Source organism: Streptomyces sp. NPDC034099, from assembly GCF_055575415.1.
Genome location: NZ_JBVISR010000002.1, coordinates 170657 through 227430 on the forward strand (window position 1 = coordinate 170657; position 56774 = coordinate 227430).

Annotated in this window: 47 protein-coding genes (2 of these 47 running past the window's edge); 23 read left to right on the plus strand and 24 right to left on the minus strand. The window is 73.2% G+C overall.

Features of this window, described 5'->3' with window-relative positions; all coding sequences use genetic code 11:
* The 4 genes from mmsA to ACZ56V_RS05900 all read left to right on the plus strand — a co-directional run.
* Positions 1-855, plus strand: the 3' portion of a protein-coding gene (gene mmsA, locus ACZ56V_RS05885) for a multiple monosaccharide ABC transporter ATP-binding protein (RefSeq protein ID WP_104631006.1). 714 nt of this gene lie to the left of the window's left edge; 855 of the gene's 1569 nt are visible here — the last part of the coding sequence; its start codon lies off the left edge, out of view; the stop codon is at positions 853-855.
* Positions 852-2096: a multiple monosaccharide ABC transporter permease gene (gene mmsB / locus ACZ56V_RS05890; protein ID WP_467377867.1), complete on the plus strand. Its 1245-nt coding sequence runs from the start codon at positions 852-854 to the stop codon at positions 2094-2096. The genes mmsA and mmsB overlap by 4 nt, the downstream gene beginning before the upstream one ends.
* Before the next feature lie 67 nt (positions 2097-2163).
* Positions 2164-3312, plus strand: coding sequence for an aldose epimerase family protein (locus ACZ56V_RS05895; protein WP_467377869.1), 1149 nt, complete (start codon positions 2164-2166; stop codon positions 3310-3312).
* A gap of 115 nt (positions 3313-3427) precedes the next feature.
* Positions 3428-5068, plus strand: coding sequence for a pyridoxal phosphate-dependent aminotransferase (locus tag ACZ56V_RS05900; protein ID WP_468939629.1), 1641 nt, complete (start codon positions 3428-3430; stop codon positions 5066-5068).
* A gap of 15 nt (positions 5069-5083) precedes the next feature.
* Here the strand turns inward: ACZ56V_RS05900 and ACZ56V_RS05905 are convergent, their stop codons facing one another.
* The 14 genes from ACZ56V_RS05905 to ACZ56V_RS05970 form a co-directional block, all read right to left on the minus strand.
* Positions 5084-6346 carry a lytic transglycosylase domain-containing protein gene (locus ACZ56V_RS05905; protein WP_468939631.1) on the minus strand — a complete coding sequence of 421 codons (1263 nt, stop codon included), beginning with the start codon at positions 6344-6346 and terminating at the stop codon, positions 5084-5086.
* 77 nt (positions 6347-6423) lie between these two features.
* Positions 6424-7209 carry a hypothetical protein gene (locus ACZ56V_RS05910; RefSeq protein WP_468939633.1) on the minus strand — a complete coding sequence of 262 codons (786 nt, stop codon included), beginning with the start codon at positions 7207-7209 and terminating at the stop codon, positions 6424-6426.
* Between the two features lie 48 nt (positions 7210-7257).
* Positions 7258-7806: a nuclear transport factor 2 family protein gene (locus ACZ56V_RS05915; protein ID WP_356368492.1), complete on the minus strand. Its 549-nt coding sequence runs from the start codon at positions 7804-7806 to the stop codon at positions 7258-7260.
* Positions 7807-7832: 26 nt separating this feature from the next.
* Positions 7833-8516: a hypothetical protein gene (locus ACZ56V_RS05920; protein WP_468940445.1), complete on the minus strand. Its 684-nt coding sequence runs from the start codon at positions 8514-8516 to the stop codon at positions 7833-7835.
* The gene (locus ACZ56V_RS05925) at positions 8516-9025 is read right to left on the minus strand and encodes a hypothetical protein (protein WP_467377877.1); all 510 of its coding nucleotides are present in this window, start codon (positions 9023-9025) and stop codon (positions 8516-8518) included. Before ACZ56V_RS05925 ends, ACZ56V_RS05920 begins: the two co-directional genes overlap by 1 nt.
* On the minus strand, positions 9022-10320 hold the full coding sequence (locus ACZ56V_RS05930) for an MlaD family protein (RefSeq protein ID WP_468939636.1): 1299 nt from the start codon (positions 10318-10320) through the stop codon (positions 9022-9024). The genes ACZ56V_RS05925 and ACZ56V_RS05930 overlap by 4 nt, the downstream gene beginning before the upstream one ends.
* Positions 10317-11453 carry an MCE family protein gene (locus ACZ56V_RS05935; protein WP_468939639.1) on the minus strand — a complete coding sequence of 379 codons (1137 nt, stop codon included), beginning with the start codon at positions 11451-11453 and terminating at the stop codon, positions 10317-10319. Before ACZ56V_RS05935 ends, ACZ56V_RS05930 begins: the two co-directional genes overlap by 4 nt.
* Positions 11450-12493, minus strand: coding sequence for an MCE family protein (locus ACZ56V_RS05940; RefSeq protein ID WP_468939642.1), 1044 nt, complete (start codon positions 12491-12493; stop codon positions 11450-11452). The genes ACZ56V_RS05935 and ACZ56V_RS05940 overlap by 4 nt, the downstream gene beginning before the upstream one ends.
* Entirely contained in the window at positions 12493-13539 is a 1047-nt protein-coding gene (locus ACZ56V_RS05945; protein WP_398914221.1) for an MCE family protein, read from the minus strand. Before ACZ56V_RS05945 ends, ACZ56V_RS05940 begins: the two co-directional genes overlap by 1 nt.
* A complete protein-coding gene (locus tag ACZ56V_RS05950) occupies positions 13536-14600 on the minus strand; it encodes an MCE family protein (protein WP_398914222.1) in 1065 nt (354 codons plus the stop codon). The genes ACZ56V_RS05945 and ACZ56V_RS05950 overlap by 4 nt, the downstream gene beginning before the upstream one ends.
* Positions 14597-15862 (minus strand): MCE family protein, encoded by a 1266-nt coding sequence (locus tag ACZ56V_RS05955; protein ID WP_398914224.1) that lies wholly within the window; start codon positions 15860-15862, stop codon positions 14597-14599. The genes ACZ56V_RS05950 and ACZ56V_RS05955 overlap by 4 nt, the downstream gene beginning before the upstream one ends.
* 1 nt (position 15863) lies before the next feature.
* Positions 15864-16670, minus strand: a complete 807-nt coding sequence (locus tag ACZ56V_RS05960; RefSeq protein WP_031044788.1) for an MlaE family ABC transporter permease — start codon at positions 16668-16670, stop codon at positions 15864-15866.
* A gap of 6 nt (positions 16671-16676) precedes the next feature.
* The gene (locus tag ACZ56V_RS05965) at positions 16677-17441 is read right to left on the minus strand and encodes an MlaE family ABC transporter permease (RefSeq protein ID WP_059299236.1); all 765 of its coding nucleotides are present in this window, start codon (positions 17439-17441) and stop codon (positions 16677-16679) included.
* Positions 17438-18448 carry an ABC transporter ATP-binding protein gene (locus ACZ56V_RS05970; protein WP_468939648.1) on the minus strand — a complete coding sequence of 337 codons (1011 nt, stop codon included), beginning with the start codon at positions 18446-18448 and terminating at the stop codon, positions 17438-17440. Before ACZ56V_RS05970 ends, ACZ56V_RS05965 begins: the two co-directional genes overlap by 4 nt.
* 652 nt (positions 18449-19100) lie before the next feature.
* Here ACZ56V_RS05970 and ACZ56V_RS05975 point away from each other — a divergent pair.
* The 4 genes from ACZ56V_RS05975 to ACZ56V_RS05990 all read left to right on the plus strand — a co-directional run bounded on the left by ACZ56V_RS05975 (position 19101) and on the right by ACZ56V_RS05990 (position 23821).
* Positions 19101-19733 (plus strand): hypothetical protein, encoded by a 633-nt coding sequence (locus ACZ56V_RS05975; RefSeq protein ID WP_356371359.1) that lies wholly within the window; start codon positions 19101-19103, stop codon positions 19731-19733.
* A gap of 109 nt (positions 19734-19842) precedes the next feature.
* The gene (locus tag ACZ56V_RS05980; protein ID WP_468939652.1) at positions 19843-21423 is read left to right on the plus strand and encodes a DUF6801 domain-containing protein; all 1581 of its coding nucleotides are present in this window, start codon (positions 19843-19845) and stop codon (positions 21421-21423) included.
* A gap of 48 nt (positions 21424-21471) precedes the next feature.
* The gene (locus ACZ56V_RS05985) at positions 21472-22413 is read left to right on the plus strand and encodes a hypothetical protein (RefSeq protein WP_467377896.1); all 942 of its coding nucleotides are present in this window, start codon (positions 21472-21474) and stop codon (positions 22411-22413) included.
* Between the two features lie 196 nt (positions 22414-22609).
* Positions 22610-23821 (plus strand): PucR-like N-terminal domain-containing protein, encoded by a 1212-nt coding sequence (locus ACZ56V_RS05990; protein ID WP_398914233.1) that lies wholly within the window; start codon positions 22610-22612, stop codon positions 23819-23821.
* 39 nt (positions 23822-23860) lie between these two features.
* Here ACZ56V_RS05990 and ACZ56V_RS05995 read toward each other — a convergent pair whose 3' ends face one another.
* Positions 23861-24835, minus strand: coding sequence for an arabinan endo-1,5-alpha-L-arabinosidase (locus tag ACZ56V_RS05995; RefSeq protein WP_468939657.1), 975 nt, complete (start codon positions 24833-24835; stop codon positions 23861-23863).
* A 267-nt stretch (positions 24836-25102) separates the two neighbouring features.
* Here ACZ56V_RS05995 and ACZ56V_RS06000 point away from each other — a divergent pair, with 267 nt between their 5' ends.
* Positions 25103-26665: a substrate-binding domain-containing protein gene (locus ACZ56V_RS06000; protein ID WP_468940447.1), complete on the plus strand. Its 1563-nt coding sequence runs from the start codon at positions 25103-25105 to the stop codon at positions 26663-26665.
* Between the two features lie 13 nt (positions 26666-26678).
* On the opposite strand, the gene ACZ56V_RS06005 is transcribed toward ACZ56V_RS06000, so the two are convergent.
* A complete protein-coding gene (locus ACZ56V_RS06005) occupies positions 26679-27137 on the minus strand; it encodes an RrF2 family transcriptional regulator (protein WP_104635272.1) in 459 nt (152 codons plus the stop codon).
* A gap of 96 nt (positions 27138-27233) precedes the next feature.
* On the opposite strand from ACZ56V_RS06005, the gene ACZ56V_RS06010 reads away from it, so the two are divergent.
* Complete coding sequence (locus ACZ56V_RS06010) at positions 27234-29990, plus strand: beta-galactosidase (protein WP_468939660.1); 2757 nt, start codon at positions 27234-27236, stop codon at positions 29988-29990.
* A 12-nt stretch (positions 29991-30002) separates the two neighbouring features.
* Here ACZ56V_RS06010 and arfA read toward each other — a convergent pair whose 3' ends face one another.
* Genes arfA through ACZ56V_RS06030 form a run of 4 tightly spaced genes read right to left on the minus strand, consistent with a single transcriptional unit; the run spans position 30003 to position 34712 of the window.
* Positions 30003-31508, minus strand: a complete 1506-nt coding sequence (gene arfA / locus ACZ56V_RS06015) for an arabinosylfuranosidase ArfA (protein WP_467377902.1) — start codon at positions 31506-31508, stop codon at positions 30003-30005.
* A 41-nt stretch (positions 31509-31549) separates the two neighbouring features.
* Positions 31550-32419, minus strand: a complete 870-nt coding sequence (locus ACZ56V_RS06020) for a carbohydrate ABC transporter permease (RefSeq protein ID WP_398914246.1) — start codon at positions 32417-32419, stop codon at positions 31550-31552.
* Complete coding sequence (locus tag ACZ56V_RS06025; RefSeq protein WP_467377904.1) at positions 32416-33357, minus strand: carbohydrate ABC transporter permease; 942 nt, start codon at positions 33355-33357, stop codon at positions 32416-32418. The genes ACZ56V_RS06020 and ACZ56V_RS06025 overlap by 4 nt, the downstream gene beginning before the upstream one ends.
* Positions 33354-34712, minus strand: coding sequence for an extracellular solute-binding protein (locus ACZ56V_RS06030; protein WP_468939664.1), 1359 nt, complete (start codon positions 34710-34712; stop codon positions 33354-33356). Before ACZ56V_RS06030 ends, ACZ56V_RS06025 begins: the two co-directional genes overlap by 4 nt.
* Before the next feature lie 266 nt (positions 34713-34978).
* Between ACZ56V_RS06030 and ACZ56V_RS06035 the strand changes: the two genes are divergently transcribed.
* From ACZ56V_RS06035 to ACZ56V_RS06050, 4 genes are all read left to right on the plus strand, one after another.
* Positions 34979-35506 carry a toxin gene (locus tag ACZ56V_RS06035; RefSeq protein WP_398914252.1) on the plus strand — a complete coding sequence of 176 codons (528 nt, stop codon included), beginning with the start codon at positions 34979-34981 and terminating at the stop codon, positions 35504-35506.
* Positions 35503-36687, plus strand: coding sequence for an MAB_1171c family putative transporter (locus ACZ56V_RS06040; protein ID WP_467377907.1), 1185 nt, complete (start codon positions 35503-35505; stop codon positions 36685-36687). The genes ACZ56V_RS06035 and ACZ56V_RS06040 overlap by 4 nt, the downstream gene beginning before the upstream one ends.
* A gap of 103 nt (positions 36688-36790) precedes the next feature.
* Positions 36791-38002, plus strand: a complete 1212-nt coding sequence (locus ACZ56V_RS06045) for an MAB_1171c family putative transporter (RefSeq protein WP_467377909.1) — start codon at positions 36791-36793, stop codon at positions 38000-38002.
* Positions 37992-39398, plus strand: coding sequence for an FAD-dependent monooxygenase (locus ACZ56V_RS06050; RefSeq protein ID WP_468939669.1), 1407 nt, complete (start codon positions 37992-37994; stop codon positions 39396-39398). Before ACZ56V_RS06045 ends, ACZ56V_RS06050 begins: the two co-directional genes overlap by 11 nt.
* Positions 39399-39438: 40 nt before the next feature.
* Here ACZ56V_RS06050 and ACZ56V_RS06055 read toward each other — a convergent pair whose 3' ends face one another.
* Entirely contained in the window at positions 39439-40299 is an 861-nt protein-coding gene (locus ACZ56V_RS06055; protein ID WP_468939672.1) for an SMP-30/gluconolactonase/LRE family protein, read from the minus strand.
* A complete protein-coding gene (locus tag ACZ56V_RS06060; protein ID WP_356371397.1) occupies positions 40296-41069 on the minus strand; it encodes an IclR family transcriptional regulator in 774 nt (257 codons plus the stop codon). Before ACZ56V_RS06060 ends, ACZ56V_RS06055 begins: the two co-directional genes overlap by 4 nt.
* A gap of 141 nt (positions 41070-41210) precedes the next feature.
* Here ACZ56V_RS06060 and ACZ56V_RS06065 point away from each other — a divergent pair, with 141 nt between their 5' ends.
* Positions 41211-41810, plus strand: coding sequence for a hypothetical protein (locus ACZ56V_RS06065; RefSeq protein WP_467378471.1), 600 nt, complete (start codon positions 41211-41213; stop codon positions 41808-41810).
* A 21-nt stretch (positions 41811-41831) separates the two neighbouring features.
* Here ACZ56V_RS06065 and ACZ56V_RS06070 read toward each other — a convergent pair whose 3' ends face one another.
* Positions 41832-42539, minus strand: coding sequence for a FadR/GntR family transcriptional regulator (locus ACZ56V_RS06070; protein WP_398914264.1), 708 nt, complete (start codon positions 42537-42539; stop codon positions 41832-41834).
* Between the two features lie 198 nt (positions 42540-42737).
* Here ACZ56V_RS06070 and ACZ56V_RS06075 point away from each other — a divergent pair, with 198 nt between their 5' ends.
* The 4 genes from ACZ56V_RS06075 to ACZ56V_RS06090 all read left to right on the plus strand — a co-directional run bounded on the left by ACZ56V_RS06075 (position 42738) and on the right by ACZ56V_RS06090 (position 47277).
* Positions 42738-44150 carry an SLC13 family permease gene (locus ACZ56V_RS06075; protein ID WP_467377913.1) on the plus strand — a complete coding sequence of 471 codons (1413 nt, stop codon included), beginning with the start codon at positions 42738-42740 and terminating at the stop codon, positions 44148-44150.
* A gap of 109 nt (positions 44151-44259) precedes the next feature.
* Entirely contained in the window at positions 44260-45717 is a 1458-nt protein-coding gene (locus ACZ56V_RS06080) for an acyl-CoA synthetase (protein WP_468939676.1), read from the plus strand.
* Positions 45710-47086 (plus strand): carboxyl transferase domain-containing protein, encoded by a 1377-nt coding sequence (locus tag ACZ56V_RS06085; protein WP_398914269.1) that lies wholly within the window; start codon positions 45710-45712, stop codon positions 47084-47086. Before ACZ56V_RS06080 ends, ACZ56V_RS06085 begins: the two co-directional genes overlap by 8 nt.
* A gap of 62 nt (positions 47087-47148) precedes the next feature.
* Entirely contained in the window at positions 47149-47277 is a 129-nt protein-coding gene (locus ACZ56V_RS06090; RefSeq protein ID WP_356371407.1) for a hypothetical protein, read from the plus strand.
* 77 nt (positions 47278-47354) lie between these two features.
* On the opposite strand, the gene ACZ56V_RS06095 is transcribed toward ACZ56V_RS06090, so the two are convergent.
* Positions 47355-51020 carry a S8 family serine peptidase gene (locus ACZ56V_RS06095; RefSeq protein ID WP_468939681.1) on the minus strand — a complete coding sequence of 1222 codons (3666 nt, stop codon included), beginning with the start codon at positions 51018-51020 and terminating at the stop codon, positions 47355-47357.
* 226 nt (positions 51021-51246) lie between these two features.
* Between ACZ56V_RS06095 and ACZ56V_RS06100 the strand changes: the two genes are divergently transcribed.
* From ACZ56V_RS06100 to ACZ56V_RS06115, 4 genes are all read left to right on the plus strand, one after another.
* Positions 51247-51633: a CU044_2847 family protein gene (locus ACZ56V_RS06100; protein ID WP_356371410.1), complete on the plus strand. Its 387-nt coding sequence runs from the start codon at positions 51247-51249 to the stop codon at positions 51631-51633.
* Positions 51630-53285, plus strand: a complete 1656-nt coding sequence (locus tag ACZ56V_RS06105; RefSeq protein WP_468939685.1) for a VMAP-C domain-containing protein — start codon at positions 51630-51632, stop codon at positions 53283-53285. The genes ACZ56V_RS06100 and ACZ56V_RS06105 overlap by 4 nt, the downstream gene beginning before the upstream one ends.
* Before the next feature lie 88 nt (positions 53286-53373).
* Entirely contained in the window at positions 53374-54393 is a 1020-nt protein-coding gene (locus tag ACZ56V_RS06110; protein WP_398914276.1) for an AAA family ATPase, read from the plus strand.
* On the plus strand, positions 54393-56774 hold the 5' portion of the coding sequence (locus tag ACZ56V_RS06115; RefSeq protein ID WP_468939688.1) for an SAV_2336 N-terminal domain-related protein. It continues 2349 nt past the right edge of the window; the window shows 2382 of its 4731 coding nt (coding positions 1-2382); its start codon is at positions 54393-54395; its stop codon lies off the right edge, out of view. The genes ACZ56V_RS06110 and ACZ56V_RS06115 overlap by 1 nt, the downstream gene beginning before the upstream one ends.

The window sequence follows — 56774 nt, forward strand, 5'->3', positions numbered from 1 at the left end:
AGCGGCATGGTCGGCCGCGACCTGGAGAACCGCTTCCCGGACCGGACCCCGCACCAGCCCGAGGAGGGCACGGCGCCGGCCCTGGAGATCCGCAACTGGACCGTGCACCACCCCATCGACCAGCAGCGCAAGGTCGTCGACGACGTCTCGATCGAGGTGCGGCGCGGCGAGATCGTCGGCATCGCCGGACTCATGGGCGCCGGCCGCACCGAGCTGGCGATGAGCGTCTTCGGCCGCACCTACGGCCGGCACGCGGCCGGCACGGTGCTCAGGGACGGCAAGGAGATCCGTACCAAGACCGTCCCGGAGGCGGTCGGGCACGGGATCGCGTACGTCACCGAGGACCGCAAGCACTACGGCCTCAACCTCATCGACACCATCAACCGGAACATCTCGCTGACCGCGCTGGGCAAGGTCTCCAAGCGGGGCGTGGTCGACGAGCACGGCGAGCGGCAGGTCGCCGAGGGCTACCGCAAGTCGATGAACATCAAGGCGCCGACCGTCTTCGAGCCGGTCGGCAAGCTGTCCGGCGGCAACCAGCAGAAGGTCGTCCTCAGCAAGTGGATCTTCGCGGGTCCCGAGGTGCTCATCCTGGACGAGCCCACGCGCGGCATCGACGTGGGCGCCAAGTACGAGATCTACACGGTCATCGACCGCCTGGCGGCCGAGGGCAAGGCGGTCGTGTTCATCTCCTCCGAACTGCCGGAGCTGCTCGGCATGTGCGACCGCATCTACACGATGGCCGCGGGACGGCTGACGGGTGAGTTCTCGCGGGCCGAGGCCTCGCAGGAAGCGCTGATGCGGCAGATGACGAAGGACAAGTTGGACCGGAAGGACGAAGAGGTAAGCCGATGAGCACGGACGTGACCGCCAAGACCCCGGCCCCGGCGCCGCCCGGCAGAGAGGGTTCGGCCTCCGGTGGCGGCCTGCTGCAGCTGATGCTCGACGGCATGCGCCGCAACATGCGCCAGTACGGCATGCTGATGGCCCTCGGCCTGATCGTGGTGCTGTTCGCGGTGTGGTCCGACGGCGACCTGCTGCTGCCGCGCAACGTCTCCAACCTGGTGCTGCAGAACAGCTACATCCTGATCCTCGCGATCGGCATGATGCTCGTCATCATCGCCGGCCACATCGACCTGTCGGTGGGCTCACTGACCGCCTTCGTCGGCGCGACGGCGGCCGTCCTGATGGTCAACCACGACCTGTCCTGGCCGGTGGCGGTGATCCTCTGCCTGGCCATCGGCGCCGCCGCCGGCGCGGTGCAGGGCTTCTTCATCGCCTATCTCGGCATACCGTCGTTCATCGTGACCCTCGCGGGCATGCTCCTCTTCCGCGGTCTGACGGAGATCTTCCTCAAGGGCCAGACCCTCGGCCCGTTCCCGAAGGACCTGCAGAAGATAGCCAACGGCTTCCTCCCCGAGGTCGGCCCGAACACCAACTACCACAACCTCACCCTGCTGCTGGGCTTCGCCCTGGTCGCCTTCGTGGTGTACCAGGAGGTCCGCGACCGCAAGCGGCAGCAGGAGTTCTCCCTCGACGTGCCGCCGGTCAAGCTGTTCCTGCTCAAGCTGGTCGCGCTGATCGCCGCGGTCCTCGTGGTCACGCTGCTGCTGGCCAGCTACAAGGGCGCCCCGATCGTGCTGCTCATTCTGGGCGTGCTGGTGGTCGGCTTCGGCTACCTGATGCGCAACGCGATCATCGGCCGCCACATCTACGCCATCGGCGGCAACCTGCCCGCGGCCAAGCTGTCGGGCGTGAAGGACAAGAAGGTCACCTTCCTGGTCTTCCTGAACATGGGCATGCTCGCGGCCCTGGCGGGTCTGGTCTTCGCCGCCCGCTTCAACGCGGCCTCGCCCAAGGCGGGCCTCAACTTCGAGCTGGAGGCCATCGCCGCCTCGTTCATCGGCGGCGCGTCGATGAGCGGCGGCGTGGGCACGGTCCTCGGCGCGATCATCGGCGGTCTGGTCCTGGGTGTGCTGAACAACGGCATGAACCTCGTCGGCATCGGCACCGACTGGCAGCAGGTCATCAAGGGCGCGGTGCTGCTGGCGGCGGTCGGGTTCGACGTGTGGAACAAGCGCAGGGTCGGTTCGTAACGGATCTCGGGCCCCGCCACTCACGGCGGGGCCCGCTTCTTCTCACGGAAGTACAGGAGCCGCACGTATGGAACTGAGCAGACGAACGGTCATCGCGTCGGCGGCCGCGGCCGGTGTGGCCGCCACCGCGGTCGGCGGCACGGCGCACGCGTCGGGAGGCAGGAAACCGGTGAAGGAACTCTTCGGCAGACTGGCCGACGGGACGAAGGTGTACCGCTGGTCGCTGGAGAACGGCGGCACGCGGATGAAGGTGCTGTCGTACGGCGGCGTCGTGCAGTCCCTGGAGATACCGGACCGCCGGGGCCGCTACGCGAACGTCTCGCTGGGCTTCGACAACCTCGACGACTACGTCGCCCGCAGCCCGCACTTCGGCGCCCTGATCGGGCGGTACGGCAACCGCATCGCCAAGGGCCGCTTCACCCTGGACGGCAAGGAGTACCAGCTCTCCGTCAACGACGGGGAGAACTCCCTGCACGGCGGCGCCCTGGGCTTCGACTACCGGGTGTGGGACGTCGAGCCCTTCGCCGAGGGCTCCGACACCGGCCTGGTGCTCCACTACACCAGCGTCGACGGCGAGATGGGCTACCCGGGCACGCTGAAGGCGAAGGTGACGTACACCCTCACCCGGCGCGGCGACTGGCGCATCGACTACGAGGCCACCACCGACAAGGCCACCGTCGTCAACCTCACCAGCCACGTCTACTGGAACCTGGCCGGCGAGGGCAGCGGCACGATCGAGGACCACGAGCTGTCGATCGCCGCCTCCCGCTTCACGCCCACCGACGCGGGTCTGATCCCGACGGGCGAGCTGGCGCGGGTGTCCGGCACGCCCTTCGACTTCCGCCGGGCCAAGCCGATCGGCCGGGACATCCGGGACGCCCACCCGCAGTTGGTCACCGCCAAGGGCTTCGACCACAACTGGGTGCTCGACAAGGGCATCACCGACCGCCCCGAGCACATCGCCACCCTGCGCGACCATGCCTCGGGCCGCACCCTGCGCATCGCCACCGACCAGCCCGGGCTCCAGTTCTACTCGGGCAACTTCCTCGACGGCACCCTGACCGGCACCGGCGGCTCCCTCTACCGCCAGGGCGACGCCCTGTGCCTGGAGACGCAGCACTTCCCGGACTCGCCGAACCACCCGTCGTTCCCGTCGACGGTGCTGCGGCCCGGCGAGACGTACCGGACGTCGACGGTGCACTCCTTCGACGCGTAGCCGACAGCGGGGCGCGGGCACACTTTCTTCACACCTGTTGAACGGTGCCCCGTCCGCCTCCGTATACAAGGGCGGCCCGTGCCCCCGCGCGGGCCGCCCATTTACGGAGGTCCACTTGTCCGGCAACGTCACCTCGTTGTTCCGCAGCACCGCGGCGCACAGCCCCTCGATGGCGGCGCTGGCGCGGGAGAGCGGCGAGGCGGCGGGCGCCGGTCCGGTGGACTTCTGCATCCCCTGCAACCCGTACTTCCCCACCCCGGCGATGTTCGACGAGCTGGCCGGCCGGCTGCGCGACATCGTCACGTACTACCCGAGCAGCGCCGACACCATCACCGCCGAGCTGTGCAGCCTGCTCCAACTCCCGCCGCAGTGCGTGGCGATGGGCAACGGCTCCACCGAGCTGATCACCTGGATCGACCACCTGCTGGTCCGGGAGTCCCTCGCCGTCCCCGTCCCCACCTTCGGCCGCTGGACCGACCAGCCCATGGAGACCGGCAAGCGGGTCGACATGTTCCCGCTCCAGGAGGCCGGCGGCTTCGCCCTCGACCTCGCCCGGTACGCGGAGTTCGTCCGGGCCAGGGGCACCCGGGCCGTGGTCGTCTGCAACCCCAACAACCCCGACGGCGGCTATCTGCACAAGCAGGCGCTGGTGCAGTTCATGGACGCGATGGCCGACCGGGACCTGGTGGTGATCGACGAGTCCTTCCTGGAGTTCGCCGACGCGGAGGCCGAACCCAGCGTGGTCCAGGAGGCGATGCTGCGCCCCAACGTCGTCGTGCTGCGCAGTCTCGGCAAGAACTTCGGGCTGCACGGCGTCCGCTTCGGCTACCTGGTCGCCACCCCGGCGCTCGCGGGCCGGGTGCGCGCCATGCTGCCCAAGTGGAACCTCAACTCCTTCGCGGAGCACGTGGTGTTCATGCTGCGCGACCACGGTCCCGAGTACGCGCGGAGCCTGCACCAGGTACGCCGGGACCGTCTGGAGATGGCCGCCCAGCTGTCCGCGCTGCCCGGTCTGACCGTCTACCCCTCCCAGGGCAACTTCCTCTTCGTCCGGCTTCCCGTGGGCGCGGAGGGCACCGCCGTGCGCGACCGCATGCTCACCGAGCACCGGGTCCTGGTCCGTGAGTGCGGCAACAAGATCGGTTCGTCCAGCCGCTTCCTGCGTCTCGTGGTGCGCCCCCAGGCGGATGTGCGTCGCCTGGTGTCCGGCCTGGAACAGGTGCTCTACGGGGCCGGGAGGGGAGCCGCCGTGCCCGGGCCGGCCACCGGGACCGGCTACAGCTCGGGCACGGCGGCGGTGGACCGCCTGATGCACGAGACCAACGGCTCCGGTATGCGCGCGATCACCGCCCAGACCGCCGGTGCCGGTGCCCCGGGGCTCGCCGCCGCTCCGGCCCCCGGCACCGGCACCGGCACCGGCACCGGCATGCCGCTCCCCGCCGCGGTGCCGGTCGCTCCGGCCGCGGCCGCCGTGCCCGGCCCCCCGCCGGTGCCCCAGCCGGTGCCGGGCCCCCAGCCGGTGCCGTATCCAGGGCCGGTGCCGGTCCCCCACCCGGCACCGGTCCCGCAGCCCGTACCGGCCCCGGTTCCGGCGCCCGCCCCGGCCGCCGCGTACCCGCCGCCGTTCGGGCCGACCCCGCCCGGCGTCCCGGCCCGCGGCGGCCTCACCGCCGCCCAGGTCCGGGGCACCAACGGTCTGGAGTCGGTTCCGGCGACGGGCTGGCCGAACGCCGCGGGGATGGGCCAGACGGGCTGATCCCGTCCGGGTGCCCTACCCGGCCGAGGCGGCCGGAGTGCCCGACGGGGTCGGGCAGGACGGGTCCGTCGGGGAGGCCGTGGGGTCGGGGGACGCGGTCCCCGGTTCCGTGGAGCAGCCGTCCGTGGCCGTCGGCGAGGGGCTCGGGCCGGTCGGGTCCGGCGAGGGGTCCGGGGTCTCGGTGGGCGACGACGGGGAGGGGTCCGGGCTCGTCGGGTGCACCGTCGGGGAGGACGGGTCCGGGGCCGTGGACGGTACGGGGCGGGACGGGGACGGTCCGGGGCTGCCCGGCGTGGTGCTCGGGTCCGGGCCGATGTCGATGCCGTCGTCCGCGCCTCCACCGCCGTTCCCGCCGCCGTGTCCCCCGCCGCTGCCGCTCTCGGCGTCGACGGGCTCGGTCGCCGGGGTGTCGCCGCCCGCGCCGGGGCTCTTCGGGACGACGCCCTTGCCGTCGGGGACGGTGTGGACTCCCCAGCCGTAGAACTCCAGCCAGTGCCTGACCAGTTCGAGGTAGGTGCGGGAGTTGTTGTAGCTGAGGACCGCCCGGTCCAGGTCCGCCGCCCGACCCAGGTCCCGGTCACCGGCGCACAGGTAGTGCCCGGCCGCCAGCGCCGCGTCGAAGACGTTGTTCGGGTCGGCCCGGCCGTCGCCGTTGCCGTCCGCGCCCCAGCGGGCCCAGGTGGACGGCAGGAACTGCATCGGGCCCACCGCCCGGTCGTAGACCGTGTCGCCGTCGTGGGCGCCGCCGTCCGTGTCCCGGATCAGGGCGAAGCCCCGGCCGTCGAGGGGCGGTCCGGTGATCCGGCTCAGGGTCGTGCCGTTCCGGTCGACCGCGCCGCCGCGTGCCTGGCCGGACTCGACCTTGCCGATCGCCGCGAGCAGTTCCCAGGGCAGCCGGCAGCCCGGGTCCGTCCTGCCGACGGCCGTCTCCGCGGCGCGGTAGGCGCGCAGCACGGTGGCCGGGATGCCTGACTGGGCGCGGATCTCCGGCCCGAGCACGGGAGAGGCCGCCGATCCCGCGTTCCGGGTCGTCAGAGGCGGGAGTTCGGTGTGGTAGGAGCCGTCGCCCGGCGGCGCGAGTTCGGCGAACGGGCCGTCCGTCGTGGGCAGGCTCAGGTCGTCGGCCGCCGGTCCGGCGTGGGTGTCCTTCGCGTCGCCGGTGAGGCCGGGGGCCTGGGACGCGGTGAGGGCCGCCATGGCCGCCACCGCGAGGGCGGTCGTGCGCAGTCCCTTGTGGGCCCGCCCTCGGTACAGGCGTCGGGCACGGCGTACGGGCATGGTCGTCACTCCTGTCGGATCCGTCGGAGGTGCGGGGGCGGGGGACGCTTGCGCGGGCAGTCGGGCGGGCGGGCGGTTCAGCGGCCGAAGGTGTCGAGGGCGGAGACCCGCCAGCGTCCGTCGCGGTGCACGACGTCGACGGCGAGCATGGCCGCCGCGTACACGCCCTCGTCCTGCGCGGTCCCTCCTCCCGCCTCGCTCTTCTTGTCCGTCGCGGCCTGCTTCCCGGTGGTGGCGACGCTGCTCTGGTCGGCGTAGACGAGGACCCGGGCCCGGTCGCCGTCGATCCGTTCGACCGCGCTCTCGGTGACCGTCGTGGTGATCACCGCCTTCTGCTCGTCGGCCCGCGCGCGGACGTCGGCGAACAGGTCGCGGTGCTGGTCGACGGCCTTGCCCGTCAGGAGGTCCTTGGCCGCCTCGTCGAGGGCGCCGGGGTCCGCGTGGTCGTAGGAGAAGAGCCGGTCGACGGCCTTGGCCACCTGCCCCTTGATCTCGCTGGTGCGGGCGAGGTCGGTCAGCGCGGTGTTGCTCCGCGCGGGCTCGGACCTGAGCCCTTCGGCCTTCGCGTGCGCCCAGCCCGCGAAGCCGCCGAGGAGCACCGTCAGCGCGCAGAGCAGCACGAGGAGCGGGGGGCGGCGGCGCGGCCGGGCCCCGGTGGCCTTCGGGGCCGCTCCGTCCGCGGGCGGGTCGGCGGTGGCGGCCTCGGTGGCCTCCAGGACGGCGGTGGCGCCGCGCGTACCGGTCCCCCGTGGCGTGCGTTCGGTGCGCTCGGTGTGTTCCGGGTGACCGGCGGAGGCGGCGGGCCGGGTCTCGCGGGCCTGGCGGCGCCGCTGGCGGTTGATGTGGTGACGGGTCGTCGACATGGTGCGGTGTCCTCCTCGCTGCGGCCGGCTTCGCGGTACGGAACCGGGTCAGCCGGTCGATGTGCCGCCGACGGGTGCCTGTCCCAGGGCGCTCAGCTTCCACCGGCCGTCGGTCCGGGTGAGTTCGCCGAGCATGCGGCTGTCCTTGTCGGACTTCGCCCCGTCGGCCGCCTTGACGGTGACGCGCAGGGCGACCAGCACCCGGGCGCGTCCGGCGCGGTCGTCGAGTTCGGTGACGGCGCCGGACAGCACCCGGGCCGTGCTCACCGTCTTCGCCTCCTTCACCTGGGCGGCGAACTCGTCGCGGCCGGAAGCCAGTTGCTCGTGCAGTTCGCCGGTGGTGGACGACTCCCACAGGTCCAGGCCGCGCTTCAGCTCGCGGTGGTCGAGCGTGTTCAGGTTCTGCACGGCCTGCTCGCCGGCGGAGAGTGCCGCGTCCCGCTCGGTCGCGTACGCGGCCCGCTCGTCGTGGGCCGCCCCGTACCAGTCCTGGCCGGCCCAGGCGGCGAAGCCGCCCGCCACGAGGGTGAGGGCGAGGGCCAGGGCGGGCAGCGGCCGGGAACGGCCGGCGTCGAGGAGGCGGACCGCGCGTTTCATGGGGTGCTCCAGTCTCCCGCGCATGGTCAGCGGGCCTTGATGTCGACGATCCGCCACCGGTCGCCGTCGTACCGTGCGGTGACGGTGAGTTGGGCGGCGGCGGTGGTGACCTCGGCGTCGGCCTTGGTGTCGGCCTTGGCCTTGCCGTTGCCCTTGCCTTCGCCGCGGTGGGAGGTCTGGTCGAGGAAGACCAGCAGGCGGGCCCGGTCGCCGTCGAGTTCGATCACTCCGGTGCGGACGGCCCGGGTGCTCAGCGTGACGCGCTGCTCGGTGAGGTCGTCGCGGACCCGGGCGAAGAGGGTCTCGTACTGGCGGGCGGCGCGGCCGTCGAGGACGGTGTTCGCGGAGCGTTCGGCGGCCGCGGTGCCGTCCGGCGTGTAGGAGAAGATCCGGGCGAGGGCGTCGCCGATGTCGCCCGCGACGCGGGTGGTGGCCTCGGTGTCGGTGAGCGCGTGGTTCCGGGCGGACGCCTCGGATCCCAACTGGTGGGCGGCGTAGAAGAATCCGCAGCCGCCGAGGACGAGGACGGCGGCGGTCCCGGCCAGGGCAGCCCTCCGCAGGCGCCCGTTCGACGGGCCCTTCTCGGCGGGCGCGTCCGCGGCGGGCTCCGGCTCGGCGTCCGCGTCCGGGGCGTCCGCGTCCCGGGCCTGCTCGTCCGCCGTGCCGGGCTCCGGTGCGGCGCCCCTGCGCAGCAGCCACGTCGGTGTCATCACCTCTCGCCCTTCCCTTCCGCCACCGGCACGGCGCTCAGCGCCCGTACCTTCCACTCCCCCTCGCCCGTGCGGGCCAGGACCGCCTCCAGGCGTTTGCGGTCGGTGGACGGCTTCTTCGTCCCGGCGGGGGTGACCTGGACGCGTACGGTGGCGATGAGCTTGGCCGTGCCGGACCGCGGGTCGAGCGCGGTGACGGCGGCCTCGGTGACCGTGCCGCGCGCCGAGGTCCCGGCCGCCGCCTCGGTGTCGCCGAGTTCCTCGCGCAGCGGCCCGGTGGAGACGCCGCGCCAGTCCCGGATGCTCCGCTCCGCCCGCTGCCGGGTGGAGGCGTCGAGCGTGGTGAGTACGGCGATGCCGTCCCGCCCGTCGGCGAGCGCCTCGTCCCGCTCCCGGCCGTAGGCGAGCGCGTCGTCGGTGCGGGCCTCTGCGTACGTCCACGCGCCGGTGCCGCAGACGCCGAGGGCCAGCACGAGCCCCGCCCCGGTGAGGATCCCGGCCCGCCTCATCGCGTGCTCCCGGTGGCCGGGGCGAGGAGACCGGTCAGGCCGGCCGGTGCCTCACCGCTCTGTCCGGGCAGGGCGAGCGCGCCGGGGAGGGCCGGGGTGCGCTCCTTGGCCGGAGTGCCGTCTCCGGCCGGGGTTCCGCCGCTGCCCGAGGGCAGGGAACCGGGTGTGGCCGGATCGGGCACCGGGCCGCTCTTCGGGGCGTTGGCCGAGCCGCGCACGTTCTTCCCGCTCGACGCCGGGGCGGTGCAGGCCGCGTCGGTGTTGAGGGCGGGCGCGGTGCCGAGGTCGAGGCCGTTGCGGTAGCGCGTGGCGCCGTAGCCGTCGGTGCAGGGCAGGGGGCTGAAGAAGGTGACGGCCAGACCGAGGTTCAGCCTGCCCCCGTCGACGGCGGTGGCGCCGGCGGCGACGGCCGCCGGGTACTTCACGAGGAGTTCCTCGATGCCGCGCTGCCGGGTGACGGCGACCTCGGAGGTGGTCAGGAGGTTGGCGAGGACGACGCCGAGGCTCGGGTCGAGGTCCCGCAGCAGGCCGCTGACCTGGGTGGCGGCCTCGGGGGTGACCGCGAGCAGGCGGCGCAGGTCGGCGTCGGAGCCCTTGAGCGCGGCGGCCAGGTCCTTGGCGCCGACGGCGAAGTCGCGGATGGCCCGCGCCTCCTGGGCCTGGGTGCGCAGGACGGTCTCGCCGTCGTTGATGAGCAGGGTGGTGGAGGGCAGGGCGCGGTCGGCGGCCTCGACGAAGCCGCTGCCGCTGTCGAGCAGCACCTGGAGGTCGTCGCCGTGTCCTTCGAAGGCCTTGCCGAACTCGTCGACGACCGTGCGCAGGTCCTCCAGCGGGACCGAGCTCACGAGGTCGTCGACGCTGGTGAGGACGTCGGTGACGGGCGCGGGCACCTCGGTGTCGGCCTGTTCGATGCGGGTGCCGTCGGCGAGGTAGGGGGAGCCGTCGCTCTCGGGCCGCAGGTCGATGTACTGCTCGCCGACGGCGGACAGCCCGGCGACCACGGCCCTGGTGTCGGCCGGGATGCGGGGCGCGGACTTCTTGATGCGGAGTTCGGCCACGACGCCCTCCTCGGTGAGGTCGATCGGGCCGACCCGGCCCACCGAGACGCCCCGGTAGGTCACGTCCGAGTGGGTGAAGAGGCCGCCCGTGCGCGGCAGTCGGACGTCCACGGTGTAGTAGTCGGCGACGCCCACGTACCGGCCGAGGTCGGCGTAGCGGATGCCGAGGTAGGACAGGGCGAGGACGGCGACGACGAGGAAGGCGAGGTTCTTCAGCCGTACGGCCAGGGTGATCACTCGCGGTCACCTCCGGACTCGGGCACCGAGGGCAGCGGCAGGGGCGAGGAGGACCGCTTCTTCGCCGGTGTGTCCCCGGGCACGAGCGGCGGGATCACCTGGGTCCCGGGCAGGGCGGTCATGGTCAGGTACGTGTTGAGGTAGTCGCCCTTCACCCCGCTCAGCACCTCGTCGGTGAACGGGTACGTCAGCAGCACCTGGAGCGAGTCGGGCAGGTCCGTGCCCGCGTCGGCCAGGGCCTTCAGCGTCGGCGCCACGGCCTTGAGGTCGGCGATCATGTCGTCCTTGCTCGCGTCGATGGTGGAGACGGCGACGCCGGACAGCGTGTCGAGGGAGCGCAGCATGGTCAGCAGGGAGCCGCGCTGCTGCTCCAGCGTCTTCAGTCCGGGCGAGAGGCCGGTGAGGACGGTGCCGACGTCGTCCTTGCGGGTGGCGAGGGTCGAGGAGAGCCGGTTGACGGCGTCGAGGGCGTCGGTGATGTCTCCGCGGTGGTCGTCGAGGTCGCCCACCAGGGTGTTGACCCGTTTCAGCAGGGAGCGGACCTCGGGTTCGCGGCCGCCGAGCGCGGCGTTGAGTTCCCGGGTGATGGTCTTGAGCTGGTTGACTCCGCCGCCGTTGAGGAGCAGGGACAGCGCGCCGAACACCTCCTCGACCTCGGTGTTGCGGCCGGTGCGGGCGAGCGGGATGACGCTGCCGTCCGTCAGCCGGCCGGTGCCGGTCTCCTTGGCGGGGGCGACGAGCTGGATGTACTTCTCGCCCAGCAGACTGGACTGTTCGAGGCGTGCGGTGGCGTCGGCGGGCAGCCGCACGTCGCCGTTGATCTCCATGGTGACGCGGGCCGACCAGTCGTCCTCGCCGAGTTCGATGCCGGTGATCCGGCCGACGGCGACGTCGTTGACGCGTACGGCGGCGTGCGGGACGAGGCTGAGCACGTCCCGGAGTTCCGCGGTGACGGTGTAGGGGTGGTCGCCGAGGTCGGCGCCGCCCGGCAGCGGCAGGTCCTCGATGCCGTCGAAGCCGCTCGGTACGACGCTCACCCCGCGGAGGGTCAGGGCGAGGGCGAGTCCGAGAGCGGCCAGCGCACCGGCGGCGAGGCCCGCGGCCCGGCCCGCGCCGGTCCTGGGGCGCCTCATCGCCCGGCCCCCTTCTCCGTCTTCTCCGCATCAGCGGCATCGCCGGCCGCCCCGGCCACGGGCAGCGGCAGCAGCGGGCCGCCGCTGCTGATCTCGTTGAGGTTGGCGCGGCCGTCGAGGGTGCGGGTGTCGGGGTTGTAGGCGTTCACGACGTTGCCGGCGGCCAGGGGCGCCACGTCCAGCGCCTCGGCCAGCGAGGCGCGTTGCTCGACCAGGGTCCGGGTGAGGGGGACGAGCCGGTCGACGTTCTTCTTCAGCTCTCCCCGGTTGTCCTCGATGAAGGTCTTGACCTGGCCGAGGGCCTTGCCGAGTTCCTTCAGCGCGCCGGTGAGGTCGTCCTTGTTGTCGGCGAAGAAGCTGACGACGTCGTCCAGGCGTTCCTGCGCGGTGCGCACGTCGGTGTCCTTGTTCTTCAGCATGGTGGTGAAGGTCTGGAGGCTGCTGAGCGTCCTGAACAGGTCGCCGCTGCTGCCGTCGAGGGTCTTGGCCGCCTTGCCGAACTCCTCGACGGTGTCGCCGATGGCCTCGCCGTTGCCGTCGAGGTTGTCGGCGCCGGTCCTCAGCAGTTCGGACAGGGCGCCGTCGGAGTTGGCGCCGTCCGGGCCGAGGGCGTCGCCGAGTTCGGTGATCGAGTCGTAGATCTGGTCGATCTCGACGGGGACGCGGTTGCGGGAGGCGGGCAGGACGGCGCCGTCGGCGAGCGCCGGGCCCTTGCGGTAGGCGGGGGTGAGCTGCACGTAGCGGTCGGCGACGACGCTGGGCGCGACCACGACGGCCCGCGCGTCCTTCGGGACCTTGATCCCCTCGTCCAGGCGGAGGCCGACGCGGACCCTGGTGCCCTCGGGGTCCACCGACTCCACCTCGCCGACCCGTACCCCGAGGACGCGCAGGTCGGACCCGGCGTAGACGCCGATGGCGCGGTCGAAGTAGGCGGTGACGCGGGTGCCGTCGGGTTCGAGGACCCGGGCGGCGATCAGGCCGCCGGCGGCGAGCACCACGAGGGCGAGCACCCCGGTGAGGATCTTTCGGCGTCGGGTCATCACGAACCGCTCCCCTGGGCCGCCGCGGGCTGCTTCGGCGGCAGGCATCCGGTCTCGGGCTGGGAGGTGGCGGGCAGGTAGTCGCGGGGCACGACGCCGCACAGGTAGCTGTCGAACCAGCGGCCGTTGCCCAGGGTGTTGCCGACCAGGCGGTAGTACGGGCCGACCAGCGCGAGGGTCTCGCCGAGCTGGGTGTTGTTCTTCTCCAGGACGCTGGTGACCCGGCCGAGCGCCTTGAGCGTGGGGCCCAGCTGCTTCTCGTTGTCCTTGACGAGGCCGCCGAGTTCGGTGCCGAGGTCCTGGCTGCCCTTGAGCAGGGCGCTGATCGCGGTGCGGCGGTCGCGGAGTTCGCCGAGCAGCGGGCCGCCGTCCTCGATGAGGGTCTCGAAACTGGACTTGTTGTTCTCCAGCGTCTTGGTGAAGTCGGCGCTGCCCTTGAGGAGTTCGGAGAGCTTGGCGTCGCGCTTCGAGATCGACTTCGACAGGTCGGACAGGCCGGTGGCCGCCTTGCGCACGTGCGGCGGGGAGTCCTTGAAGGTGTCGGAGATGGTCTCGAAGCTCTCCGCGAGCCGCCCGGTGTCGATGTCGTCGACGGTGCCGCTGAGGTCCTGGAACGCCTGGGTCACGTCGTACGGGGACGTGGTGCGGGCCAACGGGATGCGGGCGCCCGGGTCCTGGCGGCCGGAGCCGAGCGGGTCGAGCGCCAGGTACTTGTCGCCGAGGACGGTCTTGATGGCGATGGCGGCGGTCGTCCGGTCGCCGAGCCAGGCGTCCTCGACCTCGAAGGTCACCTTGACCTTGGCGCCGTCGAGCGCGACGCCGGTGACCTGGCCGACCTTGACGCCGGCGATGCGCACCTCGTCGCCCTCGTCCAGGCCTGCGGCCTCGGAGAAGTCGGCACTGTAGGCGGTGCCGCCGCCGAACGGCAGCCGGTCGGCGTGGTAGGCGAGGAGGGCGATCAGGGTGAGGACGAGCAGCCCGGCGACGCCGACGGCGACGGGGTTGCGTTCCTTCACCGGCTTCATACGGGGGCGGGGGCGCGTCATCCGCGGCACCTCGATTCGGTGATCGCGATGCCGGTCGGCGGCTTCGAGCCGTCGGAGGTGGTCACTCCGCTCACGCGCGCCTCGCAGAGGTAGAGGTTGAACCACGACCCGTAGGAGGACAGGCGGGCCAGGGCCGTCATCTTGGCGGGGCTCTTCTCCAGGAAGTCCTCGATCTGCGGGGTGTGTTCGCCGAGGTTGGCCGAGAGCCGGCCCAGTTCCCCGATGTCCTTCTTGAGGGGCGCGCGGCCGTCCTCCAGGAGTCCCGCGGTGACGGTGGTCAGGTCGCCCATGGCGGCGACGGCCTCGCCTAGGGGTTTGCGGTCCTGGTTGAAGCCGGTGACGAGCTTCTGGAGGGTGACGACGAGGTCGTCGAAGTCGTCCTCGCGGTCGTTGAGGGTGTCCAGGACGGTGGTGAGGTTCTCGACGACCTGGCCGATCACCTTGTCCTTGGCGGCGACGGTCGTGCCGAGCGAACCGATGTGCCGGATCAGGCTGTCGACGGTGGTGCCCTCGCCCTGGAGCACCTGCACGATCGAGCCGGCGAGTTCGTTGACGTCCTTCGGGGAGAGGCCCTCGAACAGCGGCTTGAAGCCGTTGAAGAGCAGGGTGAGGTCGAGCGCGGGTGTGGTGCGGTCCAGCGGGACGGTGCCGCCCTCCGGGAGGGTGCCGGTGAGGTCGCCGCTGCCGCGGTCGAGGGAGACGTAGCGCTGGCCGACCATGTTGAGGTACTTCACGGCGGCGGTGGTCGACCGGGGCAGCCTGCGGTCGTCGCGGACGGTGAAGGTGACCTGCGCGGTGCGCCGGTGCACCACGCGGACGTCGGTGACCTCGCCGACCGTCACCCCGGAGATCCGCACGCTGTCGCCGTCGGTGAGCCCGGTGACGTCGGTGAACAGGGCCTTGTAGGTGCTGGTGCCGCTGCCGGAGTCGACACTGGTGCCGGCGACACTCAGGCCGAGCACCGTGGTGGCGAGGGCGGTGACCACCACGAAGACGAGGGACTTGACCAGCGGTCCGGTCAGCGGGCGGCGCCGGGTGTGCGCGTGGTCGGCGCCGGTCATCCGAGGGTCACCTCCGTCCCGCGGTAGACGGGGCCGACGAGCAGGCTGCTCCAGTCGGGCAGGTCGCCGGGGCTCTTCTCGGCGGCGGGGGCGAGGAGTTCGTTGACGAGGTCGTTCTCCTGCGGGGAGTTGGCGGGCCCGAGGTCCTGCTCGGCCGCGGGGGCGGCGGCCCGCGCGGCGGGCTTGGGCAGGGCGCCGAGGTAGGGCACGGAGGGGCAGCGGGGCCCGCCGCCGGCGTCGTACACCGGGGTGTCGCGGCCGGGCCGGTAGGCCCCGCGCGAGGCGACGCTGGTGACGTCGACGTGGATGCCGGGCCGGTCGGTGCCCTTGCCGAGCGCCTTGTCCATGGCCGGCACGAAGTCGGCGAGGGTGCGCAGGGTGCAGGGGAAGGCCGAGGAGTACTCGGCGAGCAGCTCCAGGGTGGGGCGGCTGGTGTCGCCGAGCCGGATGATGTTGTCCTTGTTCTTGCGCAGGAAGGCCGTCACGTCCTCGGCCGTCCCGGTCGTGGCGCCGAGGGTGGCGGCGAGTTCCGCCTCCTGCTCGGCGAGGGTGCCGCTGGTGGTGGTGAAGTCGGTGAGCGCCGTGATGATGTCGGGCGCGGCGTCCGCGTAGACATGGCTGACCTTCACGAGTTCCTTGAGGTCACGGTTGAGGGCGGGCAGGTTCGGGTTGAACTCCTCCAGGTGCCGGTCCAGCAGGGTGAGCGTGTCGCCGAGCCGTTCCCCGCGGCCTTCCAGGGCCTGCGAGACGGCGGACAGGGTCGCGGAGAGCTTCTGCGGCTGGACGGCGGTGAGCATCGGCAGGACGTCGTCGAGCACCTGCTGGAGTTCGATGGCGTTCGCGGACCGGTCCTGGGGGACGACGGCCCCGGCGGCCAGGGGTTCGGGCGAGGGGTCCGCGGGCGGTACGAGGGCCACGAACCGCTCGCCGAACAGGGTGGTGGGCAGCATCTGCGCGCGGACGTCGGACGGTACGTCGTCCAGCGCGCCGGGCTTCATGGCGAGGGTGAGCCGGGCGCCGTCGCCGGTGGCGTGGATGGCGCGGACCTCGCCGACGACGACGCCGCGCAGTTTCACCTCGGCGCCCGGGTGCATCTGGTTGCCGGCGCTGCCCGTCTCGACGACCACGGGGTCGGAGTCGGTGAACTCCTTGTCGTAGACGGCGACGGCCAGCCAGATCAGCAGGGCGGGCACCAGTACGAACACCACTCCGGCCAGCCGGTGGCGCAGCCTCTGGCCGCGTGCTCCTCTCGGTCCGCGCATCTCACCCCGCCACCTTCACGGTCGTGGTCGCGCCCCACAGGGCCAGCGACAGGAAGAAGTCGGTGACGCTGATCAGCACGATGGCGTTGCGCACGGACCGGCCGACGGCGACACCGACGCCGGCCGGTCCGCCGGAGGCGCGGTAGCCGTAGTAGCAGTGGGCGACGATCACCATCACGCTGAAGATCAGCACCTTCAGTACGGAGAGCAGCACGTCCGTCGGGGAGAGGAAGAGGTTGAAGTAGTGGTCGTACGTGCCCCGGGACTGCCCGTTGAACAGGACGGTCACGTAGCGGGAGGCGAGGAAGGAGGAGAGCAGCCCGATGGCGTAGAGCGGGACGATGGCGACGACGCCGGCGATGATGCGGGTGGTGACGAGGTAGGGCATGGAGCGGATGCCCATGCCCTCCAGCGCGTCGACCTCCTCGTTGATGCGCATGGCGCCGAGCTGCGCGGTGAAGCCGGCCCCGACGGTGGCGGAGAGGGCGAGTCCGGCGACGAGCGGTGCGATCTCGCGGGTGTTGAAGTAGGCGGAGACGAATCCGGTGAACGCGGCCGTGCCGATCTGGTCGAGGGCCGCGTAGCCCTGGAGTCCGACGACGGTCCCGGTGAAGAGCGTCATCGCGATCATCACACCGATGGTGCCGCCGATGACGCCCAGGCCGCCGGAGCCGAAGGCCACCTCGGCCAGCAGGCGCTGCACCTCCTTGAGGTAGCGGCGCAGGGTCCGCGGGATCCACAGCAGGGCCCGGACGTAGAAGAGGAGTTGGTCGCCGGAGCGGTCGAGCCAGACGAGCGGGGAGGCCATCGGACCTCAGCCTCCCTTCGGCGGGACGATCTGGAGGTAGACGGCCGTCATCACCATGTTGACGAAGAAGAGCAGCAGGAACGTGATGACGACGGACTGGTTGACGGCGTCGCCGACGCCCTTGGGGCCGCCGCGCGGGTTGAGTCCCCGGTAGGCGGCGACGATGCCCGCGATGAACCCGAAGACCAGCGCCTTGAGTTCGCTGACGTAGAGGTCGGGCAGCTGGGCCAGGGCGGAGAAGCTGGAGAGGTAGGCGCCGGGAGTGCCGCCCTGCATGATGACGTTGAAGAAGTAGCCGCCGAGGATGCCGACGACGGAGACCAGGCCGTTGAGCAGGACGGCGACGCCCATGGCGGCCAGGACCCGGGGCACGACCAGCCGCTGCACGGGCGAGACGCCCATGACCTCCATGGCGTCGAGTTCCTCGCGGATCTTGCGGGAGCCGAGGTCGGCGCAGATGGCCGAGCCGCCGGCGCCGGCGATGAGCAGGGCGACGATGAGCGGGCTGGCCTGCTGGACGACGGCGAGGACACTGGCGCCGCCGGTGAACGACTGGGCGCCCAGCTGCTCGGTCAGGGAGCCGACCTGGAGGGCGATGACGGCGCCGAAGGGGATCGAGACCAGGGCGGCGGGCAGGATGGTCACGCTCGCGACGAACCAGAACTGCTCGACGAACTCGCGGAACTGGAAGGGTCTTCGGAAGACGGCTCGGACGACTTCGGCGGCGAGCGCGAAGAGCCTGCCGGTCTGCCGCAGGGCGCCGGTGATCACGCGCCGCTCCCGGCGGCGGGCATCGGCAGGGTGGCCGCCCCGGCGTTCTTGGCGTAGGTGTCCCGGATGGCGGAGCGGGCCGCTGGGGGCAGCGTGTCGATCATGCCCATGACACGCTCACGCCGGCGGGCGACGGCCCGGCGCGGCGGCAGGCCCGGCGAGGGCTCCAGCTGCGGCACGATGACCCGGGGCCCGTCGGGCACGGCGGGGGCGGCCTTCGCCTCGGCGGCGAGGGTGGCCGCGTCCTTCTCCTCGGACATCCCGATGGGTCCCTCGCGCCGGCCGCCCAGGAACTGGGCGACGACGGGCTCGTCGCTGGTGAGCAGCACCTCGCGCGGGCCGAAGGTGACGAGTTCGCGCAGGAAGAGCATCCCCATGTTGTCGGGCACGGTGGCGGCGATGTCGAGGTTGTGGGTGACGATCAGCATCGTCGCGTCGAGCTGTGCGTTCAGGTCGATCAGCAGCTGGGAGATGTAGGCGGTGCGGACCGGGTCGAGCCCGGAGTCCGGTTCGTCGCACAGGATGATCTGCGGGTCGAGGACGAGCGCGCGGGCCAGTCCGGCCCGTTTGCGCATGCCTCCGCTGATCTCTCCCGGAAGTTTCCCCTCCGCGCCCAGCAGCCCGACGACCTCGATCCGCTCCATGACGATGCGGCGGATCTCGGACTCCTTCTTGCGGGTGTGTTCGCGCAGCGGGAAGGCGATATTGTCGAAAAGCGACATGGAGCCGAAGAGGGCGCCGTCCTGAAACATGAGACCGAACAGTTTACGGGTCTCGTAGATGTCTCTTTCCGGACTGTTCACCATGTCCACCCCGTTGATGAGGACACGGCCCTTCTCGGGTTTGAGCAGCCCTATGAGCGACTTCAGGAAAACGGTCTTACCGGTTCCGGACGGGCCCAGCATCACGCTGACCTCCCCGGCCGGAAGAGTGAGTGACACGTCCCGCCAGATGCTCTGCTTACCGAAGGACTTGGTCAGGCCCTCGACCACTACTTCGATTCCCATATCACCTCCAGCGGACGCCAATCGGATACGCGCTGCGGGCCCGCACGTTAAGTCGGTACGGAGCGCACTGACAACGGGTGCGGCACGGATCACCGGCGCCCCGGTGGAACTTGTCACCGCGCAGACAACCCGCCCGCCCCGCTTTTGTCTCCGGGGAGACAGGGCAGGGTCTCGCGGTTCCGGGGGGTGTGGATCCCGCGGGACCCCGCCGGCGGACGCCCGGGCCCGACAGGAGGTGGGGCCCGCACGCGTCCGCCATGGCTCCGGCCGACGGGGGCCACCGACCTGGAACCGAGCACCGCACCGGCACGTTACGGCCGAGTAACCTCGGCGGGCAACACCGGAATCGGAGTTTTCCGGGATACCGACTCCGGCCATCCGGAACCTGTCAGCGGGGACACAAAAACCACTCGGGAACTTGTCATCGGGTGAGTACGGGAACCCCGGCGCGTGCGACGGTGGCGACGCGGGAGCGGTGCAAGCCGATCACTTCGACCTTGGCAGCAGGTGACTAAGAGGAATCGCGATTCACTCACCCCGGAAACAGCTTGTTCCACTTTTCAAAGAATCATGGACGACCGCATTGTTCGGCTATGTTTCCGGCGAGTAACGTCACGGCGCAATGCAGGTCAACCCTCAAGGAGACCGAGTCATGAAGAAGAGCATCAGAAGGTCCGCCCTCGTGGTGTGTGCGGCCGCGTCGGCACTCGGCCTCGCCGCCGTCCCGTCCTCGGCGGTGCCCTCCACGGTGTGGACGGTCAACCCCTCGCCGGCCGCCTTCAAGGCCGTGAACGTCGGCAACATCGTGCTGACCGCCACCATCCCCATGACGTGCACGACCTCGAACGCGGCCGGGACGATGGCGAGCGCCACCGGCAACCCCGGCGACGTCGCCGACATCACCACCATGAACTTCGGTGCGTCCGGCTCGCCGTGCACCAGCGTCCTGGGCAACGTCACCACCACGTCGGTCACCCCGTGGGACGTCATCGCGCTGGACTACAACGCCTCCACCGGTGTCACCAAGGGCTACGTCGGCAACGTCAAGGCCAACGTGACCGCCGGCGCCTGCAAGTTCACGGTGACGGGCAAGGCGTCGGGCACGTACACCAACTCCACCGGCGTGCTGGCGATCAACAGCACCGCCGGTGAACTGGTGGTCACCAACCCCGTCAACTGCGGGGCGATCGTCACGACCGCCACCAAGCCCACCTTCAAGGGCAACTACGCCGTCAAGGTGGCCAGCACGGGCGCCATTCCGACCATCGTCGGCTCCAACCCGTAGACCGCCGACCAGCCCGTCCGCCCGGCCGGCACCCCGGCCGGGCGTTCGCGGGCCCGTGCCGCGCCCGAGAAGACACGGCCTCCCGTCCGAGCCATCCGAGCGGAGTCGCATGCAAGCCAAGCCAGCCGCCGCCCCGCGGCCGCCCCGGGCCCGTGCCCGGACCACGTCGATCGCCGCGTTCGTGGTGCTCGCCGCCCTGGTCCCGACCGCGGCCTCCGCCTCGGGCACCCAGGAGGTCGAGGCCGAGCTCCCCTACGTCTGCACCCTCCCCTCGGGGCACGTGCCCGCGACGGTGCGGATCACGGCGGACTTCCCGCAACGGGCCGGGGCGGGCGAGGCGTTCACTCCGTCCGACGTCACCACCACCGTGGAGCTCCCGGCCCAGGCGGTGGCGGACCTCACCGCGCGCGACGCGGCCGAGGTGCGGGCGGCCACCCGGCTCGCCGTCGGCGTCGCCCAGAACACGGCCACGGCGACGGCGACCTGGCGGGGCGGCTCCGAGCCGGTCGCGCTGCCCGAGTCGGGCCCGCTGACGCTGACCACGACGGGCGACGTCCCCTCCGTGGCCGGCCGGAGCGACGGCGACCTGACGTTCTCCGCGGGCGCCCTCGCGATCGACCTGGCGCTCGGGGCGGCCGACCCGGCCACCGCGGACCCCGGCTCGCTGACCGTCGACTGCGCCCTCGCCGAGGACGCGCCCGGCCGGGGACTGCTGGCGACCGTACCGGTCGGCGCGGGCGAGCCGGCACCGAGCGGTTCGCCGTCCGCGCCGGGACCGGCCGAAACCTCCGGGGCGCCGGACGACGGGCAGCCGGACGGACCGGCGGACCGGCAGCCGGAGCGGCAGTCCGAGAGGTCGCCGAAGGTGCTGGAGAACACCCCCGGCACCGCCGTGGACCGCGAGGACGTCCCGCCGTGCCGCTACGACGAGCGGCACCCGCCCACCTCGAAGTCGCTCAACGCCTACATCACCGGCTACACCAACGTGCGGAAGCAGAAGGCCGCCTCGTACCTGCCGCCGTCCTGCATGCTGATCGAACAGGGCGACCCCGTGGCGGGTCCCCCCGACCCGGAAGCCCTCATCTTCGACACCGTGTCGTGGGGCGACTTCAGTTACCGGGGGCGCAAGCAGACACCGCCGTTCCGGAGCACCTTCCTGTCCTTCGACTTCGTTCCGGTGACCGCCACCATGGTGCTGGAGCAGACCGGCCCCGTCAGGATCGACTCACGTCTGAAGCTGTACCTCCTCGAGGGTCTGACGACCATGGACACCTACGTCCGGGCTCCGTTGGTCCTTCATGTGACCTCCCTCGAGGTCAACGGGACACCTCTGGACGTCGGTCCGGGGTGCCGGACCGAGAAGTCCCTCACCTCCGCCGACCCGGACCCCGCGAACTTCCCCGGTGACCACCTGGTGCTGTTCGGACGCGGCGAGCAGGTCACCGGCCAGCCCGCCACCGGCTACCAGCTCACCTCCGGCGGTGTGCTGTCCGGCGAGGCGACCGTCCCGGCCTTCACCGGCTGCGGCACCGACGGCGAGGACCTCGACCGGTTGCTCACCGCCTCCGTCTCCGGCCCCGGCAACTACATCAAGCAGGTCCAAGGGCAGACGTGCGCAGTCATGAACGTCAACCCGCTGGAGTGCACCGAGGACCTCCAGCCCGCCCAGATCCCCGTCGCCGAGCGCTGATCCGGCGCCGCGCTCCCGCCCCTCCCACCTCCACGGAAGGCCACCACCATGCCCCCGATCTCCACCCGTACCCGGCTCGCCACCGTGTCCGCGCTGACCGCGCTCGGCGCCTTCGCCTCGCTGGGCACGGCGACCGCGGCGGACCCCGCGCTGAACGGCGAGTGGGCCCCCTTCACCCGCTGTCCCGTGGACGCCCCGGCGATGCTGGCGGCCGACGGCTTCGAGAAGACCCCGCAGTGCGTGGTGTCCACCTCGGCGAGCGGCTCCATCAAGCTGGGCGACACCGTCGTGACGACCGGCAGGACCAACCTCCAGATGGGCGTCGTGCAGAACGCGGACGGCACCAGCAGCGTGGTCGCCCCCGCCTCCGGCGCGCTGGTCGCCGAGCCCGCCACCGTGCCCGGCGGACTGCTCGGCCTGATGTGCCCCAGCGACATATTCGTGATCACGGGGATCTGCAAGTCGCTGGAGAACTCCAGCCTCAACAAGATCACCGCGACCATGGAGTCGGTCGGCGCGCCCTACGCCTTCGACCAGACCGCGGGTGTCCTCACCGACCTGCCGATCGTCGCCCTGCCGGTCCGCATCCACCTGGAGAACCCGCTGCTCGGCGACAAGTGCTACATCGGGACGGCCGCCCACCCGATCGTGCTGCGCCCGGAGAACCGCACCTACCCCGAGTTCGGCATGACCTTCTTCCAGGGCGACGGCACCGAGGACCCGGCCGGCGAGATGAGCCGGATCAACCTCACCGGCGCCACCCAGAACGACAGCACCTTCGCGGTGCCCGGCGCCACCGGCTGCGGCCTGAACGTCGGTCTGATCAACGCCGCGGTGAACGCGAAGACCGGGCTGCCCTCCGCCGCCGGGAACAACAGCCTCACCCTCAACGACACCCGGACCCACCTCACCGGCCTCAACGCGCCCGGCACCGTCGTCCCCGACGCCGGCAAGGTTCTCTCGAAGAACTGGCACTCGGCCGCCAACTAGGGGTCGTGCACACGCGGTTGGCGACGTACACAACCGTGACACGATTCCTCCCCAAGAGATGTACAACACAACAAAGTTGATTTACCGTCTGCTTGCCAGACCGGTGAACGCCTTGGACCGGTCCAGGCTCCGCCCGCCGAGGGCGGGGCCCGGTCGGCCCATCCCCACCGGACATGTCGACGGCAAGGGATCACTCATGCCCTCAAGCGCGCGTCCCTCGGTGCTCGGTGAACCGCTCGACCCCCTCCCCAAGAAGTTCGCGGCCTTCATGCGCCCGCTGCTTCCCGGGCTGCTGAACGAGATACGCACCGAGGTCACCCGCAGCTACCCGGTGTACGGCAGGCTGCTCAACGGCCCGGACGGGGACGCGATCCGCCAGGGCGTCGAACAGGCGCTGACCGCCTTCGTGGACCGGGTGGCCGACCCCTCCAGCAGCTCGGAGCTGCGGGACGAACTGCTGCGCAGGTTCGGCCGGGTGGAGGCGTACGAGGGCCGCGACCTGGAGGTCCTGCAGGGCGCCTACCGGCTCGGCGCCCGCATCGCGCTGCGCCGGGCCAAGACACTGGGCCGGCAGTACAGCCTCTCCCCCTCGCTGATCCTCGCCTTCGCCGACGCGCTCTTCGCGTACGTCGAGGAACTGGAGGCGATCACCCGCGAGGGGTACGCGGAGGTCCGGGAGCGGGCCGCCTCCGAGGAGTCCGCGTTACGAAGACAGTTACTGCACTTCCTCCTGGCCGCCTCCCCGCTGCCCCGCACGGCCGTCTCCGAACTGTGCAAGGCCGCCGCCTGGGAGCTGCCCCGCTCGTGTTTCCTCGTCGCCCTGCGGTCCCCGGCACCGGACCACATCCAGGCGGGACTCGACCGGGACGTCCTCGCCGACCTGGACATCCCCCAGCCGCACCTGCTCGTGCCCGGCGACCTCACGCCCGCCCGCCTGGACATGCTCCGCACCGCCCTGACCGGCACCCGCGCCGCGCTGGGCCTGACGGTACCGATCACCCAGGCCGCCGACTCCGTCCGCTGGGCCCGCCGCGTGCTGCAGCTCGTTGACGACGATGTCATATCCGACGTCCCGCTGATCCGCTGCGAGGACCACCTGACGACCCTGTGGCTGCTGTCCGACTCCGCCCTGGTCGACCGGATCGCCGCCCGTGAACTGGCCCCGCTCGACGCGTTGCCGGCCAGGCGGCGCGACCGGCTGGTCGAGACCCTGCGCGTGCACGTGTCCACCCGGGCGCCCGCGGAGCAGGTCGGCGAGATGCTGGGCGTGCACGCGCAGACCGTCCGCTACCGCCTGCGGACCCTGGACACCTACCTGGGCGACCGGCTCGCCGACCCCGACCACCGCTTCGCCATCGAGGTGGCCCTCCGCTCGCTGCACCTGCGGGGCCACGACGACGCGCAGTGATGCCCGGGGCCGGGGTGCGGGCCCGTACCGGCGTGCGGCTCAGTACGCCACGGGCCAGCCGCTGCTCCAGTCCAGGAGGTTGATGCCGAGCTTGGGCGTCCCGTTGTCGTTGCCGTCGTAGTAGTGGTAGACGATCAGGTCGCCGTCCACGTCGTTCATGATCGACTGGCCGCCGGGTCCGATGACGCTGCCGTGCGACTCCAGGACCGGCGTCCCGCCGTTGTCCATCATCGGTACGCCGTTGCGGTCGCGGTAGGGCCCGGTGACGCTCGTCGCCCGGCCGACCTTGACCTTGTAGGTGGAGCTGGTGCCGTCGCAGCAGACGTCGTACGAGGCGAAGAGGTAGTAGTACCCGTTCCGCTTGACGACGTACGGGGCCTCGACGGCCTTCGTGCCCGTGGGGCGGGAGGCGAGGGAGCGGCGGGCGGTGTCGGAGGCGAGCTGCTTGCCGGTGGCCGGGTCGACGCGGATCATCTTGATGCCGGTCCACCAACTGCCGAAGGACAGCCACCACGTGCCGTCGTCGTCGACGAAGAGGTTCGGGTCGATGGCGTTGTAGTCGCTGGCGGCGTTCGAGGTGTAGACGATGCCCCGGTCGCTCCAGCTGCCCGGCGCCCCGGTGGTGGAGACCGCGAGCCCGATGGCGGAGGTGTTCACGCCGAAGGACGAGACGGAGTAGTACATCAGGTACGTGCCGCCGTGGTACGAGATGTCCGGCGCCCAGGCCTCGGGGACGTCGGAGTACTGCGACCACCAGGCGGGCCGGGAGCCGAAGGCGTCCGCCCCGGCGGAGAAGGCGGTGCGGTCCGAGGACGCCTTGCTGCTGATGCCGCCGCCGGTGGCGTAGAGCCGGTACTGCCCGGACGAGGTGCGGATCATCGTCGGGTCGTGCGTGACGACGGAGCCGGTGACCCGGCCGGGGTTCGGATAGGCCGACGCCGTGGAGGGGACGAGGGCGAGCAGGGCGGCGGCGGGGAGAGCGAGGAGTGCGGTTCTTGTGCGCAGGCGGCTCATGGATGGCGCTCCTGTTCTGTTGCGTTCCACTGATTGTTCGCGATTTCGAACATTGGTCGCCTCTTCGGACGGGAACGTAGAGTCGATGCCCTTGCGCGTCAATGCTCTGAGCGGCGACGGTGGCCAACGTCCGGAAAACGCCGGGTTTCACAGGTGACCGGCGTATGAATGCGAACAGGCGAATCGCCGGACCCGCGCTCCCTCGCACCGCGGCCCCGCCACCATGGCCTCCCGTGTCACCGTCCTGAGGGGGAGCCGGGCGTGAGTATGTCCTGGGGTTCCGTGGCCGCCGTGCTGGGCCTGGCCGTGCCCGTCGTGGCCGCGCTGTGGGAGTTCGTGCTGGCGGGCCGCAAACGGCTCGGCTACCGCGTCCAGTTGGACACCACGATCCGGGACTCGGCCGCCTCGGGGCCCGACACCACGGTGCTGCAGCGCATGCAGTGGGACGGTACGAACCTGCGCGACCCCTCGGTCGTGCTGCTGCGGATCGAGAACGCCGGCTGGAGCCCCGTGGTGGCCGGCGACTACGTCGCTCCCGCCAGCGACCCCGTGGGCATACGCATCGCCTTCCCCGGCCGCCGCGTGGTCGGCATGACCGTCACCGAGCGCAGTGCCCAGGTGCCGCCCTCGTTCTTCGTGCCGGGCGCCGAGGGGTTCGAGACCACGGGCCGGGAGATCAGACTGCCCAAGGTGATCCTCAACCGCAGGGCGCACTACAAGGTCCTGGCGGTCCTGGACCGTGAAGAAGGCTTCACCGAGCCCGAGTTCCCCGAGCCGGAGGTCACCGCGGGGGTCGTCGGCGGGGTGCGCGGCGGGAACATCAAGAAGACCGCGTACTACCCGTTCGCCTCGCGGCAGGTCCGGTGGCTGCTCGCCTCGCTCATCCTGGTCAGCGCCACCCAGTCGGGGTTCACCCTGGCCGGGAGCGACGGCGCGGCCGCGCCGCTGGACTGCGCCGCCGGGACCCTGCACCTGTCGGGTTCCACGGCCTTCGCGCCGGTGCTGCGCGAGGCCGCGAGGCAGTACGAGCGGACCTGCCCCGACGCCCGCATCCCGCTGACCGCGACCTCGTTCAAGGGCAGCGTCGACGGGCTCGACACCCTCGCCGCGGCCGGTGCGGGCGCCCGGCTCCCGGACGGCCGGGGCCTGGGCGACCGACTGTCGTTCAGCGACGGACCGAAGTCCGACGGCCGCCCGCGGCTGCTGCCCCGGCCCGTCGCGCTGTCCCTGTTCACCCTGGTCGTGCACGAGGACGCGGGGGTCGAGGACCTGTCCCTGAAGCAGGTACGGGACATCTACGCCGGGAACATCACCAACTGGAGCCAGGTCAAGGGCAACGACGTACCCGTTCACCTGGTCAGCCGGAACCCCGGCTCGGGCACCCGCACCACGCTCGAACGGCAGGTCCTCGACGGCCGCCCCCTGCCGGCGGTCACCACGCCCGACTGCGCGGGCCTCGACCGCGGCCGGCCGGGCCGCTGCGAGGTGGGCGGCACCGGGACGCTGCTGGACACGGTGGCCGCCACCCCCGGGGCCCTGGGGCACAGCGAGGTCGGCGCCGCCGCCGCGCACGACGACGTCCGGCAGATCCGCATCGACGGCTTTCCGGCCACCCTGCAGGGCGCCGACGAGGGGGCGTACCCGTACTGGCAGACGGAGATCGCCTACACCTACGGCGAACCGCCGGCCGACTCGATCGCGGCGGGTTTCCTGCGCTACCTCGCCAACGAGGTCGGCAAGGACGTCATCCGCTCCAAGGGCCACCGCCCCTGCGCCGAGCTGGACAAGCCGCTGCTGTGCCGGCCGGACGGTTCACCCGCCGCGAGGTGACACCGGGCGCTCCCTACGGGTTCTCCCAGGCCGCCGGTTCCGCCGCCAGCTCCCGCACCGGGTCAGGCAGCGCGTCCGCCGCGAGGTCCGCGATCGTCACGCCCTCCAGGATCCTGCGCACGTTGGCGCGCAGCGCCACCCACAGCGGCAGCAGCGGCCCCGCCGTGCCCGTGTACACCAGCCCCGTCGGCCGCTCCCCGCGCACGGAGACGATCGGGCCGTCCACCGCCCGGATCACGTCCGCCACCGTGATGGCCGCAGCCTCGCGCGCCAGCCGGTACCCGCCGCCCCCGCCGCGCCGGCTCGCCACGACGCCGCCGCGCCTGAGGTCCCCGAGGATCCCCTCCAGAAATTTGTGCGGAATGTCCTGCGCGGCGGCCACGTCCTCCGCCTTGACCGGGGAATCGTCCTGCCGGACCGCCAGTTCCAGTACCGCCCGTACCGCGTAGTCCGCACGCGCCGAGATCCTCATGCCGACCATTGTGGCGCGCGCTGGGACAATGGCCCGGCACAGGCGTCCCGGGCGACCGACGGGACCAGAGGTACGCGCGCAACAGGAGAGGCTCCCTTGGAGCTCAGCAGGCCCAGCAAGCTCGGCAGACGAGCGTTCAGCGCCCTCGCGGGCACCACCGTCCTCGGTCTCGCACTCGGCGGCAGCGTGAGCAGTGCGGCGCTGTCCGCCTCCGGCGCTCCGGGCCCGGTGCCCACCGGGCCGCCGCCCGGCCCGCCCGGCGCCGACGGCCGGCGCCACCGGATCGCCCTGGACCGGTACTCCCTGCTGGTGGACGGCAGACGGCTGGCCCTGTGGTCCGGCGAGCTGCACCCCTTCCGGCTGCCGAGCCCGTCCCTGTGGCGGGACGTGCTCCAGAAGATGCGGGCGTACGGCCACAACGCGGTCAGCGTGCGCCTGGCCTGGAACCAGCACTCCCCCGCCCCCGGCCGGTACGACTTCACCGGCGTCCGCGACCTCGACCTGTTCCTGCGCACGGCCGCCGAGTGCGGTCTGTACGTCGTCCTGCACCCCGGCCCGTACATCGGCGCCGACGTGGACGCCGGGGGCCTGCCCGGCTGGCTGACGACGGCCGGGGGGCGGGCCAGGACCACCGATCCCGCCTACCTGCGCCACGCCGACGAGTGGCTGGGCCGGGTCAACGCGATCGCCGCCCGGCACCAGTTCACCCGGGGCACCGGCACGGTGCTGCTCTACCGGGCGGACGCCCCCGAGCGCGCCGACCTGGACCACCTGCGGGAGCGGCTCCGCACCGACGGCGTCGAGGTGCCGCTGCTGCACGCCGGCTCGCCAATGGCCTGGCAGGAGCCGGAGCCGGCCCGGGACGCCGCCGAGGCGCGGCGGGCCCACTTCGACCGCCTGGCGCGGGGGAGCACGCTGCACAACGTCCGCATGGCGTTCGGCGGCACCTCGTGGGGATGGCTGCCCGCGCCGTCGGCGCCCTCCCCGACGTACGACCCCACCGCGGCGATCGACGAGGCACGGCGGCCGACGGCCAAGCTCGCGCCGCTCCACCAGCTCGGCCACCTCCTGCGGCACGTACCGGACTTCACGCGGATGACCGAGGCGCCGGCGGTCCGGGCAGCGGACCCCCGGCTCCGGGTGCGGCACCTGGCCAATCCGGACACCGGCGCGCACGCCTACGTCCTGCGCAACGACTCCGCGGCCGACGTCACCTCGACGCTGCCGATGGGCGGGAGGGACGTGGAGGTCACCGTCCCCGCCCGGGACGCCAAGCTGCTCGCCACCGGCCTCCGCCTGGGCGCGGGGCGCGAGCTCGCGTACGCCACCGTGCAGCCCATGCTGTCGCTGAGCGTCGGGAAGCTGGACATCGCCGCGTTCGTGGGGCGGGCCGGCGAGATGGCGCACCTGGTCCTGGACTGCCCGGACGAACCGTGGCCGACCCGGCTGGACGAGGAGGCGGCCTGGACCTTCGACGACGGCAAGCTGCACGTGATGGTGCCGCTGAAGGAGGACCGCCTGACCCGGGTGCGGGTGCGCAGCGGCGAGACCGACCGCACCCTGCTCCTCCTCTTCGCCGACGACGCCGCCTCGCTGCGGCTGTGGCCGTACGAGACCCCGTCGGGCCGGGTCCTGGTACGCGGCCCCGAGCTGCTGCGCGAGGCCGCGCTGGACGGTGCCGTGATCCGGCTGACCGGTGACACGGTCGACGAGCGCGAGCTGGAGGTGTGGGCGCCGCCCGGCATCACCGACGTCACCTGGAACGGCGCGCCGGTCCAGTCGGGCCTGGGCCGCGCCCAGAGCCTGATGACCGTGTGGCCGCTGCCCGGGGTGCCCGACCTGGTCCTGCCCGCGCTCGACGGCTGGCGGCGGCGCACGGAGAACTTCGAGTCGCGGCCCGACTACGGCGACGAGGGTTGGACGGTCGCCGACCGGCGCACGTCGCACGGCACGACCCCGGTCCCCGACGGGCAGCCGGTGCTCTTCGCCGACGACTACGGCTTCCACTACGGCGACGTCTGGTACCGCGGCCGCCTCACCGGCGCCTCGGGCCTGGAGTCGGTGTCCCTGTCGTACCGGACCGGCGCCCACGGCCTGCTGATGGCCTGGCTGGACGGGGAGCCGCTGGGCAGCCACCGGCCGGGCGGGGCGGGCGACGGGAAGGGCACCTGGACGGCCACGGCGGACTTCCGGCTGCCGCGGCCCCTGCGCGCGCGGAACGGCGAGGACGGTGGAGCCGTCCTGTCCGTCCTGGTCCGGCGCACGCAGCACGAGCAGGACGCGTACCGGTCGGCCCGCGGGCTGGCGTCGGCCCGCTTCGAGGGCGCCTCGCCCGACGTGCGCTGGCGGATCATGGGCGCGCCAGCCCCCGACCCGGTGCGCGGGCCGCTCAACACCGGCGGCCTGTACGGCGAACGCCACGGCTGGCACCTGCCCGGGTACGACGACGGCGCCTGGGAGCCGGTGTCCCCGGCGGCCGCCCGGGACGAGGACCGGCGCCAGGGCGTGACCTGGTACCGGACCACGTTCCGCCTGGACGTCCCGCCGGAGACCGACGCCTCGGTCGGCTTGGTCCTCGACGGCGTCCCGGACCGCGACGTACGCGTCCAGGTCTTCCTGAACGGCTGGAACATGGGCGCGCACGTGGGCGGCCGCGAGGGCGCCCCGCACGCCTTCGTCCTGCCGAACGGCATCCTGCGCACCCGCGCCGCCGCCAACACCCTGGCCCTCGCGGTCCTGTCCGGCGCCGACTCACCGCCGGGCCCCGGCCCGGTCCGCCTGGAGCTGCTGGGCAGCGCGGCCGGAGGAGTACCGGTGAGGCCCGTCGCCTCCCCGGGCCGGCGCCGCGGTTGATCCGGGTCCGGCTCAGCGCAGCCGGATCACGTTCCAGGACAGCGGTTCCAGGGCGGCGGTGAGCCTGCCGTCGCTCAGGGCCGTGCCGTCCACCGGGTGCGGGACGACCCGCTCGGGCTCGGCGAGGGTGTTGCGGGCGTCGGGGTCGGCGTCCGCGAGGGCGCTGTGCTCGACGACCTCCGTCAGCTCCAGGCCGCTCAGGGCGACCTCCAGCGGGAGGGCCTCGGTGCGGGAGCGGTTGACGGCGAAGACGGTGACCGTACCGTCCTCGGCGCGCACGGCGGTGGCGTGCAGGAGGTCGGCCTCGCCGTACTTCGCCGTCTCGTAGGTCGGGGAGTCCACCCGGACGTCGAGGACCTCGCCGCGGCCGTACTTCGAGGCCTGGGAGAAGGGGAAGAACGTCGTCTGGCGCCAGGCCGGGCCGCCGGGCTCGGTCATGATCGGGGCGATGACGTTGACGAGCTGGGCGAGGCAGGCGACGGTGACGCGGTCGGCGTGCCGGAGCAGGGCGATCAGGAGCGAGCCGAAGACGACCGCGTCCATGACGCTGTAGTTGTCCTCCAGCAGGCGCGGCGCCTCCGGCCAGTCCAGGGCACTCACCTGGGCCTCGGTCCGGCTCATGTACCAGACGTTCCACTCGTCGAAGGAGAGGTTGATCCGCTTCTTCGACTTGAGGCGGGCGCCGACGTGGTCGCAGGTGGCGACGACGTTCTCGATGAACGACTCCATGTCGACGGCGGAGGCGAGGAAGGAGTCGACGTCGCCGTCGTGCGGTTCGTAGTAGGCGTGCAGGGAGATGTGGTCGACCAGGTCGTAGGTCTCCTTGAGGACCGTCGCCTCCCAGGCGGCGAAGGTGTCCATGGCCTGGCTCGACGACCCGCAGGCGACCAGTTCGATCTCGGGGTCGATCTGGCGCATGGCGCGGGCGGTCTCGGCGGCGACGCGGCCGTATTCCTCGGCGGTCTTGTGGCCGGTCTGCCAGGGGCCGTCCATCTCGTTGCCGAGGCACCAGAGCCTGATGCCGAAGGGGTCCTTGTCGCCGTGCTCGGCGCGCAGGTCGGACAGGGCCGTGCCGGCGGGGTGGTTGGCGTACTCCTGGAGTTCCAGGGCCTCGGCGACGCCGCGGGTGCCGAGGTTGACCGCCATCATGGGCTCGGCCTGGGGGCCGATCTTCTTCAGGAAGGCGATGTACTCGGACAGGCCGAAGCGGTTGGTCTCGGTGGAGCGCCAGGCCAGGTCCAGGCGGCGCGGACGGTCCTCCACCGGGCCGACGGAGTCCTCCCACTTGTAGCCGGAGACGAAGTTGCCGCCGGGGTAGCGGACGGCCGTGACGCCGAGTTCCCTGACCAGCTCCAGCACGTCCTGGCGCAGGCCCTCGGCGTCCGCGGTGGGGTGGCCGGGTTCGAAGACGCCGGTGTACACGCAGCGTCCGAGGTGTTCGACGAAGGAGCCGAAGAGGCGGGGGTTGACGGCGCCGACGGTGAAGGCGGGGTCGAGGGTGAAGCGGGCGGTGCGCATCTTTTCCTTTCGGGGGGTGACGTGTCGGCGTACGGGGCGCGCTACTGGCCGGCCAGGCCCGTGTGCGCCACGCCCGCCACGATCTGGCGCTGGAAGAAGACGAAGACGATGATCAGCGGCAGGCCGGCCATCAGGCCGCCGGCCATGAGCTGGGCCCACTGGATGCCGTAGGAGTTCATGACGGTCGCGATGCCGTTCGGCATGGTCATCAGGTCGGGGTTGTTGGTGACCATGTAGGGCCACAGGAAGTTGTTCCAGGAGCTGATGAAGGTGAAGATGCCGACCGCCGCGAGCGAGGGGCGGGAGAGCGGCACGATGATCGTGAAGAAGACGCGCCAGCGGCCGGCGCCGTCGATGAAGGCGGCCTCCTCCAGCTCGCGCGGGATGCCCTGGAAGAACTTGTAGAGGATGTAGACCATGGCGGCGGGCGCGCACTGCGGCAGGATCATGCCCCAGTAGGTGTCGACCATCCCCATCTGCTGGACGCTGGTGAACAGCGGGACGCCGAGCACGGCCGGGGAGACCATGAGGCCCGTCATCACCACGCCCATCAGGACGCCCTTGCCCCGGAACTCGGTGCGGGCGAAGCCGTATCCGGCGAGCGCGGCGACCAGCAGCACGATCGCCGTCACGCAGACCGACACGACCAGCGAGTTGACGAACCAGTTGGTGATGTTGCCGGTCTCGAAGAGGGCCTTCCAGGCCTGGCCGGTCCAGTCCTCGGGCAGCCAGTGCGTGGGCACCTCGACCGCCTCGGTCTCCGACTTGAGCGAGGTGAACAGGGCCCAGGCGAGCGGGGCGAGGAACACCGCGGCGACGGCGGTGCCGAGCAGGGTGAGCACGATCTGGGCGGGCGTCCAGGCCCTGCGCGGCCTGGTGGTCCGGGTCGTCTGCGCCGTGGCGGTGGTCATCGGCCGCCCTCCTCACGGTTGCGCAGCAGCCACATCCGGGCGAGGGCGACGGCCGCGATGAGCACGAAGAAGATGATGGAGATCGCGGAGGCGTAGCCCACGCGGTAGCTGGTGAAGCCCTGTTCGAGCGTGTACTGCACGAAGGTGCGGGTCGAGTCCTCCGGGCCGGGGCCGAAGTCCTGCATCACGACGGCCTGGTCGAAGACCTGGAGGGAGGCGAGGATCTGCAGGGCGAGGACGAGGCCGGTGATGTTGCGCAGCATCGGCAGGGTGATGTGGACCGTGCGGTGCCAGGCGTTCGCGCCGTCCAGCTTGGCGGCCTCGTAGAGGTGGGCGGGGATGCCCTGGAGCGCGGCGAGGTAGAGCAGGAAGCTGAAGCCGACGGTCCACCACAGGGTGGTGATGACGACCGCGAGCATGGCGTACGCCTTGTCGGTCAGCCAGGGCGTGTCGAGGCCGAAGACGTGGTTGACCATGCCGGTGCCGGGGTTGAACAGCCACTGCCAGAGGTTGCCGGCGACGGTGGACGGCAGCAGGAACGGCAGGAAGAAGCAGAGCCGCCACAGCCACTTGCCGCGCTCGATGTGGTGGGCCAGCATCGCGAGGAGGAAGGCGAGGACGGTGATGCAGGGCACGACGAGCAGCGTGAAGTACGCGCTGTGGCCGAGCGCGTCCCACATCAGCGGGTCCTTCAGGGCCTCGCGGTAGTTGTCGAGGCCGATGAAGCTCGCGCTGTCGCCGGAGATGTTGGCGTCGGTGAAGCTGAGGTAGAGGCCGCGCAGCAGCGGCCAGATCACGAAGAGCGCGAAGAGGGCGAGGAACGGGGCGACGAACCAGCCGCCGTGCTGGAAGCCCTGCCCGCGGCGGACGCCGGCGCTGTCGGCGGCGGTCTTCGCACGCGCCGGGCGGATGATCGTTTCGGCGCTGGTGGCGGTCATGCGGCGCTGCCTCCCTGTGCGGCGGTGCGGCCGTCCATGGGGTTCTTCATGGCGAGCAGTTCGGTGAGCGTGCCCTTCATCTGGCGGGCGGCGGCCTCGGGCGCCGCCGAGCCCGTCGTCGAGGAGACGACGACCGGGCCGACCCGCTGGGCGAGGATGCCGGTGGACCCGGCGAACCACACCTTGGGCTCGGTGGCCTGGTGGTCCATGGCCGAGACGTACTCGTTCTGCGGCTGGAGCTTCTTGTACGCGGCCGTGGACAGGGTCGGCGTGTAGGCGGGGATGTGCCCGCCGGCCGCCCACTGCCGGGCGTGCTTGACGACGTAGGCGGCGAGCCGGTGCGCGCCCTCGTTGGTGGCGCCGCCGCGGCCGGCCTGGTGCGGCAGGACGAAGGAGTGGGACTCGGCGTGGGTGGCCCGCTTGCCGAAGACGGGCGGCAGCGGGGTGGCGCCGTAGTCGAGCTTCGCGGTGTCGAAGACCGGCACGGACCAGTTGCCCTCCCAGGCGAACGGGGAGCCGTTGACGAACTGTTCGGCGCCCGCGTTGCCGCCGAAGGCGGGGTTGGCGTAGCCGTCGGCGACGTGCTTGCGCAGGAACTCCAGGACCTGGGCGGCCTTGTCGGTGTCGAAGGTGACCTCGGTCTTGGCGTCGTTGAACCAGGTGCCGCCGAGCTGGGTGTAGAAGGCGACGAAGAACCACCACTGGAAGTTCTGGTCGTTGTGCCACAGCCCGATGGTCTGCAGCCCCTTCGCGGTGGCCTTCCTGGCCTCCTTGAGCACGTCGAACCACTCGTCGGTGGAGGTGACGGGCACCATCCGGCCGTCCTCGCCGAGCAGGCCCGCCTTCTTCAGCACGTCCTTGCGGTAGAAGCAGAGCTGGACGTGGATGTCGAGCGGCAGCGCGTAGAGCTTGCCGTCGATGACGGCGCGCTTCCACAGCTCGGGGTTGAAGTCCTCCTTGCGCACGCCGTACTTGGCGAGCAGTGCGGGGTCCCAGGGGTCGAGGAGGCGGCCGGGCGAGAAGCCGGTGACGCGGCCGAGGTGCATGACACCGAGGTCGGGCGCGCGGTTGCCGGCGGCGGCCATGGCGAGCTTGGTGTAGAAGGGGCTGCCCCACTGGAGGGTGGAGTCCTTCACGTCGATGCCGGGGTTGTCCTTACGGAAGGAGTCCAGCATCGCGATCATGTTGTAGCCGTCGCCGCCGCTGAAGAGGTTCCAGTAGCGGACCCGGGTGTCCGCGCCGGAGGCGAGCGCGTCGGCGCCGGTGCCGAGTGCCGCGAAGCCGAAGCTGCCCGCGACCGTCAGACCGCCGGCCGCGGCCAGAAAGTGCCTGCGATTCAGGCCAGGTCGTCCCATGCCCTGCCCCATCTGTCGTCATTCGGACGTTGTCGTTCGGTATTTCGAATGCTGCCCGTAACTTCGAACGGGAACGTAGGTGGGAAGCGCTTGCGCGTCAATGGTTCGGACAGGATCGGCCCGGACTTCACAGAGAGCGGGGACGTCACGGGGAAACGTCCCGGCCACTCGCCGACCGGCGGGTCCCCGGAACTGGCCCGGAGGCCGCGCGTCTTGGCATATTGCAGGGGTGACCGACGGACGGCCGGGGGAACGAGGAGACAGCGGTGCGTACCAGGAAGGAGATGCGTCGTCTCGCTGACGCCCTCATCGACCCCATCCAGGTGGCCGTGCCGGCGGACCCCGAGGTGCTGTTCGAGGCACTCGTCGCCTCCGTCAGCGCGTGGCGGGGACGGGAGGTGGTCGTGCACCGGGCGGCGTTCCCGCCGCACACCGCGAGTGGACTGTGGCTGGAGCGCGAGAGCCACGACGACGTGGTGGTGGACGAACGCGCGGCCGTCTGGCACCAGATCGTGATCCTCTGCCACGAGGTGTGGCACATGAGCCGCCGTCGGGCGGAGGAAGGGGCGGATGCGGGCGACCGGCCCCGGCCGGTGGCCGCGCGCACCGACTTCTCCCTGGCCGAGGAACAGGAGGCGGACCGCTTCGGCATGCTGATGGGCAGCCGGCTGCGCACCTGGCTGGACGCCTCCACCGACTCGGTGTTCGCCGCGGAGGGCGGCGGTCCGGCCAGCCCGCAGAGCCTCGCCGGCCGCATCGGGGCCGCGCTCAACTACCGCGGGACGACCAGATGAACAGCCTCATCAACTACCTGAGTTGCGGTGCGCTCTGGCTCGGTCTCGCGGTGCGGGCCCCCGACCTGCTGCGGCACCGGCACGATCCGTATCTGCGGGCCATCTGCGCGGTGCTGGGACTGGCCGGGCTCTGCTTCCTGCTCGGGGCGCCGCCGACGGTCGGAGCCGTCAACCGGCTGAGCGGCGTGCCCAACCTCGCGGCGCCGGTCACCTACGCGGCGATCACCGGGTACTGCGCCGCCTCCCAGGTCCTCGTCGTCCACTGGCGCGGCGGTCCCCGGGTGCGCCGCACCGCGCGCCGGTGGACGCTCGCCTACGCCGCCGTGGTCCTCGGCATCGCGGTGACCTTCGCTCTCGGCGACGCGCCGGTGGAGCGCCGCACCGATCTGGACACCTACTACGCGACGACCCCGTTCCTCGCCCAGATGATCGTGCTGTACCTGGTCGCGCACCTGACCGCGGTGACCGTCACGGCCGTGTCCGCGCTGCGCTGGGCCCGGCAGGTGCGCGGCGGGCTGCGGGCCGGTCTGGCGCTGATCGGGGCCGGTTCGCTGTGCGGCGCCGGTTACAGCGTCGCCAAGCTGGTCGCGGTGAGCGCCCGTTGGTCCGGGCACGACTGGCCGGCGCTCGGCACCACGGTCTCCCCGGCCGCCGCCGGCCTCGGCGCCCTGCTGGTGGTCGTCGGAGTGCTGGTGCCGCTGGTGACGCCGCGGGTGGCCGAGTGGCGGCGGGCGGGGCGCGCGTACGCCCGGCTCGGGCCGTTGGAGCGGGCCCTGGACGATCTGCTGGTCCGCCGGGCGCTGCGGTTGCCGCGCCCTCGGTTCGCCTCGCCCGCCACCCGCCTGATGTGGCGCCGGACCAGCATCCACAACGCACTCGGTCTCCTGGACGCGTACTGCGACCGGGACCTGTACGACCGGACCCGCGCCGACACGCTGGCGGCGACGGGCGATCCCGGGCTGGCCGGGGCGAGGGCCTGGGCCGCCGTGATCGTCGACGCGCTGCGGCTCGAGGCCGAGCCCGGGACGGTGTCGCCGCCCGGCGTCGGCACCGGTCGCCCCCTGGCCCCGTCACCGGACCCGGCGACCCTCGCGAGGATCGCCGACGTGCTCGCCGGCGCCGTACGGGTACCGGCCGCGTCCGCCGTGCCGAGCGGCAGGACGACGGCGGGCACCGCGTGACGGCCGGCGGGTCCGGCGACGGGCACGACGGGGACACGGCCGGCCGCGCGGGCGCCCGGCACGGCCGGGACGCACGGGTCCCGCACGAGAGGAGTGGTCGGACGTGAGTCTCGTCGTCTACCTGGCGGCCCTGGTGTTCGGCATGACCTCCGTCCTGCTGTTCCGCCGTCCGCGCACCGCCGTGAGCAATCCGCTGACCCTGTCCACCTGCGTGGCGATCGTCCTCGGTGCCCTGGTCTTCGTGTGCGCCGCCCCGGCCACCCTGCGCACCGTCAACGAACTCACCGGCGTCACCAACTTCGGGGCCCCGCTGACCTACGGCATGCTCTCCGCGTACAGCTGCGCGGTGCTGGTGCTGCTGATCAACTGGCGGGGCGGCCCCCGGCCGGTGGTGCGGCGCGCGGTGATCCGCAGCATGGCCGCCTACGGTCTGCTGGTGGCCGCCATCGTCGTGCTGTTCCTGCTCGCCGACGCGGACACCGAGCGGCTGACCGACCTCGACACGTACTACGCGGGCACCCCGTTCATGCGGGAGATGATCCTGCTGTACCTGCTCGGGCACAGCGCGGCGATGCTGGTGATGTGCGCCGTCTGCCTCAAGTGGAGCCGTGAGGTGGACGGTCTGCTGCGGGCCGGGCTGCGGCTCATCCTGCTCGGCGCGCTGCTGGACCTGGTGGGGTTCCAGCTCACCAAGTACACGGCCGTGGCGGCGCGGTGGACGGGCCACGACCTGGACTTCCTGTCCACCACGGTGGCCCCGCCGATGGCGTCGCTGGCGGCACTGGTGTGTTCGGTGGGCTTCGCCCTGCCCAGGCTGCTGCCGTCCGTGCTCGCCCACTGGCGGGGGCTGGACGACTACCGGCGGCTGGGTCCGCTGTGGTCGCTGGTGAGGTCGGTGTCCACGGCGCCCCGGCAGCCGTCCGCCTGGTGGCAGCTGCCCCGGGCCCGGCTCCAGTGGCGTGAGGTCTCCATCCACGACGCCCTGCTCACCCTGGCGCCGTACTTCGACCACCGGGTCCGTGAACGGGCGCGGGACGCCGCCCTGCGCGCGGGCCGCTCCCCCCACGAGGCCCGGCTGGCGGCGGAGGCGGCGATGCTCGCCGACGCGGCGCGCCGGGCCGCCGCCCACGAGGAGCCGCCCGACGCCACCGGGTCCTACCGGCTGCACGCCACCGAGGTGCCCGGCCCGAGCGGACTGGTGGAACTGTCCCAGGCACTGCACCGCCCGCCCGGCCCGGCCACCGCGCCCGGCGGCGCGAACCCGTCGTCCCTGACCGGAACCCTGACCGAACCCGAGGAGCCCCATGTCGCGTAGAGCTGTCGTCGTCGGTGCCGGACTGGCCGGGATGCTGGCCGCCGCCGTACTGGCCGACGCGGGCGTGGAGGAGGTCGTCGTGCTGGACCGCGACGAGCTGCCCGACGGTCCCCGTCAGCGCCGCGGGCTGCCCCAGGGGCGGCACGCGCACCTGCTCATGCCCGGCGGGCTGACCGCGATGGAGGAGATCGTGCCGGGCGTCAGCCTGCGCAAACGGCTGCTCGCGGCCGGCGCGCACGAGATATCCCTCAGCTCGGGCATGCTGGCCCACACCTCCGAGGGCTGGCTGCGCCGGTGGCGGCGCGAGGGGCCCGTCATGCTCACCTGCACCCGGGCGCTGGTGGACTGGACGGTACGGGCCGCGGTGCTCGAACACACGGGGGTCGAGGTGCGCCGGGCGGCCGCGGTCGGGCTGACCGGGTCCGCGGGGCGGGTGCGGGGCGTGCGGGTCTCGGGGCCCGACGCTGAGGCGGACCTGGACGCCGACCTGGTCGTCGACGCGAGCGGACGCGGCACGCGGATCGTCTCCTGGCTGGAGGGGCTCGGGCTGTCCGGCGTCCGGACCCGGACGGTGGACTCGGGGCTGGTCAACGCCTCGCGCGTGTACCGGGTACCGGCCGGGGCGGAGCGGTTCCCGCTGACGATCGTGCAGGCCGACCCCTATGTGTCCCGGCCGGGCCGGAGCGCCATGGTCATGCCGGTCGAGGGGGACCGCTGGCTGGTCAGCTGCGGCGGCACGCGCGGCGGTGAGCCGCCGGCCGATCCCGAGGGCTTCCTGCGGTACACGCTCGACCTGCCGGACCCGATCGTCGGCCGGCTGATCTCCGGCGCCGAACCGCTCACCGACGTGCACCTGAGCCGGTCCACCAGCAATGTGCGGCACTACCTGGACAAGGCGCCGCACTGGCCGGAGGGCCTGGTGGTCCTCGGCGACGCGCTCGGCACCTTCAACCCGGCCTACGGGCAGGGCATGTCGGTGGCCGCGTTCGGCGCCCGCGTCCTGGGCCGGGAGCTGGACCGGGCCACCGGGCTCGACGCGCCCGGCCTGGCCCGGCGGGTGCTGCGGGGCGCGGCGCGCACGGTGGACGCGGCCTGGGCCATGGCCGTCGGGCAGGACGTCCTCTACCCGGGGACGCGCGGCGGCGGGCGGCCGGGGATCGCGGACCGGGCGGTGACGGCGTACACGCGGCGCATGACGAGGGCGGCGACCTCCCACTACGCGGCGGCCTCCGCGCTCTGGGACGTCACCAGCATGCGCACCCCCCCGACCCGCATGTTCCGCCCGGCGGCGGTCCTGGCCGCCCTCGCCGGGCCGCCGCTCCCGCTGCTGACCGGGCCGCCGCTCACGCCCGGCGAACGCGAGGTGCTCGCCGGGCTCGACCGCACGGGGGTGTGAGCCGACGGCCGGGTCGGCACCGCGGTGCCGCGGCGGCCGCTCACCCCGCGAACGCCGGCTGCGCCACCCCCCGCCCCGCGCCCGGCACCACCAGCAGCGAGCCCGCCAGGGGGTGCGGGGCCGCCAGACCGACCCGGGCGGTGGTGAGGTACAGGTCGGTGAGGTCCGGGCCGCCGAAGGCGCAGGCCGTGACACGCGGGAAGGGGAGGGCGACCACCCGGTCCAGGTCACCGGCCGGGGTGTAGCGGCGGACCGCGCCGCCGTCCCACAGGGCGGTCCACACACAGCCGTCGGCGTCGACGCACAGGCCGTCGGGGAAGCCCGCGCCGTCCTCGATCACGGCCAGGGGGCGGCGGTTGGCGACCATGCCGTCCGCGGTGACGTCGAAGACGTCGATACGGCGGGTCGGGGTGTCGGCGTAGTACATCAGCGTGCCGTCGGGGCTCCAGCCGGTGCCGTTGCTCACCGTCACGTCGTCGAGGACGGTCTCGGCGGTGCCGTCGCCGGTGAACCGGGTCAGCGCGCCCCCGCCCGGTGCCTCGTCGTAGCGCATGGTGCCCGCCCACAGGCTGCCGTCGGGGGCGACGGCGGCGTCATTGCCGCGGCGGCCGGGGACGGGCTCCCGGTGCAGCCAGCGGAAGGTGTCGTCGGGATCGATCAGGCCGATCCCGTCCCGCAGGTTGAGGACGAGGCCGCCGCCCGCGCGGGGCTTGACGGCGCCCACGTGCTGGTCGGTGCGGCGCAGCGTGCGCCGGCCGGTGGCCGGGTCGTAGGTGTGCACGCGGGAGTTCAGGATGTCGAGCCACAGGAGGCGGCCCGTCGCAGGGTCCCAGGTGGGCCCCTCGCCGAGGGTCGCCTCTTCGTGGACGGCCACTTCGAAGGCCGTGCCGCTCGTCGTCATGCCGCGCTCCTGTGGCCGAGCCGCTCGGAGAGGTCGGCGGCGCCCTTGACGGCCAGCTGCTCCAGTTCGGCGCGGCGTTCCTCGCTCCAGCGGATCATGGGCACCGAGATCGACAGCGCGGCGACGACGCGGCCGGTGCGGTCGCGGACCGGGGCTGCCACGCAGGAGACGTCCGGGTTGGACTCGCGGCTCTCCACGGCGGTGCCGCGCGCGCGGATCGCGGCCAGGGCCTCGCGCAGGGCGGCCGGGTCGGTGATGCTGTTCGGGGTCATCGCGGTCAGCTCGGCACCGTCCGGGAAGCGCGCGGCGACCTCCGGCTCGGGCAGGGAGGCCAGCAGCATCTTGCCGACGGACGTGCAGTGCGCAGGCAGCCGGCGCCCGGCCGCGGAGACCATGCGCACCGCGTGCGTGGAGTCGACCTTGGCGATGTAGATGACGTCGGTGTCCTCCAGGATCGCCACGTGCACCGTCTCGTCGCAGGTCTCGGCGACGGTGCGGGCGACCTGCTGGCCCTCCGCGGCGAGGTCGAGGTGCTCGGCGTAGCGGGCGCCGAGCTGGTACGGACGCACGCCGAGCCGGTACCGTCCGGACTGCCCGGGGACCGGGACGATGTACTTGCGGGCGGCGAGCGTGGTGACCAGCTCGTGCACGGTGGTACGCGGCAGCTGGAGCCTGCGCACGATGTCGGGGGCGGAGAGCGTGCCGTCCCCGTCGAGGAAGAGCTCCAGTATGTCGAGAGCCCGGGTCACGGCCGGCACGAGGCGTCCCATGTCCAGCCCCCTCCCTGAGTATGTTCGAGATTTCAACAGGCGGTCGGAATAACGAACACAGGCTACTCATATCGCGTTTGCCTGGGCAATGGGCGGGTTCCGGCCGCTCCCCCGGCCCCGTCGGGCCCCCGGTCCGCGATGATGGTCGCCATGCCGACCGGAAAGCAGCCCGCAGGACCTTTCACCCCGCGCGACTTCCAGCTGGTCCTGCTGCGCCGCATGGCCGACCACAACCCCGGCCCGGTGGAGGACGCCCGCCGTGAGCTGGGCGCCTCGGTCGCGGACATGCGCGAGGCCAACAGGCGCTGGCAGGCGATGCTCCGCTCTCCCCGGTCCCGTTCGGCCGCCTCGCGGTACCGCTCGGTCCTCGGCGAGCCGGAGTCGGTGGCGCCCCGCCGGATCGGCGACCTGGAGTGCGAGGCACGCCGGTGGGCGCTGCCCCTGTGGCCGGACCTGCGCTTCGAGGTGCTGGTCGCCGACAAGGGCGTCGTCTGGAACGAGTGGCTGGTGCGCGCTCCCGGCGCGAAGGGGCCCGAGCTGCGCACGCTGGACGACCTCACGCCCTGGTCCTGCACGGTGGACGAGGCGGCCCGCGCCTTCGCACCCGCCCGGCCGCTCCAGGGCTCGGCCCCGACCCGGTGGGGACTGGCCTTCACCGCCCCGGACCGGGACGGCGTACGGCACGAGGTGGTCGCGGAGTTCACCTGGGGGCTGTTGCAGCGCACGGCCGTCGGCGGGTGACGCGGGCCCCGCGTCACCCGGTCAGCGTTCGTCCTCCGGGTCCCAGTCCAGCAGGCGGACCTTGGCGACCGTACGGACGTGGCGGCGCATCGCGGTGGCGGCCTGCCGGGGCTGCCGGGCGGCCACCGCGTCCAGGATCGCCCGGTGCTGGGCCAGGGAGCGGCCGGGGCGGCCGGGCTGACGCAGGGACTCGGTGCGGCTCTCGGCGATCTGGTGGGCGATGGAGCGCATGAACTCGGCGAGCAGGCTGCTGTGCGCCGCCGCCGTCACCGCCGCGTGGAACAGCCGGTCCCCCTCGACGCCGTGCCCGCCCCCGTCGATCTCCTCGGCCATCACGTCCAGCGCGGACCGCATGGCTGCGAGGTCGTCCTCCGTGCGGCGCTCGGCGGCCAGTTCGGCGAGTTTGGTCTCCAGGGCCTCGCGGGCCTCCAGCACGTCCGGGAGGCGCCGGCGGCGTTCGACCATCTTCTCGACCGGTTCGACGTCGAGGCTGTCCCGGACCAGATAGGTCCCGCCGCCGTGCCGCGCCTCCACCAGGCCCTGGACCTCCAGGACCACGATGGCCTGCTTCACCGAGGCGCGGCTGACGCCGAGGCGCTGGGCGAGGTCCCGTTCGGGCGGAAGCCGGTCGCCGGCCCGCAGGCCGCCGTCGGTGACGTACTGGCGCAGCCGCTCCAGCACCTGTTCGTACAGGCGCTGCTTGGTCATGGGCCGCAGGGCGTCGGTCATGAGATCCCCCCTCTCGCCGGGAGCGTAGCACCGGGACCCACGGTGGCCCGGTGGACGAGTGGCTGAGCCAATTATTGCGCGACCTCTTGACGTGGCCCCCGGCCGGGCCCACGCTGACCAGCCAACCGCACCACTCCAAGTGGCTCAGCCACTCGACCACTCATACAGGCAGTCAGGTCAGCACTCGGGAGCCCCCGCATGTCCCCCGAACTCATCTCGATCCTCGTCCTCGTCGTGGTGTTCGTCATCGCCACCACCCGCTCCGTCAACATGGGCGCGCTCGCCTTCGCCGCCGCGTTCGGGGTGGGCACGCTCGTCGCTGACCTCGACGCGGACGGCATCTTCGCCGGTTTCCCCGGTGATCTGTTCGTCGTCCTCGTCGGCGTCACGTATCTGTTCGCCATCGCCCGCGCCAACGGCACCACCGACTGGCTGGTGCACGCGGCCGTCCGGCTGGTGCGGGGGCGGGTGGCGCTGATCCCGTGGGTGATGTTCGCGCTCACCGGCGCGCTCACGGCGATCGGCGCGGTCAGCCCGGCCGCGGTCGCGATCGTGGCGCCGGTCGCCCTGAGCTTCGCCACCCGGTACTCGATCAGCCCGCTGCTCATGGGCACGATGGTGGTGCACGGCGCGCAGGCCGGCGGATTCTCTCCGATCAGCATCTACGGCTCGATCGTCAACGGCATCGTGGAGCGGGAGAAGCTCCCCGGCAGCGAGATCGGCCTCTTCCTCGCCTCCCTGGTCGCCAACCTCCTCATCGCGGCCGTGCTGTTCGCGGTGCTCGGCGGGCGGAAGCTGTGGGCGCGCGGGGCGGTGGCGCCGGAGGACGGCGGCACCCCGGGCAAGGACGCGGAACCCACCGGCACGGACGCCGCCGCCGGGACCGGCACGGGCACGGGCCCCGGTACGGACGCGGGCACCGGCACGGACGCGGGCACCGGCGGCACCGCCCCCGCCGCCGTGGCCGTCCGCCCCGACCGGGAGACCGGCGGCGCCGGGGGCACCGGCGTCCGCCTCACCCCCGCCCGCATCGCCACCCTGGTCGCCCTGGTCGCCCTGGTCGTGGCCGTCCTCGGCTTCGACCTGGACGCCGGTCTGACCGCGGTCACCCTCGCCGTCGTACTGAGCACCGCCTGGCCGGACGACAGCCGCCGCGCCGTCGGCGAGATCGCCTGGTCCACGGTGCTGCTGATCTGCGGTGTCCTCACCTACGTCGGCGTGCTGGAGGAGATGGGCACCATCACCTGGGCCGGTGAGGGCGTCGGCGGCATCGGCGTCCCGCTGCTGGCCGCCGTACTGCTCTGCTACATCGGCGCCATCGTGTCGGCCTTCGCCTCCTCCGTGGGCATCATGGGCGCGCTGATCCCGCTGGCGGTGCCCTTCCTCGCGCAGGGCGAGATCGGGGCGGTCGGCATGGTGGCGGCGCTGGCGGTGTCGGCGACGGTCGTGGACGTCAGCCCGTTCTCTACGAACGGCGCGCTGGTGCTGGCCGCGGCCCCGGACGTGGACCGCGATCGCTTCTTCCGCCAGCTGATGGTCTACGGCGGGATCGTGGTGGCGGCCGTGCCGGCCCTGGCCTGGCTCGTGCTGGTGGTGCCCGGATTCGGGTAGGCCCACCTCGCGGACCCGGCGCGATCCGGCGCGATCCGGCGTGATCCGGCAGCCTTGAACGACAGCACTCGGGCAACAGCTCCCGGGCGACAGCTAAGGAGTACTTCGCGTGTCCTCTCTCTTCCCGGCCCTCTCCCCGGCCCCGACCGGCGCTCCGGCCGACCGGCCCGCCCTGCGGTTCGGCGAGCGCTCCCTGACGTACGCGGAACTCGCCGCAGCGGCGGGCGCCACGGCCGGGCGGATCGGCGGCGCCGGCCGGGTCGCGGTCTGGGCGACCCCGGCGATGGAGACGGCGGTGGCCGTGGTGGCGGCGCTGCTGGCCGGGGTCCCGGCCGTGCCGCTCAACCCGAAGTCCGGCGACAAGGAACTGGCGCACATCCTCTCCGACAGCGCGCCCTCCCTGGTCCTGGCGCCCCCGGGCGCCGAACTCCCGCCCGCCCTGGGCGCCCTGGAGCGCGTCGACGTCGACGTGCGGGCCCGCGGGACCGTCCCCGAGGACCGCGCCGACGACGGCGACCCCGCGCTCGTCGTCTACACCTCCGGCACCACCGGCCCGCCCAAGGGCGCCGTCATCCCCCGGCGGGCGCTGGCCACGACCCTGGACGCGCTGGCGGACGCGTGGCGGTGGACCGGTGACGACGTCCTCGTACAGGGGCTGCCGCTGTTCCACGTGCACGGGCTGGTGCTCGGCATCCTCGGCCCGCTGCGCCGGGGCGGGTCCGTGCGGCACCTGGGCAGGTTCTCCACCGAGGGCGCGGCGCGGGAGCTGAACGACGGCGCGACCATGCTGTTCGGGGTGCCGACGATGTACCACCGGATCGCCGAGACGCTCCCCGGCGACCCGGAGCTGGTGAAGGCGCTGTCCGGGGCGCGGCTGCTGGTGTCGGGGTCGGCCGCGCTGCCGGTGCACGACCACGAGCGCATCGCCGCCGCCACCGGGCGCCGGGTGATCGAGCGGTACGGCATGACGGAGACGCTGATGAACACCAGCGTGCGCGCCGACGGCGAGCCGCGCGCCGGGACGGTGGGCGTGCCGCTGCCCGGCGTGGAACTGCGGCTGGTGGAGGAGGACGGCACGCCGATCGCGGCGCTCGACGGGGAGAGCGTCGGCGAGATCCAGGTGCGCGGCCCGAACCTGTTCACCGAGTACCTCAACCGCCCCGACGCCACCGCCGCCGCCTTCACCGCGGACGGCTTCTTCCGCACCGGCGACATGGCGGTGCGCGACCCCGACGGCTATGTGCGCATCGTGGGCCGCAAGGCCACCGACCTGATCAAGAGCGGCGGGTACAAGATCGGGGCGGGCGAGATCGAGAACGCGCTGCTCGAACACCCAGGGGTGCGGGAGGCCGCGGTCACCGGGGAGCCCGACCCCGACCTCGGGGAGCGGATCGTGGCCTGGATCGTCCCGGCCGACCCCGCCGCGCCGCCCGCCCTCGACGCGCTGGCCGGCCACGTCGCCGGGCGGCTCGCCCCGCACAAGCGGCCGCGCGTGGTCCGGTACCTCGACGCGCTGCCCCGCAACGACATGGGGAAGATCATGAAGCGGGCCCTGGACCGTGACTGAGCGCCCGACCGCGCGGGAGTTCCTCGCCCTGGTCACCGACGGGTCCACCTTCACCGAACTCCCCCACCCGGACGGCGCGTGGCACCCCGACGGCCCCCTCGGCTGGCCGGGCTACGACGCCTCGCGGGCCCGCGCCGCCGAGCGCACCGGCGAGACGGAGTCCGTCGTCTGCGGCACCGGCCGGGTCGAGGGCACCCGGGCCGTGCTCGTCTCCTTCGAGTTCGGCTTCCTCGGCGGCTCGCTGGGCGGCCGCACCGGCGACCGGATAGCGGCGGCGTACGCCCACGCCCGTGAACACCGGCTGCCGGTGGTGCCGTTGGTCGCGACCGGCGGCAGCCGGATGCAGGAGGGGATGCTCGCGCTGACCCAGCTCCAGCGGGTCGCCCGGGAGTCGGCGCTCACCCGGGCGGCCGGTCTTGCGCAGATCGCGGTGGTGCGGGACCCGGCGACCGGCGGCGGCTGGGCGACGCTGGGCGCGGGCGCCGACGTGGTCCTCGCCCTGCCCGGCGCGCAGGTCGGTTTCGCCGGGTCGCGGGTCCGGCCGCCGGACGCCGACCCCGCCGCGTACACGGCCGAGGCGCAGTTGGCGGCGGGCAGCGTGGACGCCGTCGTACCGCCCGGGGAGCTGCGCGCGACGCTGGGCCGGTGGCTGCGGCTGCTGACGGCACCGTCCGGCGATCCGGCGCCGGTGCCGGAACCGCTGGGCGCGCGGGACCTGCCGGCCGACGGCTGGGACGCGGTGCGCAGGGCCCGGGCGCCCGGACGTCCGCGCGCGGGGGCGTACCTGGACGCCTACTTCACCGACCGCGTCGCCCTGTCCGGCGACCGCTGCGGCGGCCGGGACCCGGAGGGCATGCTGTGCGGCTTCGGCACCCACGCGGGGCGGACGGTGGCGTACGCGGCCCAGACGGGCACGGCGACCCGGCCCGCCGGGTACCGCACCGCGACCCGGCTGCTCCACCTCGCGGACCGGCTCGGCATCCCGGTGCTGACCCTGGTGGACACGCCGGGCGCGGCCAATGACGCGGAGGCGGAGCGGGAGGGGGTGGGTCCGGCGGTCGCGGACCTGTTCGGCGCCGTGGCCTCGGTGCGCACGCCGGTCACCACGCTGGTGATCGGCGAGGGCGGCTCGGGCGGCGCGCTGGCCCTGGCGGCGCCGGGCAGCACCTGGGCCACCCCGGACAGTTACTTCTCCGTCATCGCGCCGGAGCACGCGGCGGCGATCCTCAAGCGCCCGCCGCAGGAGGTCGAGTCGACGGCCGGTCAACTGCGGCTGCGCCCGCAGGACTTGACCCGGCTTGGCGTGATCCGAACAAGCGAGCAGTTGTTCCCTGGAACAGGTGATCGTCGCTCTGAAGAGCGTATGTGACTGCAGGGACCACCGATACTTACGGGGTGCGAGCGACGGGCTGCAGACCGTAGTCGACGCACATGTCCCGAGTACGTCCCGGCGGGGCCCGGCGGGTCCCGCACCTGAACAGCGCAAGGAGCTGCACGATCATGAACCTTCTCACCGACATCCTCGCCGGCCTCGTCCACTTCGTCGGCTGGCTGGTCTGACGGTCCGAGAACCCGACGGCGCCGCCTCCCCGTCCCAGGGAGGCGGCGCCGTCCGCGTGCGGGCGAACGGAGGCGGTCTACCGCACGGCCACCGCCCGCAGGATCTCCTGGGTGACCGAGCCGCCCCGGTCGTCGCGCGCGGAGGCCCGCAGCGAGACGTGCCCGGCGTCGCGCGGCACGCTCAGCGTCCCGTGCCAGGACGCCTTCCCGTCACCGCCGCGCAGCCCGACCCGCTGCCAGGTCGTCCCGTCGTCGTACGACACCTCCAGCTTCCCGCCGCCGATCGTGCCGGTGTCCGGGGCGCCCGCCACGTACCCGGCGCCGAGCCCGACCCGCAGCTTCTTCCCGCCGCGCACCTTCCCCGCGAGGTCGGTGTCCACGTCGAAGGAGAGGTTGATCAGCGGCAGGAAGGTCCACCGGTCGTCCGGCGTGGCCGCCGACCGGAAGGTCCACTCGGCGTGGCCCTTCGTCGCGAGCGGCCAGCGGGCCGCGTCCAGCGCGGTGTCGGTGACGAGCCTGTAGGTGTGCTCGTCGGCCGGCGCGTCCCACACGTACGCGGCGGAACTCGGCCCCTGGTCGGCCAGTTCACCGTCCAGGTACACCGACGTGGTCTGCGACATGCCGCTGTCCTCGCTCCACACGTCGCCGAAGCCGGTGTGGTCGGGTCCCGAGTCGCCCCAGCCGGGCGCGTTGAACTGGAGCCGGTTCCCGGCGCGCTGCTGTCCCCAGCCGAGCCCGGTGCCGAGGTAGGGGTGCCACACCGGCTTGAACCAGTTCAGCTCCGCGCGCGAGCCGCCCCGGTACGCGACCAGTCCGCCGCGCTCCTCCAGCGCCTCACCGGCGCTCGTCACGGTCTCGTGCCACAGCTGGCCGGGCCCGGTGGACACGTACTCGGTGCGTTCGGCGGGGTAGTCGATCCGCTCCCGGAAGCCGAGGCCGATCGGGAAGGTGTCGGTGATCGAGTACCGGAACTCGCCGCCGCTCGACGGTTCGTCGCCGTGGTACCTGGTGTGCAGCACGGCGAGGTCGCGGTGGACCGGCTCGTAGGCGAGGTCCCGGTCGGGCACGGCACCCTTGTGTCCCTCGGACAGGTCGTACACGTAGGGCGTGTCGCGGGTGCCGGTCATGTCGGCCCGTCCGGCCTTGCGCAGCCGGGCGGCGTCGGCCGCGGAGACCGTGGCGATCTGGAGCGGCCGGTCGGCGTTGTCGTCGGTGCCCCACCAGGCCATCAGCCGTCCCGGCGCGTCATCGGTGACGAACAGCGCCTTGACGCCCACGTCCTGCGCGGCCCGGGCGAGCGCGGTCGGTTCGGTCCCCTCGGTGAGCCGGGCGAGGACCGCCTTGCCGCGGACGCCGCCCGGGAAGGGCCCGGCCCCGACGTCCCCGACGTCGACCAGGGGCAGCCGGGTGCGGCCCTCGATCAGGGTGCCGCCGGACTGGACGGTCGCCTCGCCGATCCCCTTGACCTCCAGGAGCGGCTTGCCGAGCCGCCACACGGTCCGGTACTCGAAGTCGCCCTGGGTGACCTTCTTCGTGGGCGCGGCGAAAATGCTGTCGTACGTCAGCGGCACCTGGACGGCACCGAACAGGTCGGAGCCGTTCGCGCTGCGGTCGTACTCCATGAGGAGCTGCCGGGTCTCGGTGCGCCTGTCGACCCCGGCGCGGATCTCGCGCAGCTCGCGGCCGTCCAGGGTGATCTCGCGGTCCCGGTCGAGGGCGACCTCCGGTGCGGCGAGGAAGCCGAGGCCGAGGGAGTCGGCGCCGTGGCTGCCGCGCACGTCGAGGAAGGACGACAGGCTGTACGTCCCGCGCGGAAGCCGCAGTTCGAGGGTGCCGGAGTCCGGGACGTGCGCGGGGACGGGGTCGACGCCCTCGGTGAGCCGCTGGACGGTCAGGTCGGCCGGGGTCGCGGCGCCGGAGCGGTCCTTGACGTGCACGGTGAGCGTGTACCGCTCGTCCTCCTTGACCAGCCCGAACGCGGTGTGCGCGAGGGTCTTCCCGCGCGCGTCGGCCGCGACGATCTGCCCGCCGGTGGTACCGACGGGCGCCTTGGACCCGTCACCGGTGACCGTGGTGGCGGCGTTGCCGTGCGCGGGCACGGTGAGGGAGGTGTCGGCGAGGGTGGCGACGCCCTCGGGGGCGCCGCGCACGGACAGCTTCAACTCGACCGGCGCGTCGGAGTCGTTGGTGTAGGTGAGCGTCCTGGTGACGGGCTCGTTCGACGCGTACGGCCAGGAGTAGAAGCCCAGGTCGGCGCTGCCGGTGGCGGTGAGGTCGGCGTCGACGGCGTCCGGCACGCCGACCCGGCCCGCGCCCGTCTGGTAGACGGAGGAGTCCAGTTCCTTCGACGTGGACATCAGCGCGTCCTTGAGCCGCGCGCCGCTCCAGTCGGGATGCTCCTCGGCGAGCAGCGCGGCCACCCCGGCGATGTGCGGCGTCGCCATCGACGTCCCGTCCATGCTGGTGTAGTCGCCGCTGCCCTCGGCGAGCCGGGAGCGGGCGGCGAGGATGCCGACGCCCGGGGCCGACAGGTCGGGCTTGAGCGCGTTGTCCCCGTAGCGGGGCCCGGCGCTGGTGAACCAGGCGGCCTGGTCGGCGGAGTCGACGGCACCCACGGTGAGGGCGGCGTCGGCGGCGCCGGGCGAGCCTATGGAGGACGGGGCGCCGGTGTTCCCGGCCGCGATCACGAACAGGGCGCCGGTCTCGCGGGAGAGGGTGTTGACGGCCTCGGCCATCGGGTCGGTGCCGTCGCTGGGTTCGGTGGAGCCGAGGCTCATGGAGACGATGTCGGCGTCCACGTCCCGGGCGGCCCACTCCATGCCCGCGATGATCTCCGACTCGCTGCCGGAGCCCCCGTCGTCGAGGACCTTGCCCACCGCGAGCGTGGCACCGGGCGCGACGCCCTTCTCCTTGCCCTCGGAGGCCGCGCCGCTGCCGCCCACGGTGGAGGTGACGTGCGTGCCGTGGCCGTGCCGGTCGGCGACCTCCTCGCCCGGGATGAAGCTCCGGCTCCGCGCGATCCGCCCCGCGAGGTCGGGGTGCCCGGCGTCCACGCCGCTGTCCAGGACGGCCACGGTGACGCCCTTGCCGGTCAGTCCGGCCTCCCAGGCCGCGGGCGTGCCGATCTGCGCGTTGGACTCGGCCATGGCCGCGGTGACCCGCCCGTCGAGCCACACCCCGTCGACACCGGCGCCGCCACGGGTGAATTCCCGCCAGAATTCACGCCCCTTGCCGGCTTCCACGGCGGCCCCGCGCACGCTGGGCAGCGACCGTGTCCGCTCGACGCCTCGCGGGGTGGCGGCCCGTGCGCCCTTGGCGTAGGTCACGATCAGCGGCAGCTCGCCGGTCTCGCTGTCGGCCAGCCCCTGCTTCAGCAACTCACCGACGTCGAAGAGCCGTCGGTCGAGGCTGCCGTCGCGCAGATACGGCAGGGCCTCGTCCGGTACGACGGTGGTCCGGCCGCCCGAACTGCTGGTGCGCACGGCCCCGGTGGCGCCCTCGGGCCGCTCGACCGTGACGGTCTTCCGGCCGCCGCCGAGCTCGGTGACGGTCACCCGGTCGCCGGTGACGAGGGTGACGGTGCGGGCCGCGCCGGCCGCGGTGGCCGTGCGGGCGGCCGCGGCCGGGGGGTGCGCCGGGTCGGGGGGCGGATCCTGCGCCGCCGCCGTCCCGGCCGGCAGCAGCGCGATCACGAGCCCCGCCGACAGGAGGGTCGCCCCACGTCTGACTGGTCCTGTGCTCATCCACGTCTCTCTTCGTGTCGTCGTAGATTGTTGTGACGAGTGCTGTGAGCAGTCTCAGGGGGCCGGTGGGGCAAGGAAGTTGACCAGGGGCGGCGGTTAGTCGCCCTGGCGGGTTTCCGCCAGCGGCCGGACGGACCGGCGGCGCGGGGCGGGACACGGCCGAGTACCGTCCGTCACAATGGTGCCGCGCACGGACACGTACGGCACACGGGGAGCGAGCGGCGTCATGGACGGGTTGGTCGAGTTCAAGACCGAGGACGGCGTACGGGTGGTCGTCGAGGGCGTCGAGGACGAGGACGGCGCCCGGCTGGTCTCGCGCGGCGACGGCCCGGCCCGCGCGGCCCGCACCTTCGAGGACTCGCTGGACGGCGTGCGGGCGGCGGCCTCGTCCGCGCTGCGGGTCTTCCGGGACGGCTCGCTCAGACCCGACGCGGTGGAGCTGGAGTTCGGGGTGAAGCTGAGCGCGGAGGCCGGCGCGGTCATCGCGAAGGGCTCGGCGGAGGGCCATCTGGTGGTGAAGCTGAGCTGGTCGCCCGAGCCGTCCCCGACCCGCTCCGAGCCGGAGCCCGCTTCGACGCGTCCCGAGACCCCGGACGCCGCCGCGCTGTCATGAGCGGTGCCGCGTGGCACGCCCGCGTCGAGTGCGGCAAGGAGGTCGGTGCCGGATTCCTCGTCTCCGCCCGCCGGTTGCTCACCTGCGCCCATGTCGTCCGGTGGGCCGACCGCGCGCCGGTGACGGTGACCTTCCCGGGGCGCCGGGAGCTGGGCGAGCTGTCCGGCACGGTCGCCGTGCACGGCGGCTGGCGGGACGGCGCCGCCGACCTCGGAGACCTGGCCGTACTGGAACTGGACCGGGAGGTGCCGCTCACCCCCGCCGCCTTCGCCCCGCCCGGCACGGAGCGGACCGCGCCCGTCCCCGAACTGATCGCCTACGGCTTCCCCAAGGGGTACGACGAGGGCATGCTCGCCTCCTACCGGGCCCTGCCGGGTCCGCTCATCTCCGACGAGTGGGTCCAGTTGGAGGCGCTCACGGCGCACGGGCAGCCGCTGGCCGCCGGGTTCAGCGGCGCGGCGCTGACGCTGGCCGACGGCACGGTCGTCGGCATGGTCTCCGCCGTCGCGGGCGCCCGGGACGTACGGGTGGGCCGGATGCTGCCCGTCGAGGTCATGGCGCGCTACTGGCCGGAGCTGGGCGAGCTGGTGCCCACCCCCGGCCACCGGGCGGACGCCCGCAGGCGGTTGTACGCGCTGGTGCGCCGGGCCGAGGAGGGCGGCCTGGACTGCGACCCGAACCGGCTGTACGTCTCCGCCATGGACGCCTTCGACCCGCCGCTGCCGGAGGGCGGTTTCGCCTCCCTGCGGCAGGCCGCCGCCTATGTGCAGTGGGAGGTGCCGGACCCGGCGGCCGTGGCCCGGTTCGCCGACCGGCTGGCGGAGCGGCTGCACGCCCCGCCGCCGCGCCCCGCGACCTGGTCCCCCATCGTCGTGGAGATCGACCACAGCGGGGCCGGCGCCGACCAGCTCACCGTCGAGGTGTCCGCCTACCGGGACGGTCAGCGCCGCCCGGTGGGCTCGCGCCGGCTGGCCCGCGGCGCGGTGCGCTCCTACGTCCAGGAGCGCATCGACGAGGCGTTCACCCAGCTCGACCCGGGCGCCGACGAACTGCTCACCTTCGTGCTCCCGCGCGAGTGGCTGAACGAACCGGTGGCGCACTGGGAGTGCGGGGAGGACGACTCCACGCCGCTGGGCTGCGCCTACCCGCTCGTGGTGACCGACCGGTACCGCCACCGCAGCGGACGCCTCCGCCACCAGCTGCGCAAGAAGTGGCGCAGGCTCGGCTCCGGTCCGGGCGGCAGGCTGCACCGCGTGGACTGCGGCCTGCGGGAGCGCCCGGCCGGGCTGCGCAAACGGCTGCGGGACGACGCGGAGCTGGCCGGTTTCGCCACCCCGCCCTCGGCCGCGCCGGAGTACTTCGAGGTCGGCCTCAACCTCCCGGTCCCGGTGCTGCTGTGGCCGCGCCGGGACTGCCCCGGCGACGAGGGACCCGACGGCCGCTGCGCCGGCACGGCGTTCCTGGACGAGCTGGCGGCGTCCGTGGCGGGCGTGCCGCCGGCCGAACTCCCCCGCCTGGTCATGGAGCTGCGCGAGACGGCGGACGCGGCGGACGCCCCGGACGAGCACTGGGCGCGGGACGTCCAGCTCCTGTGGGACGACCCCCGCTGCTTCGCCGAGCCGCCCGCCCTGCTCCACTCCCCGGTCGGCTGAGCCGCCCGCCGCGCCCATGCACCGACCCACGACGCCGAACCACGACCATGACGAACCGACCGCCGTACCGACCGCCCGGAGAGAACCCATGCCCCTGTGGCCCGTCTACACCGGCGCGCCTGCCCCCCACGACGGCATCACCCGGCTGCCCCCGCCGCCGCCCTGGCGGGCCTTCGACGGCACTCCCGTGCTCGATCCGCCGGACGCGGACGACGACGCCGCGGCCGCCTCGCCCGACCGGGCCCACCGGGCCGCGACCTACCAGGCCACCGAGGACACGGTGCAGCTGGTCAACGCGGCCCTGTACCTGCGGCGTCCGCTGCTGGTCACCGGGCCGCCCGGCACCGGGAAGTCGTCCCTGGCCTACGCGGTCGCCCGTGAGCTGCGGCTCGGCCCGGTCCTCAGGTGGAACATCACCAGCCGCAGCACCCTGGGCGACGGCCTCTACACCTACGACCCGCTCTCCCGCCTGTACGCGGCGCGCCACACCGCGCAGCCGTCCGACGCCCCCGCCACGGGCGTCGAGGACCACCTGCGGCTGGGCCCGCTCGGCACCGCCCTGCTGCCCTACGCCCGACCGCGCGCCCTGCTGATCGACGAGATCGACAAGAGCGATCTCGATCTGCCGAACGACCTGCTGCACGTCCTGGAGGAGGGCCAGTACGAGATCCCCGAACTGGTCCGGGCCTCCCGGGACACACCCGACGGCCACGCCGAGGTCCTGATCGACGGCGCCGACCGGCGGGTGCCGGTGGAGCGCGGCCGGGTCCGCTGCAACGCCTTCCCCTTCGTCGTCCTCACCAGCAACGGCGAGCGCGAGTTCCCGCCCGCCTTCCTGCGCCGCTGCGTCTCGCTGCGGCTGCGGCAGCCCGACGACGACCACCTCGCCGAGATCGTCCGCGCCCACCTGGGCGAGCCCGACGGGTACGCGCGTCAGCTGATCCACCGGTTCCTGTCCCGGGTGGGCAGCGGCGAACTGGCGACGGACCAGCTGCTCAACGCCATCTACCTGGCCCGCTCCTCCGGTCTGGGCGCCGACTCCCTGGACGAGCTGGCCGAGCAGCTGATGCCGTACCTCGGCCGGTCCGCGCAGCCCGACGCCTTCTGATGCCCACCGACCGCCCCGGCGCACCGGACCCCGAGCCCCTGCCCCGCCTCGCCGACATCCTCGGCCGGGCGACGGCCACGGGCGCCCGCCCCACCCCGCTGGAGCTGGCCGAACTCCTGTGGCTGGCCGGGCGGATGGAGCCCCCGGCGCCGGACCCGGCGGACCCGCCGGACGACCCGGCGCCCGGGACGCGGCCTGACGAGCCGCCCCCGGCCCGTGCGGCCGACCCCGAGCAGCACCCGGACCGCCGAGTGGACCGGCGCCGGCCCGACGACCGGGACCGGGAGCGGGACGGGCGGCGCTCCCGGGACGGCCGGCCCGCCGGACCCCCTCCCCCGTCCGAGGTCCCCCGCACACCCCTGCGCCTGCCGTCCCCGGCCCCGGCGCCGGGCACCTCGGCGGCCCAGCCGCACAGCGCCCTGCTCGCGCCCGCACCGCCGATGCTGCGCCACCCGCTGGCGTTGCAGCGTTCCCTGCGTCCGCTGAAGCGCCGCAGCGACGCGCCCGTCGGCCACGAGGTGGACGAGTCCGCGACCGCCGACCGCATCGCGCGCCTCGGCGCCGGACCCGAGTGGTGGCTGCCCGTACTGCGCCCCGTACGGGAGCGGTGGCTGCGCCTGCACCTGGTGCACGACGCGGGCCCCACGATGCCCGTCTGGCAGCCCCTGGTCCGCGAACTGCACGCCGCGCTCGCCCAGTCGGGCGTCTTCCGCACCGTCACCCTGCACCGCGCCGAACCCGACGGCACGGTCCGCGGGGACGGAGCCCAGATCCCCGCCGACGGCCGTACGGTCATGCTGCTGATCAGCGACTGCATGGGACCGCAGTGGCGCGAGGGCCGGGCCGGCACCCGCTGGTTCGACACGCTGCGCGGCTGGGCGCGCCGCACTCCGCTGGCCGTGCTCCAGCCGCTGCCCGAGCAGTTGTGGCGGGACACGGCCCTGCCGCCGGTCCCGGGCCGGCTGTCCGCCCCGCACCGGGCCGCGCCCAGCGCCTCGCTCGCCTTCACGCCGTACGACGGCGCCGCGCCCCGGGCCCCCGAGGGCACGGCGTACGTCCCCGTGCTGGAGCCGGGGCCCGAGTGGCTGGCCAACTGGGCCGCGCTGGTGGCGAGTCCGGGCGGCACCCCGTACCCGGGCGCCGCCGCCGCGCTGCACCGCCCGCTGCCCGCCGACGCCGACGACCGCACCGACCTCGCGCGGCTGTCCGCCGAGGAACTCGTCCTGCGCTTCCGCGCCAGCGCCTCCCCGCAGGCCTACCGGCTGGCCGGCCACCTCGCGCTCGGCCGCCCCGACCTGCCGGTGATGCGGCTGGTGCAGGCCGCGGTGGAGCCGGACCCGCGGCCCCAGCACCTGGCGGAGGTCATCCTCGGCGGACTGCTCACCACGGTCCCCGGGCCGCCCGGCTCCTACGCCTTCCGCCCCGGCGTACGCGAGCTGCTCCTGCGCGGGCTGCCCCGCACGGCCCGCAACCGCACCCACGAACTGCTGCTGCGCACCGGCGGCCTGATCGACGAACGGGCGGGCCGCTCGCCCGGCGAGTTCCGGGCGCTGATCCCCTCCCGCGAGGGCACCGAGCGGGCCGACGCCGGCGAGTCGTTCGCGGCGATCAGCGAGGAGAGCGCCCGGCAGCTGACGGTGCGGGAGCGGCCGGCCGTCCCGTCGCCCTTCCCGCCCGCCCTGGGCGCCCGCTACCGGCCCACGCGCCGGCTCACCCCGTCCGGCAGGATCTGGCTGGCGGAGGACACCGGACCGGTCCGGACCACGCCGGACCCGGCGCCGACGAACCGGACGGTGGCGATCCGGCTGCACGACGCGGACACCGATCCGGCCGCACGCCGGGTCTTCCTGCGCAACGCGGGCCTGCTGACGCGGATCTCCCACCCCAACCTGGTGACCGTGCTCGACGCGGGCATCGAGGACGACGTCCCGTACGTCGTCATGGAGCACCTCGACGGCATAGCGCTGGGCGCCCTCACCCGGCCCGACGACCGGCGGCTGCCGGTGCCGCTGACGGTGTCGGTGGGCGCGCAGCTGGCACGGGCGCTCACCGCCTTGCACCGGGCGGGCCTCGCGCACGGCGGCCTGGAGGCGTCCCGGGTGGTCCTGCTGCCGGACGGCACGGTCCTGCTCAGCCTCTTCGAACCGGGTCTGGCCTCGGGCCCGGGAAGACGCTCCGCGGACCTGCGCGCCCTGTGCGACATCCTGCTGCGGCTGACGTCGGGGGCCTCGCGCCCGACCGTCCCGATCGACTCGCGCCGCCTGGACCGGCTGCCCCCCGCCCTGCGCATCCACTACGCGCACGCCTTCGACCAGTTGATGTCGTCCTCGTCGGAGGCACAGGCCCGCGGTCTCGAACTGCTCGCGGACCCGCACCTGCTC

Bases quoted from the DNA above. Each gene is read 5' to 3' on its own strand.
- ACZ56V_RS05905 (WP_468939631.1), bottom strand. From the start codon at position 6,346: ATGCCCGTACGCCGTGCCCGACGCCTGTACCGAGGGCGGGCCCACAAG.
- ACZ56V_RS05935 (WP_468939639.1), bottom strand. From the start codon at position 11,453: ATGAGGCGCCCCAGGACCGGCGCGGGCCGGGCCGCGGGCCTCGCCGCC.
- ACZ56V_RS05940 (WP_468939642.1), bottom strand. From the start codon at position 12,493: ATGACCCGACGCCGAAAGATCCTCACCGGGGTGCTCGCCCTCGTGGTG.
- ACZ56V_RS05975 (WP_356371359.1), top strand. From the start codon at position 19,101: ATGAAGAAGAGCATCAGAAGGTCCGCCCTCGTGGTGTGTGCGGCCGCG.
- ACZ56V_RS06090 (WP_356371407.1), top strand. From the start codon at position 47,149: ATGTCCCGAGTACGTCCCGGCGGGGCCCGGCGGGTCCCGCACCTGAAC.
- ACZ56V_RS06005 (WP_104635272.1), bottom strand. From the start codon at position 27,137: ATGAGGATCTCGGCGCGTGCGGACTACGCGGTACGGGCGGTACTGGAA.
- ACZ56V_RS06105 (WP_468939685.1), top strand. From the start codon at position 51,630: ATGAGCGGTGCCGCGTGGCACGCCCGCGTCGAGTGCGGCAAGGAGGTC.
- ACZ56V_RS05950 (WP_398914222.1), bottom strand. From the start codon at position 14,600: ATGACCGGCGCCGACCACGCGCACACCCGGCGCCGCCCGCTGACCGGA.
- ACZ56V_RS05960 (WP_031044788.1), bottom strand. From the start codon at position 16,670: ATGGCCTCCCCGCTCGTCTGGCTCGACCGCTCCGGCGACCAACTCCTC.
- ACZ56V_RS05980 (WP_468939652.1), top strand. From the start codon at position 19,843: ATGCAAGCCAAGCCAGCCGCCGCCCCGCGGCCGCCCCGGGCCCGTGCC.
- ACZ56V_RS06065 (WP_467378471.1), top strand. From the start codon at position 41,211: ATGGTCGCCATGCCGACCGGAAAGCAGCCCGCAGGACCTTTCACCCCG.
- ACZ56V_RS06020 (WP_398914246.1), bottom strand. From the start codon at position 32,419: ATGACCACCGCCACGGCGCAGACGACCCGGACCACCAGGCCGCGCAGG.
- ACZ56V_RS06100 (WP_356371410.1), top strand. From the start codon at position 51,247: ATGGACGGGTTGGTCGAGTTCAAGACCGAGGACGGCGTACGGGTGGTC.
- ACZ56V_RS06095 (WP_468939681.1), bottom strand. From the start codon at position 51,020: ATGAGCACAGGACCAGTCAGACGTGGGGCGACCCTCCTGTCGGCGGGG.
- ACZ56V_RS05925 (WP_467377877.1), bottom strand. From the start codon at position 9,025: ATGAGGCGGGCCGGGATCCTCACCGGGGCGGGGCTCGTGCTGGCCCTC.
- ACZ56V_RS05915 (WP_356368492.1), bottom strand. From the start codon at position 7,806: ATGAAACGCGCGGTCCGCCTCCTCGACGCCGGCCGTTCCCGGCCGCTG.
- ACZ56V_RS06040 (WP_467377907.1), top strand. From the start codon at position 35,503: ATGAACAGCCTCATCAACTACCTGAGTTGCGGTGCGCTCTGGCTCGGT.
- ACZ56V_RS05995 (WP_468939657.1), bottom strand. From the start codon at position 24,835: ATGAGCCGCCTGCGCACAAGAACCGCACTCCTCGCTCTCCCCGCCGCC.
- ACZ56V_RS06075 (WP_467377913.1), top strand. From the start codon at position 42,738: ATGTCCCCCGAACTCATCTCGATCCTCGTCCTCGTCGTGGTGTTCGTC.
- ACZ56V_RS06055 (WP_468939672.1), bottom strand. From the start codon at position 40,299: ATGACGACGAGCGGCACGGCCTTCGAAGTGGCCGTCCACGAAGAGGCG.
- ACZ56V_RS05955 (WP_398914224.1), bottom strand. From the start codon at position 15,862: ATGCGCGGACCGAGAGGAGCACGCGGCCAGAGGCTGCGCCACCGGCTG.
- ACZ56V_RS06000 (WP_468940447.1), top strand. From the start codon at position 25,103: ATGTCCTGGGGTTCCGTGGCCGCCGTGCTGGGCCTGGCCGTGCCCGTC.
- ACZ56V_RS05985 (WP_467377896.1), top strand. From the start codon at position 21,472: ATGCCCCCGATCTCCACCCGTACCCGGCTCGCCACCGTGTCCGCGCTG.
- ACZ56V_RS06030 (WP_468939664.1), bottom strand. From the start codon at position 34,712: ATGGGACGACCTGGCCTGAATCGCAGGCACTTTCTGGCCGCGGCCGGC.
- ACZ56V_RS05945 (WP_398914221.1), bottom strand. From the start codon at position 13,539: ATGACGCGCCCCCGCCCCCGTATGAAGCCGGTGAAGGAACGCAACCCC.
- ACZ56V_RS06110 (WP_398914276.1), top strand. From the start codon at position 53,374: ATGCCCCTGTGGCCCGTCTACACCGGCGCGCCTGCCCCCCACGACGGC.
- ACZ56V_RS05895 (WP_467377869.1), top strand. From the start codon at position 2,164: ATGGAACTGAGCAGACGAACGGTCATCGCGTCGGCGGCCGCGGCCGGT.
- ACZ56V_RS05910 (WP_468939633.1), bottom strand. From the start codon at position 7,209: ATGTCGACGACCCGTCACCACATCAACCGCCAGCGGCGCCGCCAGGCC.
- ACZ56V_RS05970 (WP_468939648.1), bottom strand. From the start codon at position 18,448: ATGGGAATCGAAGTAGTGGTCGAGGGCCTGACCAAGTCCTTCGGTAAG.
- ACZ56V_RS05990 (WP_398914233.1), top strand. From the start codon at position 22,610: ATGCCCTCAAGCGCGCGTCCCTCGGTGCTCGGTGAACCGCTCGACCCC.
- ACZ56V_RS06070 (WP_398914264.1), bottom strand. From the start codon at position 42,539: ATGACCGACGCCCTGCGGCCCATGACCAAGCAGCGCCTGTACGAACAG.
- arfA (WP_467377902.1), bottom strand. From the start codon at position 31,508: ATGCGCACCGCCCGCTTCACCCTCGACCCCGCCTTCACCGTCGGCGCC.
- ACZ56V_RS06025 (WP_467377904.1), bottom strand. From the start codon at position 33,357: ATGACCGCCACCAGCGCCGAAACGATCATCCGCCCGGCGCGTGCGAAG.
- ACZ56V_RS06060 (WP_356371397.1), bottom strand. From the start codon at position 41,069: ATGGGACGCCTCGTGCCGGCCGTGACCCGGGCTCTCGACATACTGGAG.
- ACZ56V_RS05920 (WP_468940445.1), bottom strand. From the start codon at position 8,516: ATGACACCGACGTGGCTGCTGCGCAGGGGCGCCGCACCGGAGCCCGGC.
- mmsB (WP_467377867.1), top strand. From the start codon at position 852: ATGAGCACGGACGTGACCGCCAAGACCCCGGCCCCGGCGCCGCCCGGC.
- ACZ56V_RS06050 (WP_468939669.1), top strand. From the start codon at position 37,992: ATGTCGCGTAGAGCTGTCGTCGTCGGTGCCGGACTGGCCGGGATGCTG.